The 57,671-nt window shown below is 73.4% G+C and carries 38 protein-coding genes (2 of these 38 cut by a window edge); 14 read left to right on the top strand and 24 right to left on the bottom strand.

Translation table 11 applies throughout. The annotated features are described in order from the left end of the window. Positions 1-465: the 5' portion of a hypothetical protein gene (locus AB0F71_RS19370; protein WP_360235535.1), read on the bottom strand. 276 nt of this gene lie to the left of the window's left edge; the window shows 465 of its 741 coding nt (coding positions 1-465); the start codon lies at positions 463-465; the stop codon falls past the left edge of the window. Positions 466-511: 46 nt separating this feature from the next. After that, positions 512-1,489 carry an SUKH-4 family immunity protein gene (locus tag AB0F71_RS19365; protein ID WP_360235532.1) on the bottom strand — a complete coding sequence of 326 codons (978 nt, stop codon included), beginning with the start codon at positions 1,487-1,489 and terminating at the stop codon, positions 512-514. Between the two features lie 409 nt (positions 1,490-1,898). Here AB0F71_RS19365 and AB0F71_RS19360 point away from each other — a divergent pair, with 409 nt between their 5' ends. Continuing rightward, positions 1,899-4,631, top strand: a complete 2,733-nt coding sequence (locus AB0F71_RS19360) for a penicillin acylase family protein (protein ID WP_360235620.1) — start codon at positions 1,899-1,901, stop codon at positions 4,629-4,631. Between the two features lie 51 nt (positions 4,632-4,682). On the opposite strand, the gene AB0F71_RS19355 is transcribed toward AB0F71_RS19360, so the two are convergent. Next, positions 4,683-4,985 (bottom strand): hypothetical protein, encoded by a 303-nt coding sequence (locus AB0F71_RS19355; protein ID WP_360235529.1) that lies wholly within the window; start codon positions 4,983-4,985, stop codon positions 4,683-4,685. A 128-nt stretch (positions 4,986-5,113) separates the two neighbouring features. Here AB0F71_RS19355 and AB0F71_RS19350 point away from each other — a divergent pair, with 128 nt between their 5' ends. Together AB0F71_RS19350 and AB0F71_RS19345 are read left to right on the top strand one after the other, a co-directional pair. Then, entirely contained in the window at positions 5,114-6,331 is a 1,218-nt protein-coding gene (locus tag AB0F71_RS19350) for a pyridoxal-phosphate dependent enzyme (RefSeq protein ID WP_360235526.1), read from the top strand. Between the two features lie 180 nt (positions 6,332-6,511). Then, positions 6,512-7,867: a hypothetical protein gene (locus AB0F71_RS19345; RefSeq protein ID WP_360235617.1), complete on the top strand. Its 1,356-nt coding sequence runs from the start codon at positions 6,512-6,514 to the stop codon at positions 7,865-7,867. Between the two features lie 88 nt (positions 7,868-7,955). Here AB0F71_RS19345 and AB0F71_RS19340 read toward each other — a convergent pair whose 3' ends face one another. The 8 genes from AB0F71_RS19340 to AB0F71_RS19305 form a co-directional block, all read right to left on the bottom strand. After that, the gene (locus AB0F71_RS19340; RefSeq protein WP_360235523.1) at positions 7,956-9,017 is read right to left on the bottom strand and encodes a hypothetical protein; all 1,062 of its coding nucleotides are present in this window, start codon (positions 9,015-9,017) and stop codon (positions 7,956-7,958) included. Beyond that, positions 9,014-9,700 carry an ATP-binding cassette domain-containing protein gene (locus AB0F71_RS19335; RefSeq protein WP_360235520.1) on the bottom strand — a complete coding sequence of 229 codons (687 nt, stop codon included), beginning with the start codon at positions 9,698-9,700 and terminating at the stop codon, positions 9,014-9,016. The genes AB0F71_RS19340 and AB0F71_RS19335 overlap by 4 nt, the downstream gene beginning before the upstream one ends. Positions 9,701-9,728: 28 nt before the next feature. Further along, positions 9,729-10,784, bottom strand: a complete 1,056-nt coding sequence (locus tag AB0F71_RS19330) for an NADP-dependent oxidoreductase (protein ID WP_360235614.1) — start codon at positions 10,782-10,784, stop codon at positions 9,729-9,731. A gap of 56 nt (positions 10,785-10,840) precedes the next feature. Continuing rightward, the gene (locus AB0F71_RS19325; RefSeq protein ID WP_360235611.1) at positions 10,841-12,505 is read right to left on the bottom strand and encodes an NAD(P)/FAD-dependent oxidoreductase; all 1,665 of its coding nucleotides are present in this window, start codon (positions 12,503-12,505) and stop codon (positions 10,841-10,843) included. Positions 12,506-12,519: 14 nt separating this feature from the next. Then, positions 12,520-14,211, bottom strand: a complete 1,692-nt coding sequence (locus tag AB0F71_RS19320) for an NAD(P)/FAD-dependent oxidoreductase (RefSeq protein ID WP_360235517.1) — start codon at positions 14,209-14,211, stop codon at positions 12,520-12,522. Next, positions 14,201-23,461, bottom strand: coding sequence for an amino acid adenylation domain-containing protein (locus AB0F71_RS19315; protein WP_360235514.1), 9,261 nt, complete (start codon positions 23,459-23,461; stop codon positions 14,201-14,203). Before AB0F71_RS19315 ends, AB0F71_RS19320 begins: the two co-directional genes overlap by 11 nt. A gap of 221 nt (positions 23,462-23,682) precedes the next feature. Further along, positions 23,683-24,540, bottom strand: a complete 858-nt coding sequence (locus AB0F71_RS19310; RefSeq protein ID WP_360235511.1) for a sterol desaturase family protein — start codon at positions 24,538-24,540, stop codon at positions 23,683-23,685. A 338-nt stretch (positions 24,541-24,878) separates the two neighbouring features. Next, complete coding sequence (locus AB0F71_RS19305; protein WP_360235508.1) at positions 24,879-26,339, bottom strand: helix-turn-helix transcriptional regulator; 1,461 nt, start codon at positions 26,337-26,339, stop codon at positions 24,879-24,881. A gap of 331 nt (positions 26,340-26,670) precedes the next feature. Between AB0F71_RS19305 and AB0F71_RS19300 the strand changes: the two genes are divergently transcribed. After that, on the top strand, positions 26,671-29,874 hold the full coding sequence (locus AB0F71_RS19300; protein WP_360235505.1) for a M28 family peptidase: 3,204 nt from the start codon (positions 26,671-26,673) through the stop codon (positions 29,872-29,874). 95 nt (positions 29,875-29,969) lie between these two features. Here the strand turns inward: AB0F71_RS19300 and AB0F71_RS19295 are convergent, their stop codons facing one another. Together AB0F71_RS19295 and AB0F71_RS19290 are read right to left on the bottom strand one after the other, a co-directional pair. Continuing rightward, the gene (locus AB0F71_RS19295; protein ID WP_360235502.1) at positions 29,970-30,839 is read right to left on the bottom strand and encodes a hypothetical protein; all 870 of its coding nucleotides are present in this window, start codon (positions 30,837-30,839) and stop codon (positions 29,970-29,972) included. A 5-nt stretch (positions 30,840-30,844) separates the two neighbouring features. Then, entirely contained in the window at positions 30,845-31,474 is a 630-nt protein-coding gene (locus AB0F71_RS19290) for a hypothetical protein (protein WP_360235499.1), read from the bottom strand. 192 nt (positions 31,475-31,666) lie between these two features. Between AB0F71_RS19290 and AB0F71_RS19285 the strand changes: the two genes are divergently transcribed. Next, positions 31,667-32,908: a cytochrome P450 gene (locus AB0F71_RS19285; RefSeq protein ID WP_360235496.1), complete on the top strand. Its 1,242-nt coding sequence runs from the start codon at positions 31,667-31,669 to the stop codon at positions 32,906-32,908. Positions 32,909-32,992: 84 nt separating this feature from the next. Here the strand turns inward: AB0F71_RS19285 and AB0F71_RS19280 are convergent, their stop codons facing one another. After that, positions 32,993-33,547: a hypothetical protein gene (locus AB0F71_RS19280; RefSeq protein ID WP_360235493.1), complete on the bottom strand. Its 555-nt coding sequence runs from the start codon at positions 33,545-33,547 to the stop codon at positions 32,993-32,995. A gap of 136 nt (positions 33,548-33,683) precedes the next feature. Next, on the bottom strand, positions 33,684-34,079 hold the full coding sequence (locus AB0F71_RS19275) for a cupin domain-containing protein (RefSeq protein ID WP_360235490.1): 396 nt from the start codon (positions 34,077-34,079) through the stop codon (positions 33,684-33,686). A 52-nt stretch (positions 34,080-34,131) separates the two neighbouring features. Between AB0F71_RS19275 and AB0F71_RS19270 the strand changes: the two genes are divergently transcribed. Further along, positions 34,132-35,139: a helix-turn-helix domain-containing protein gene (locus AB0F71_RS19270; RefSeq protein ID WP_360235487.1), complete on the top strand. Its 1,008-nt coding sequence runs from the start codon at positions 34,132-34,134 to the stop codon at positions 35,137-35,139. Positions 35,140-35,302: 163 nt separating this feature from the next. Further along, positions 35,303-35,857: a hypothetical protein gene (locus AB0F71_RS19265; RefSeq protein ID WP_360235484.1), complete on the top strand. Its 555-nt coding sequence runs from the start codon at positions 35,303-35,305 to the stop codon at positions 35,855-35,857. 320 nt (positions 35,858-36,177) lie between these two features. On the opposite strand, the gene AB0F71_RS19260 is transcribed toward AB0F71_RS19265, so the two are convergent. Beyond that, positions 36,178-36,957 carry an alpha/beta hydrolase gene (locus AB0F71_RS19260; RefSeq protein ID WP_360235608.1) on the bottom strand — a complete coding sequence of 260 codons (780 nt, stop codon included), beginning with the start codon at positions 36,955-36,957 and terminating at the stop codon, positions 36,178-36,180. A 197-nt stretch (positions 36,958-37,154) separates the two neighbouring features. After that, the gene (locus tag AB0F71_RS19255; protein WP_360235481.1) at positions 37,155-38,057 is read right to left on the bottom strand and encodes a type II CAAX endopeptidase family protein; all 903 of its coding nucleotides are present in this window, start codon (positions 38,055-38,057) and stop codon (positions 37,155-37,157) included. A 210-nt stretch (positions 38,058-38,267) separates the two neighbouring features. Between AB0F71_RS19255 and AB0F71_RS19250 the strand changes: the two genes are divergently transcribed. Both AB0F71_RS19250 and AB0F71_RS19245 read left to right on the top strand, forming a co-directional pair. Then, positions 38,268-39,497 (top strand): sensor domain-containing protein, encoded by a 1,230-nt coding sequence (locus tag AB0F71_RS19250; protein WP_360235478.1) that lies wholly within the window; start codon positions 38,268-38,270, stop codon positions 39,495-39,497. Next, on the top strand, positions 39,485-40,138 hold the full coding sequence (locus tag AB0F71_RS19245) for a response regulator transcription factor (protein ID WP_360235475.1): 654 nt from the start codon (positions 39,485-39,487) through the stop codon (positions 40,136-40,138). The genes AB0F71_RS19250 and AB0F71_RS19245 overlap by 13 nt, the downstream gene beginning before the upstream one ends. A 138-nt stretch (positions 40,139-40,276) precedes the next feature. Here AB0F71_RS19245 and AB0F71_RS19240 read toward each other — a convergent pair whose 3' ends face one another. Then, the gene (locus tag AB0F71_RS19240; RefSeq protein WP_360235472.1) at positions 40,277-41,683 is read right to left on the bottom strand and encodes an amidase; all 1,407 of its coding nucleotides are present in this window, start codon (positions 41,681-41,683) and stop codon (positions 40,277-40,279) included. Positions 41,684-41,798: 115 nt separating this feature from the next. Between AB0F71_RS19240 and AB0F71_RS19235 the strand changes: the two genes are divergently transcribed. After that, positions 41,799-42,389 carry a TetR/AcrR family transcriptional regulator gene (locus AB0F71_RS19235; protein WP_360235469.1) on the top strand — a complete coding sequence of 197 codons (591 nt, stop codon included), beginning with the start codon at positions 41,799-41,801 and terminating at the stop codon, positions 42,387-42,389. A gap of 632 nt (positions 42,390-43,021) precedes the next feature. Here AB0F71_RS19235 and AB0F71_RS19230 read toward each other — a convergent pair. Then, a complete protein-coding gene (locus tag AB0F71_RS19230; protein ID WP_360235605.1) occupies positions 43,022-43,516 on the bottom strand; it encodes an ATP-binding protein in 495 nt (164 codons plus the stop codon). A gap of 209 nt (positions 43,517-43,725) precedes the next feature. On the opposite strand from AB0F71_RS19230, the gene AB0F71_RS19225 reads away from it, so the two are divergent. Beyond that, positions 43,726-44,997, top strand: coding sequence for a transcriptional regulator (locus tag AB0F71_RS19225; protein WP_360235466.1), 1,272 nt, complete (start codon positions 43,726-43,728; stop codon positions 44,995-44,997). On the opposite strand, the gene AB0F71_RS19220 is transcribed toward AB0F71_RS19225, so the two are convergent. From AB0F71_RS19220 to AB0F71_RS19200, 5 genes are all read right to left on the bottom strand, one after another. Continuing rightward, complete coding sequence (locus AB0F71_RS19220; protein WP_360235463.1) at positions 44,978-45,637, bottom strand: HAD family hydrolase; 660 nt, start codon at positions 45,635-45,637, stop codon at positions 44,978-44,980. The two genes, AB0F71_RS19225 and AB0F71_RS19220, sit on opposite strands and share 20 nt — an antisense overlap. A 73-nt stretch (positions 45,638-45,710) precedes the next feature. Further along, positions 45,711-46,406, bottom strand: coding sequence for a hypothetical protein (locus tag AB0F71_RS19215; RefSeq protein WP_360235460.1), 696 nt, complete (start codon positions 46,404-46,406; stop codon positions 45,711-45,713). After that, positions 46,403-50,608 carry an NEW3 domain-containing protein gene (locus AB0F71_RS19210; protein WP_360235457.1) on the bottom strand — a complete coding sequence of 1,402 codons (4,206 nt, stop codon included), beginning with the start codon at positions 50,606-50,608 and terminating at the stop codon, positions 46,403-46,405. Before AB0F71_RS19210 ends, AB0F71_RS19215 begins: the two co-directional genes overlap by 4 nt. A gap of 43 nt (positions 50,609-50,651) precedes the next feature. Then, positions 50,652-53,123, bottom strand: a complete 2,472-nt coding sequence (locus AB0F71_RS19205) for a discoidin domain-containing protein (protein ID WP_360235454.1) — start codon at positions 53,121-53,123, stop codon at positions 50,652-50,654. 202 nt (positions 53,124-53,325) lie between these two features. Then, positions 53,326-54,351, bottom strand: coding sequence for a LacI family DNA-binding transcriptional regulator (locus AB0F71_RS19200; RefSeq protein ID WP_360235451.1), 1,026 nt, complete (start codon positions 54,349-54,351; stop codon positions 53,326-53,328). A gap of 131 nt (positions 54,352-54,482) precedes the next feature. Between AB0F71_RS19200 and AB0F71_RS19195 the strand changes: the two genes are divergently transcribed. The 3 genes from AB0F71_RS19195 to AB0F71_RS19185 form a co-directional block, all read left to right on the top strand. Continuing rightward, complete coding sequence (locus AB0F71_RS19195) at positions 54,483-55,772, top strand: sugar ABC transporter substrate-binding protein (RefSeq protein WP_360235448.1); 1,290 nt, start codon at positions 54,483-54,485, stop codon at positions 55,770-55,772. Positions 55,773-55,994: 222 nt separating this feature from the next. Next, positions 55,995-56,867, top strand: coding sequence for a sugar ABC transporter permease (locus AB0F71_RS19190; RefSeq protein WP_360235445.1), 873 nt, complete (start codon positions 55,995-55,997; stop codon positions 56,865-56,867). 4 nt (positions 56,868-56,871) lie between these two features. Further along, positions 56,872-57,671, top strand: partial view of a carbohydrate ABC transporter permease gene (locus tag AB0F71_RS19185; RefSeq protein WP_360235442.1) — the 5' portion only. The gene runs 136 nt beyond the window's last position; the window shows 800 of its 936 coding nt (coding positions 1-800); it begins with the start codon at positions 56,872-56,874; its stop codon lies off the right edge, out of view.

Below are 57,671 nucleotides of genomic sequence, written 5' to 3'. Positions count from 1 at the left end.
CCGGGCACTCGCCCAACCCTCACGCCGGTACACCTTCCGGGACCTCCGCAGCGCCTCGCGGATCCCGACACCGTCGAGCACCATCGCCGGCAGCACCAGGTAGCTCGCCATCAACCAGCCGACCCCGACCAGCAGCACCGCCCCCACCAGCATGGTGAGAGCCCCGCCGACCGCCCAGCCCGCGATCACCGGCAATCGCCCCGCCGCCCGCGCACAACTGGAGCCGACCCTTACCGCCCGCCCCCGCAGAGCGTCATCGGCCGCGATCAGCATCGCCGCATTGCCGAAGGTCACCAGGAACAACAGCACCACCAGCCCGGCGACCCCGACCACCAGGCTCCCCCCGAGCAGCACCTCCGCCCACACCACCGACGCGGCGACCCCACCCACCACCGCCACCGTGAGCCCCGGCAGGAGCAGCAGCCTCTTCCGCCGCCACACCACCGCGGCCAATCGCCGATCCACCGGCCGACCCCCTACTCCAGTTGCTCCGACTACTCCAGCAATCCGACTACTCCAACAGACTGCCCATGTGCCCGTCGTCGATCCGGATCGGCCAGAAGTGCTCCTCGCTCGCGAAGGCCTCCGGGTCGATCGCCCGCAGCGCCTCCTCGGCCGCGCCGTCGAACAGCTCGCACGGGTCGAACACCGACCAGGGGGCTTCCTTCCGCGCCTGGTACGCCTCCTCCCGGGCGGCCCGCAGCCGGTGGAAGGTCCAGAGCGTGTACAGCAGCGCGGAGAGGTCCCGGTGCAAGTAGGCGGCCGTCCCGCCGTCACCCCACACATCGGTGAGCTCGACCCGCCCGGTCGCGCCGTCGAGCAGTGCGTCGAACTCGTACATCCACCCGCCGAGCACCGGGAACCCCCGCTGGTACGCCCGGTCCGAGGGCTCCTCCTCGTCGTCCTCCTCCGGCTCGTAGCCCTCCAGCGGCCCCTCGGCGTCCACGGAGAGCACGCAGTCCTGGGACACCGGCAGCCCGACCTCGACCAGCAGCCGCCGGGTCGGACCGTGCGTCACACTCGCGGGCACCTCGTCCTCCCCGAACCGACGGACGGTCCCCTCCCCCTCCGCCGTCGCCAGGTCCTCCACCAAGGCCGGAGTGACGGCATACGCCAACTCCCCCGCCCCGCCCGCCTCGGCACCCCACGCCAGGGCACGGACCGTCAGCGCCGCCTCCCAGTGCGCGGGCCGACCGTCCGTCCGCCGGTACAGCTCCGGATCCGCCTCGCGCAGCCGCTGCCGCCCGGCCGCCACGAGCTCGGCGACCCCAGCCGGCCCGTACTCCCGTCCCCCACCGAGCCCCTCGACCACCCGCGCCAGCGCCACCAGGCACTCCACACTGCTGGCCAGCAAGTCCCGCCGCAGCACCCCGCCGTCGTCCGGCCGCCCGAGGAACACCTCCCCGCTCACCCCGTCCAGCAGCACCGCCGCGGGCCCCTCCCAGCCCTCGTAACGGGCCTCCCCCAGCAGGTGCAGCCCCTCGACCACCCGCAGCGGCTCCTCCCCCGAAGCCCCCACATCCAGGTACGCCCGCCCCCAGCACGCCTCACCAGCAGAAAGCAGCTCCCGCCCCACCACGCACCCCTTGCCCCGCCACCGTCACGACGGAAGATCACCCACTACCGCGAGCGACCCTAACCGACCCCACCGACATCCGTTCCCCCCGGAGGCCATCCGCTCCCTCGCCCCGCGGCCCAAGGCTCCCCAACGTCTCTCACCGTCCCCCAACTCCGGTGCATCACCGGCGAAATGGCATGCACGGCACTAGCCAACCGGCCAGTAGCACCCCTACCGTCGACTCCCCGTGGCTTCGACGGAGGAGCTCGCCTTGCCCCCACGCACCCGCCGCCCCCACCCCCTCCGGCTCGCGGCCGTCGCGCTCGCGTCGGCCCTGTTCGTGACCGCCGCCCTGACCGCGCCCGCCACCGCCGCCCCCACCCCGGCCGCCGCCCCCGACTACTGCGGCGGCCGCTGCACCGACATCCTCCCGCCCGGCGAGAACGGCAACGCCACCCTCACCGAGATCCTGCTCAACCGGATGTTCGGCAGCCGCCCCGCGCACACCGACGACCAACTCGGCCCGTACTCGGCCCTCGCCTCCGGCTACCCGGGGCTGACCGAGGCCGGGTTGCGGAACTTCTTCAACGACGCCTCCTTCGGCGTCCCCGCCGACCAGGTGGCCAGCACCGTCAGCCCGCGCCCGGACGTGACGATCGTGCGCGACAAGGCCACCGGTGTCCCCCACATCAGCGGCACCACCCGCTACGGCACCGAGTTCGGCGCGGGCTACGCCGCCGCGCAGGACCGGCTCTGGGTGATGGACCTGTTCCGGCACGTCGGCCGCGGCCAGCTGTCCGGCTTCGCCGGCGGCGCGGCCGCCAACCGGCAGCTGGAGCAGAGCTTCTGGCAGGCCGCCCCGTACACCGAGGCCGAGTTGCAGCAGCAGATCGACGCGCTCGCCGCCCGCGGCGGCCGGGCCACCCAGGCGCTCGCGGACGCCACCGCGTACCTGGACGGCATCAACCAGTACGCGAGCCAGGCGTACAACGCCCGGACCTTCCCCGGCGAGTACGACCTCACCGGCCACATCGACCCGATCACCAACGCCGGTTCGATCGAGCCGTTCAAGCTGACCGACCTGGTCGCCCTGGCCTCCGTGGTCGGCGCGCTGTTCGGCGCCGGCGGCGGCGGTGAACTCGCCTCCGCCCAGGTGAAGTCGGCCGCCGAGGCCCGGTACGGCAGGGACGCCGGGGACGCGCTGTGGAAGTCGCTGCGCGAGTCCGACGACCCGGAGGCCGTCCGCACCCTGCACGACGGCCAGAGCTTCCCGTACGCCACGGTGCCGGACGCCCCGCAGGGCCAGGCCCTGCCGGACCCGGGCTCGGTGGTGCCGGAGAAGGTGGTCTACGACGCCACCGGCTCTGCGAACTCCGCGACCACGAAGGCGGACGGCGTCCTGCCGGGCAACCTGCTCACCGCCAAGCACGGCATGTCCAACGCCCTGCTGGTCTCCGGCGCGCACACCGACGACGGCCACCCGGTCGCCGTGTTCGGCCCCCAAACCGGCTACTTCGCCCCGCAGTTGCTGATGCTGGAGGAGATCCAGGGCCCCGGCATCAGCGCCCGCGGCGCGGCCTTCGCGGGCCTCAGCTTCTACGTGCAGCTCGGCCGCGGCCAGGACTACGCCTGGAGCGCCACCTCGGCCGGGCAGGACATCACCGACACCTACGCCGTCCCGCTCTGCACCACCGACGGCTCGCCGGTCACCACCGCCGCCAACTCCTACCTCTGGCACGGGCAGTGCCTGCCCTTCGACCGGCTGGAGCGCAAGGACGCCTGGAGCCCGACCACCGCCGACTCCACCCCGGCCGGCTCCTACACCCTGGTGATGTACCGCTCCAACTACGGCCTGGTGACGGCCCGCGGCACCGTCGGCGGGGCACCCGTCGCCTTCACCTCGCTGCGCTCCACCTACCGCCACGAGGCCGATTCCATCATCGGCTTCCAGGAGTTGAACGATCCCGGCGCGGTGCACGACGCGCCGAGCTTCCAGCGGGCCGCGCAGGACATCAACTACACCTTCAACTGGTTCTACGCCGACTCCCGCGACATCGCCTACTACAACTCCGGCAGCAACCCGGTGCGCGCCCCCGGGGTGGACGCCGGACTGCCCGTACTCGCCCGACCCGCCTACGAGTGGGCCGACTTCGACCCGGCCACCAACACCGCCCGGTACACCCCGCCGGCCGAGCACCCGCAGTCCGTCAACCAGGACTACTACGTCTCCTGGAACAACAAGCAGGCGGACGGCTACACGGCCGCCGGCTTCGGCAACGGCTCGGTGCACCGCGCCAACCTGCTCGACGACCGGGTCAAGGCGCTGCTCCAGGGCGGCGGCAAGGCGAGCCGGGTCACCCTCACCCAGGCCATGGAGGGCGCCGCCCTGGCCGACCTGCGGGCCGAGGACGTGCTGCCCGACCTGATCCGGGTGCTGCGCAGCGCCCCGGTCACCGACCCGGCCGCCGCCACCGCCCTCCAGCAGCTGGAGGCCTGGCTCGCCGACGGCGCCCAGCGCAAGGAGACCGCCGCGGGCAGCCACGCCTACGCGGACGCGACCGCGATCCGGGTGATGGACGCCTGGTGGCCGCTGGTCGCCGACGGCGTCATGCGGCCGGGGCTCGGGGACCAGCTGTTCTCGGCGCTGACCGGTGCGCTGCAGATCAACGAGTCGCCCTCCGGCGGCCAGACCGGCGCCACCGGCGGCGGCCCGGTGAGCGCCAACGAGGCCATCCCGCACAAGGGTTCGGCCTTCCAGTACGGCTGGTGGAGCTACCTGGACAAGGACCTGCGGGCCGTCCTCGGCGACCCGGTGGCCGGCCCGCTGGCCCGCCCGTTCTGCGGCGGCGGCGACCTCGCGGCCTGCCGCACCGTGCTGCTGACCACCCTGGCCAAGGCCGCCGCCCAGACCCCGGCCCAGGTCTACCCGGGCGACGCGGACTGCACGGCGGGCGACCAGTGGTGCGCCGACACCATCATCCAGCGGCCGCTGGGCGGGGTGACGGACGCGAAGACCACCTGGCAGAACCGCCCGACCTACCAGCAGGTGGTGCAGTTCACCACCCACCGCTGAGCCGGGACGAACGGCCGCCGGTGCCCTCTCACACGGGGGCACCGGCGGTGCTCACTCGGCCCGCTTGGCCGCGTCCCGCTGATCGCCTCTCAGGTGGCCCGCCTCGTCGCAGAGCCGCTTGCCCGCAAGCCGGTAGGTCTTACGGGTGTCCGGGGTGTTGATGCGCGCGGTCATCGCGGCGGCCAGCTCCCCCGCAGCGTCGACCAGCGCGGCCAGCGATCCCAACAGCTGAGCCTCCTCCGCCGCCGGGACCTTGTCCCGCCCGTTGTCCCGCGCCTTCGGCAGCGCGTTCTCCCGCAGCTGCCGCCGCGCCTCGTCGACCGCGTCGACCATCGCCCGTATCCCGCTGTCCATCTCGCCTCCCGGCTCCTGTCCGACTTCGGGCGCCCGACGCCCGAGGTTCGGCACCCCGTGAGTGTCCCCTGCCGAACAAGATTCAAAAACCTGCCCGGTAGCACCCGAAAGCCACCTAGGCTGCTTACATGGCAACCTCGGACTCCCTCGCAACCGGCCAGCGCTCGCTCGGCGACCCCACCCTCGACTACCCCCTCTGGCCGCCGCTGACCTCGGGCTGCCCGCGCACCAGCACGGAGGACGTCTCTTACCCCGTCGAGGTCGACTACGCCTACGACAAGGCCGACCCGGAGACCCTGTTCGCACCTGTGAAGGCCCGCGGCGGCCTGGAGCGCTGGGCCCCGCTGCTGCCCCCGCTGCTCGCCCCCGGCCTCGGCGAGGGCGCCACCCCGCTGGTCGAGCTCGGGCCGGGCGTGTACGTCAAGGACGAGTCCCGCAACCCGACCTGGAGCCACAAGGACCGGCTGAACCGCTGCACCACAAGCGCCGCCGTCGGCGTCGGCGCGCCCGGCATCGCGGTGGCCTCCTCGGGCAACCACGGCGCCTCGGCGGCGGCGTACGCCGCCCGCGCCGGGCTGCCCTGCGTGGTGTTCACCGGCCCGGACACCCCGCCCGCCGTGGACGCCTTCCTCAACGCCTACGGCGCCGTGGTGCTGCCCGTCCCCTGGGAGGCCCGCTGGCCGCTGCTGCGGCAGGTGGTGGAGCGCTTCGGCCTGCACCCGGTCAGCAACCTGACGACCACCCACACCGGCCACGCCTTCGGCCCCGAGGGCTACAAGACCGTCGCGTACGAGATCTTCCAGGACATCGGCGTGCCGAGCGCGGTGTTCGTCCCCACCGGGTACGGCGAGCTGCTCTACGGCGCCTGGAAGGGCTTCACCGAGCTGCGCCGGCTGGGCCTGGCCGACCGGGTGCCGCGGATCTACGCCTGCGAGTCGGCGGCCTCCGGCCCGCTGCACCGGGCGATCGCCGAGGGCGCCCCGGCCGCGCACGTGACGGTCGGCCCGAGCAACGCGTACTCGATCGCCTCCCCGGTGAGCGGCTACCGCGGCGTACTGGCGGTGAACGGGAGCGGCGGCGCCGCGCTGACCGTGGACGACCGCCAACTCGCCGACGCCCAGCGGGAGCTGTCCCGGGCCGGGCTGTGGACCGAGCTGTCCGCGGCGGCCGGGCTGGCGGGGCTGCGCAGCCTCGGCGCCGAGGCCCCGGCGGACGGCCCGGTGGTCTGCGTCTCCACCTCCAGCGGCTTCAAGGACAAGGGCATGGGCAGCCGCCCGACCGCCCCGGTCACCCCGACCTGGGAGGAGGTCGAGCGCCGGCTGCGCGCGGCCGGGATCTCCGGCTGACGCCGCGCTTCGAAGTCCACGGAACCGGGCCGGAAGCCTGCTGTTCGTCGTGCCGTTCGCTGACGTAGGGTCGGCGTTCGCCCACGGACAGCAGGCTTTCCCCGCGCCAACTTCCCCGCCCCAACTCCCCTGCGTCGAAGGGCTGTCACCGTGCTCCTCCCCACCCGCCGTCTGCTGCCGCTGGCCGTCGCCGCCGCGGCGGTCCCGGTGCTCGCCCTCCCGGCGGTGCCCTCCGCCGCCGCCTCGTACGGCACTCCGACGATCACCTTCTCCGCCGGCTACCTGTCCGGCGCGGTGGGCGCCACCGGCGACCCGACGGTGGGCGTCACGGTCGCCCAGAGCGGCGCCCCCGCCTCGGCGCTGACGGTCGCGGCCTCGGCCAGCACCAAGACCTCGGTGGCCCGGACCGGCGACGTGACGGTGACCGGCGGCGGCGCCACCCGCACCCTGGCGGTCGCCGCCCGGGGCGTCGGCTACACCGACCTGACCGTCAAGGTGACCGGCCTGGGCGGCAGGAGCGCCACCCGCACCCTGCACTACGCCGCCTCGGCCGCCGTCCGGGACTCCGCCGCGAGCCGCTACCTGACGGGCTCCAGCGACGCCTCGGCCGCCGTGGACGCGGGCGGCGGCTACCTCCTGGTCGGCGACGACGAGTCCAACACCCTGCGGCTCTACGACCGCGCCAACTCCGGCGCCCCGGTGCGCAGCTGGGACTTCAGCTCGGCGCTCGGCGTCAGCAGCGAGATCGACATCGAGGCCGCCGCGCGGGTCGGCGACACGATCTACTGGACGGGCTCGCTGGGCAACAACAAGGACGGCAAGGTCAAGCCCGACCGGCACACCCTGTTCACCACCAGGGTGACCGGCTCCGGCGCCGACACCCAGCTGTCGCTGACCGGTTCCTACCAGGGCCTGCGCGACGACCTGATCGCCTGGGACAGCGCCCACGGCGACCGCTACGGCTTCGCGGCCGGCGCCGCCGAGGGCCAGGCGCCCAAGCAGGTCGACGGGTTCAACGTCGAGGGCCTGGAGTTCGCCCCGGGCAGCTCCACCACCGCGTACGTGGGCTTCCGCGCCCCGCTCACCCCGGCGGTCACCGGCGGCCGGGCGCTGCTGGTGCCGGTCACCAACTTCTCGTCCCTGTTCGACGGTTCGGGCACCCACGCGACCATCGGCGAGCCGATCGAGCTGGACCTCGGCGGCCTGTCCGTCCGCGACCTGCGCCGCAACGCCCTCGGCCAGTACGTGATCGTGGCGGGCTCCTGGGCGGCCGAGGACAACTCCGCCCCGTACGCGCTCTACCGCTGGGACGGCCGGCCGGGCTCCGAGCCGGTCAAGCTGCTCGACCTGCCCACCGGCGACGCCGGCGCCTGGGAGGCCGCCCCGGACCTGCCGGACCTCGACGCCCCGGGCGCCCGCGTCCAGCTGATCACCGACAACGGCTCCGCCGACCTCTACGGCGACGGCACCGACGCCAAGGACCTCACCCACCCGGAGTGGAAGAAGTCCCGCAGCACCTGGTTCACCCTGGGCTGACCCCGGGCCCGCAGGCCCCTGGCTCCGCAGACCGGCCCCTCGGCCCCGCCAGGCCGAGGGGCCCTTCCCCGCTCACCGGCGGCGGCCGTCACACCGTGGTCCGCCCCCGCCGCACCAGCCACCAGGCGAGGGCCAGCGAGAGCGCGAACACCGTGAGGTTCAGCCCGTTCTCGATCAGGTGGAAGGTCCCCAGCCGGGCCGCCGGCTGGTAGCTCTGCTGGATGCCGACCAGCCCCTGCTGCTTGAGGCAGGAGAAGAAGGCGTCGCCCCGCCCGTCCGGGATGCTGCCGCAGTACTGGCTCATCACCTCGTTGTACGGGTGGAGGTGCCCGGCCGCGTCCACGAAGGGCGACTTGCCGCCGTCCAGCAGCAGTTCGTCGGGCACCGGCGCCAGCGGGTCCGGGCCGGCGGTGCGGTCCGGCGCCAGCGGCAGCACCCTGGTCAGCGGCGCGAGCAGGTGCGTGCGCAGCTGCTCCAGCAGCCAGGTGCGGGTGCCGAAGGCGCCGAGCACCACCGCGAACGCGGGCAGCAGCCGTCGCAGCGCGGCGCCCGCCGCGACCCCGAACGTTCCCCAGGCGAGGCCGAGGGTGAGCGGCAGCCAGCCGCCGGCCTGGAACAGCGTCCCCTCGAACAGGCTGCGCCGTTCGGCGAGGTGGACCAGCTGGGCGACGTGCAGGCACTCGGCGGCGAGCGCCGCGGAGAGCAGCGCGACGAAGCCGCCGAGCAGGGCGAGCTTGCCGAGCAGCCAGCGCTGCGGGCTGATGTCCTGGGACCAGGCGAGCAGCAGGGTGCGCTGCTCGTACTCCTTGGCCAGCAGCGGCACCCCGAGGAAGGTGCCGACCATGGCGGGCAGGAAGACCACCAGGTTGAGCTGGTAGCCGGCGATGTCGGCAGCGTCCTTGATCCGGCCGGCCCGCTCGTCGGCGACGGGCTTGGCGCAGCCCGGACCGTGGCAGAGGTCGATCGCGCTGCTCAGTTCGGCGGCGTTGACGGCCATCCAGGCCAGCAGGACGGCGGTGAGCGCGGCGAAGGAGATCAGGGCCGCCCGGTGCTGGCGCCAGGTGAGCCAGAGCAGGCCGCGCCAGAGGTGTCCGCGCGGAGCTGGGGCGGGCCTGGTGCAGGCGGCCGGGGCCGCGGTGGTGGTGCTCACAGTCCGGTCTCCCCGATCGAGGTCTTGAGGTGGGCGAGCACGACGTCCTCCAGGGTGACGGGGTGGACCGTCCAGCCGGGGGCGTCCAGGGGGGTGGCCGGGCCGAGCAGGCCGCGCACGGTGAAGGTGGACTGCCGGGCGGTGTGGGTCGCGTGGACGACCTCCCCGTCCAGCGGCGGCCGGTCTGCGCGCGGGCCGGTGACCCGCAGGTGCTGGGCGAGCAGGTCCTCGGTGTCGCCGTCGAGGATCGACCGGCCGTTCGCGAGCAGCAGCAGGTGGTCCCCCACCCCGGCGAGTTCGGCGACCACGTGGGTGGAGAGCAGCACCGTCATCCCGGTCTCGGCGACCTCGCCGAGCAGTTCGCCGGTGACGGCCTTGCGGGCGACCGGGTCGAGGTTGGCCAGCGGCTCGTCCAGCAGGAGCAGCGAGGGGCAGGCGCCGAGCGCGACGGCGAGCGCGACCTGGGCCTGCTGGCCGCCGGAGAGCTTGTCGCAGCGCCGGTCGAGCGGGACGCCGAACCGCTCCAGCCAGCCGAGTGCGCGCTGCTGGTCCCAGACCAGGTTGGTGTGCCGGCCGAAGTTCAGCATGTCGGCGACGCGGAAGGTGCGGTAGAGCGGCTTGTCCTGGGCGAGCAGGACGACCCGGCCGCCGACCCGGTACTCCCCGGCGGTGGGCCGGACCATGCCGCCGGCTATCCCCAGCAGGGTCGGCTCACAGCTCGACCAGCACCTTCCCCCGGCTCGCCGACCGGTCGACGTACAGGCTGCGGTAGGCGGCCGGGATGCTGTCGAAGCCCTGGTGGACGGTCTGCTGGTAGCGCAGCTCCCCGCGGCGCACCAGGGCGCCGAGGTCCCGGCGCAGCGCGGCCCAGTTCTCCTCGGTGAACCACTCCAGCGCGAAGATGCCGCGGATCACGGTGCGCGGGAACATGATCATCGGCAGCAGCCGGGGGCCCGTCCAGGCACCGCCGACCTGGCTGCCCCACTGCCAGCAGACCGCGACCCGGCTGTCCACCGAGAGCATCCCGAAGACCGTGTCGGTGAGCGTGCCGCCCAGGCTGTCGAAGTAGCGGTCGATGCCGTCCGGGGCGAGTTCGGCCAGTTCCTTGGCCAGCCGCTCCGGGTCGTCCCCGTCGCGGTACTCCAGCACCGCGTCGAAGCCCAGCTCCCGCAGCCGGGCGGCCTTCGCCGGGGTCGCGGTGGTGCCGATCACCCGGGCGCCGCGGTGCCGGGCGAGCTGGCCGACCACCGAGCCGACCGCGCCGCTGGCCCCGCTGACCAGCACCGTCAGCCCGGGGCGTACGTCCAGGAACTTCTCCACCGTCCCCCAGGCGGTCATCCCGGGGCCGCCGAGCAGGCCGAGCGCGGTGGTGACCGGCAGCTGCTCGTCGTAGTCGGCGAGGTCCAGCCGGCGGAAGGCCGGGAAGACCATCGGGAAGGTGCCGGTCTGCCAGAGCCAGGACGCGCCGTTGCCGATCACGTGGCTGCGCCAGCCGCCGAAGCCCTGCACCAGGTCCCCGACGGCGAACCGCGCGGCGGGGCCGGCCTGCACCACCTCCATGATCGAGTCGGCGCCCATGTGGTCGCCGACCGGGGTGTCCAGCGCGATGCCCTGGAGGTACGGGTCGACCGACACCCAGCGGGTGCGCAGCAGCATCTCGTCCTCGGCGAGCCGGACGTCCACCTCCTCGACGACCTTCTCGTACATCCGCTCCACGTCCGGCACCCCGTCCACATGGGCCCGGACGACCCATTTCTCGATCCGCACCTTCCCGGCGGTCATCACGGCCTCTGCGGTCCCGGCGTACTCGTTCACGGTCTGGCTCACGAAGTGACTCCAAAGTGCCGGTCGTCGGGGCCGACCGGGTCGGTGATCAGGATGGGTGGCGGAGCGTGGTCGTCCACCTCGGCGGTGAACGGCCGGCCGTCGTCGCGGCAGATGAACTGGACGACGTGCCGGCCGGCAGCGGCCGCGCGGATCAGCCCGCCGGTGGTCGCCCAGACGCCGGAGAGGTAGAAGTTGGCCAGGCCCGGCAGCCCGGGGCCGTTGCGCTTGATCTCCTCCTCCAGGGTCTCCCCGCCCTCCACGAAGGGCTGCCAGCCGAGCACCGTGCCGTCGTAGTTGCCGGTGTAGCGGACCTGGGTGAGCGGGGTGGAGACGTCCTTGACGGCCACCGCCTCCCGCAGCCCGGGGTGGTGGCCGTCCAGGAACTCGATGACGGCGTCCCGCACCCGGCGCTTCTCCCGCTGGTACTCCCGGCCCCGGCCGACCGGCAGGGTGTGCAGCTCCTCGCCGCGCCGCAGCCGGACGGCCTGCTCGGGGCCGGTGCTCAGGGCCCGCCAGGGCGCGATGTCGCAGAAGTAGCTGGCGTAGACGACGGTGGTCCCGGCGGGCGACAGCTCGGGGTAGTGCCGGCTGCGGAACTGGATGTTGATGCTGGGGTGCCGAATGCCGGTGAGCCGGGCCGCGAACTCCTCCTCCAGCAGGTAGGTGGTGCACGGGTCCCCGGCCGGGAACGGCGTGCGCAGGCCGAGGAAGACGGTGAGGTAGCCGGGGAAGACCATGCCCGGCTCGGTCAGCGTCTTGGTGTACAGCCGGCGGTAGGTGTCGTTCAGGTACCGGCCCTTGAGCAGGTCCAGCATGGTGGTGCGCCCGTCGCAGGCGGCCACCACCACGTCCGCCCGTACCTCGCGCCCGTCGCTCAGCCGCACCCCGACGGCGGTGTCCCGCTCGACCAGGATCTCGGTGACCTTGGCGTTGTACGTGATCTCGCCGCCGAGCCGCCGGTAGCGCTGCTCGACCGAGCGCGCCAGCCCGAGCGAGCCGCCCTCCGGCACCCCGGCGGACTGCCCGGCGTGCGAGGCGAGTTGGAAGTACGTCGGCAGCACCGGGAAGTTGGGGTGCTTCTCGTACAGGACAAAGTTGAACGCCTCGCGCAGCAGCGGGCTGCGGAACCGCGCCGAGTAGTCGCTCATCAGCACCGAGATGGAGCGCCGGATCACGTTGAAGTACGGCAGGAAGGAGGCGAGCATCCGCCAGCGCTCCCACCGGCCCATCAGCCCGACCGGCTTGAGGAAGGGGTAACGGGTCAGCGCCACCCGGAACTTGCGCAGGCCGGCGCAGAACTGCCGGATCTGCCGGGCGTCCTCGGGGGCGAGGTCCAGCAGGTGGGCCTCCAGCCGGTCCGGGTCGGAGTAGAAGCGCACCGCCCGGCCGTCCCGGGTGCGCACCACGTTGAACACGTCGAAGTTGCGCATCCGCTTGCCCTGGAGGGCGCCGAGTTCGAGCCAGATCCGGTGCATCTCGTTGCCCGGGCCACTGCCCAGCAGCCAGCTGACGCAGCAGTCGAAGGTGAACTCGCCGCGGTCCCAGGCGGTGCAGCAGCCGCCGGGCAGTTCATGCATCTCCAGGACCTGGCTGCGGTAGCCGTTCATCTGCGCGTAGCAGCCGGTGGACAGGCCGCCGAGGCCGCCGCCGATGATGACCATGCTCTGCCTGCCGCTCATTCGGCCGCTCCCCGGTCCGGTGCTCCGACGGTGGCCCGGTCGAGTTGCGGCAGCCGGCCCCACTTGCCCGGGTGCCAGGGTTCGCGGTCGTCGCTGGGCCAGGCCCGGAACGGCCGGCCGAGCTCCTGGCACAGGTACTGGGCGGCGTACCGGCCGCTGGTGGCGGCGCGGATCAGGCCGCCGAGCGAGGCCCACTGGCCGGCCATGGAGAATCCGGCCAGGCCGGGCAGGCGCATCCGGTCCCGGTTGACCAGGCGGTTGGCGGCGTCCTCGGCCTCGGAGAAGGCCTGCCAGGCGAGGATGGAGCCGCCGGTGTTGCCGGTGAACCGCTCGGTGGTCACCGGCGAGGCGACGTCGACCAGTTCGATCCGGGTGCCGAGGCCGGGGTGGACGCGGTCCAGGAACTCCCGGACGAACGCGGCGACTTCCTGCTTGCGCGCCCGGTAGGCCCGGCGGTCGCGGATCCGCAGCTCCTTCCAGGACCGGTAGTCGCTGAAGTAGGTGCAGTGCAGCACGGACTTGCCGGGCGGCGCGAAGCCCTCCGCGTAGTTCGAGCGCAGCTGCACCACCAGGCTCCGCTGGAGCGAACCGGGCAGCCGGGCGGCGTCCGCCGGGCTCAACAGGTAGGTGGTGCAGTGCGGTTCGCCCTCGGGCAGCGGCCCGTCCAGTCCGACGAAGGCGGAGACCACCGCCGGGTAGAGGTTGCCGGGCTTCTCCAGCAGCTCGCCGTACAGCCGGTCGGTGACGGGGCTGGAGTAGCGGCCGCGCAGCAGCCGGTCGAGCACCGTCGGTCCGTCGCAGGCGGCCACCACGTGGTCGGCGAAGTACCGGGTGCCGTCCCGCAGTTCGACGCCGACGGCGCGGTCCTCCTCGATCAGGATCCGGTCCACCCGGCAGCGGTAGTCGATCATCCCGCCGAGCCGGGTGTACCGCTGCTCCACCGAGCGGGCCAGCCCGAGTGAACCGCCTTGCGGGAAGCCCGCGTTGCCGGTGTGGGCGGCCGCCAGGGTGTAGAGGTAGGGCAGCAGCGGGAAGCCGGCCGGTTCCTGGAGGAACATGGTGGGGAAGGCCCGGCGCAGCAGGGGGTCCTGGAAGCGCTCGGCGAACCGGCTCATCGGGGTGGCCGCGGTGCGCCAGAACAGCCGGAAGGCGGGCAGCACGGTGCGCAGGGTGCGCAGCCGTTCGGCGGTGCTGCGCAGCGGCGGCGGGGTGAGGTCCCAGGGCAGGTCGAGGGCGACGAAGCGGCGCAGGTCGCGGCAGAAGGCCCGGATCGGTGCGGCGTCGCCGGGGGCGAGGGCCAGCAGGTGGGCCTCCAGGCGGTCCGGGTCGGTGTGGAAGGTGACGGCCCGGCCGTGCTCGTCGACGACCCGGTTGAAGGTGTCGAAGTGGGTCACCGACTTGCCGTCCAGGGCACCGAGTTCGCGCCAGACCTGGTGGGCGCCGGTGCCCTCGGCGGTACCGATCAGCCAGTCGATGCAGTAGTCGAAGAGGTAGCCCTGCCGGGACCACGCGGTGCAGCAGCCGCCGGGCAGCACGTGCTTCTCCAGGATCCGGGTCTCCAGCCCGCTCATCTGCGCGTAGCAGCCGGTGGCGAGGCCGGCCAGGCCGGCCCCGATCACGATCACCCGGGGCGGGCCGGCGGCGGTGCGCTCCCGGCGGGGCCAGTCCGGCCCGCGGTCAGCGGCCATCGGCGGTGCCTCCGGCCAGGACGGCGGCGGCCAGTTCCGCGTTGCGGGCGGCGAACTCGCCGTCCAGCATCTCGGCGTGGCTGCCGTGGCCGGCGTGCACGGCGGTTCCGGTGGTGGAGGCGCCGTGCCAGGAGCCGGGTTCGCCGCCGGTGTGGACGCTCAGCCGGTCGCGCTCGCAGACCACGTCCAGCCGGGCCCGGACGCTGCCGGTGTTGGGGGTCCGGCTGCAGAACTCCAGGTAGTCCCTGGCCTGTTGCAGGGTCTCCTGGGCGACGATCCGGGAGCCGGTGTGGCGGTGCAGGTGGTCCCGGAGCTCCCGCTCGAAGACGGCCACGTGCTCCTCGCCCAGGTCGAAGGCGTCCAGGACCCGGTAGGCGTCCACCAGCAGCACCGATTCGACGGTGCTCCCGCGCCGTTCCAGCTCCTTGGCCACCTCGAAGGCGAGGTTGCCGCCGAGCGAGTAGCCGAGCAGCCGGTACGGACCGGCCGGGTGCAGTTCCTCGACCAGGTCGGCGTAGCGCTCGGTCTTGTCGTCGCCGGTCAGGTAGTTGAAGGCGGCGATCCGGTGGCCGGGCAGGGCGGCGGCGAGCTGCCGGTAGACCAGTCCGTGGCCGCCCGCGGGCGGGAAGCAGAAGACCGTACGGCCTTCGGGCGCTTCGGCGTTGAACCACAGGTGGGGCTGGCCGCCGGCCACCTCGCCGGTGATGATCTGCTCGACGGTGCGGGCCATGCCGTGCAGGGTGGTGACCTTGAACAGCAGGCCGACCGGGATGCTGATGTTGAACTCGGTCTGCAGGTGGTGGATCAGCTCGATCAGCCGGATGGAGCTGCCGCCGAGCTCGAAGAAGTCGTGCTGGAGGCCGACTTCGGGCACCCCGAGCAGCTGCTGCCAGTGCGCGGCGACCCGCTGCTCGTAGAGGGTGACGGGCGGTTCGTGGCGCGCGCCGCCGGTGTCGGCGGCGGGCTCGGGCAGGGCGGCGAGGTCGACCTTGCCGTTCGGGGTGAGCGGCAGGGCGGGCAGTTCGGTGAGGTAGGAGGGGATCATCACGGTAGGCAGGTGTTCGGCGAGGTGGCGGCGCAGTTCGCGGCGGTCGAGCGTGACACCCTCGGCGGGCACCAGGTAGGCGGCCAGGGCGGCCTCGCCCGCGCCGTCCTGGCGGACCGTCACACAGGCCTCGGCGACCTCGGGCCGGGCGGTGAGGTGGGCCTCGATCTCGCCCGGCTCGATCCGGTGGCCGCGCACCTTGACCTGGTTGTCGATCCGGCCGAGCAGGTGGGCGGTGCCGGCGGTGTCCCAGCGGCCGAGGTCACCGGTGCGGTAGAGCCGCCGGGGCGTGCCGTCCAGGTCCAGGACCCGGAACCGCTGTTCGGTCTGGACCGGGTCGTTCGGGTAGCCGACCGCGACGCCCGCGCCGCCGATCCACAGTTCGCCGGGCACCCCGGCGGGGACGGGCTCGCCGTAGCGGTCCAGGACGTACAGCTCGCTGTTCGGGAAGGGCCGCCCGATCGGGACCATCCGGCCCGCTTCCAGCTCCTCGGCGTCGCCCTCGTAGTAGCTGCTGTCCACGGTGGCCTCGGTCAGGCCGTAGGAGTTGACCAGCCGGGTGGCCGGGCCGCACAGCGCGCGCAGCCGGTGGTGTTCGGCGGCCTTCCAGGAGTCGGAGCCGACCACCAGCAGCCGCAGGAAGTCCAGCCGCAGGCCTTCGCGTTCGCAGTGGGCCAGCAGGGCGCGGGCCACGGCGGGCACGAACTCGCCGCAGTCCACGGCCTCTTCGCGCATCACCCGGTACAGCCGGGCGGTGTCGAAGAGCAGTTCGCGGTCGACCAGGACGAGGGTGCCGCCGGTGCCGAGGGCCCGGGCGAGGTCGCCGGTGAACACGTCGAAGGCGGTGCCGGCCATCTGGAGGTGCACCCGGGCCTCGGTGTCCAGGCGGTACTCGGCCCGCCAGCCCGCCGTGGCGGCGGCCAGCTGGCGGTGCTGGACCAGCACGCCCTTGGGCCGCCCGGTGGAGCCGGAGGTGTGGATCAGGTACGCGGGCCGGTCCGGGTCGGCGGCGGGCAGCGGCCCGCCAGCGCCGGCGGGCCGGTCCAGGTCGGCCGGGGTGACCGGCCGGGCGGGCAGGTCGGCGGCGGCCCGGTACCGCTCGTCGACCACGACCAGGGCCGCTCCGGCGTCGGCCAGCTGGTGCGCCAGCCGGTCCGCCGGGTGCCCGGGGTCGAGCGGCAGGTAGGCGGCGCCGGCCCGCCAGACCGCCAGCAGAGTGGTGACCAGCTCGGGCGACTTGTCCAGGCAGACCGCGACCACCGAGCCCTCACCGGCGCCGAGTTCGCGCAGCCTGGCGGTGGCGCGCTGGGAGCGCCGGTCCAGTTCGCCGTAGCTCAGCCGCCGGACGGCGTCCCGGCCCGGGGCGACCACCGCGATGGCCTCCGGGTGCTCGGCGGCGGCCTTGGCGATCAGCTCGGGCAGCGGCACGTCGTGGTCGATCCGCCGGGCGGCGCCGCTGAACTCCTCCAGCACGAGCCGCCGTTCGGCCGCGTCCAGCATCCGCAGCCGGCCGACCGGCTCGCCCTCCGGGGCCCGGGTCATGGCGTCCAGCAGGTTGCGGTAGTGGGCGGCGAGGCGCTGCACCGTACCGGGCTCGAAGAGGTCGGAGTTGTACTTGAAGACGCAGTGGAAGCAGCCGTCCGCGCGGTCCTCGTAGGCGGACAGAGTGAGGTCGAACTGCCCTTCCTCCTCGGGGAGTTCGATGTACTCCAGGCGGTAGCCGAAGCGCTCCACGGCGACCTTGTGGGTGAGCAGGATGAACATCGCCTGGAACACCGCGGAGCGGCTCGGGTCGTGCTGGAGGCCCAACTGCTCGACCAGCAGCGGGAAGGGGTACTCCTGGTTGTCCAGCCCGCCGAGCACGCTCTCCCGCACCCGGGCCAGCAGTTCGGTGACGGTCGGCTCCCCGGCCAGGCTCACGTGCAGCGGCAGCGGGTTGACGAAGTAGCCGTAGACGGAGGCGAACTCCTCCTGGGTGCGGCCGGTGACGGGGCTGCCGACCACGATGTCCGGCTGCCCGGACCACCGGTGCAGCAGCAGGTAGTAGGCGCCGAGCAGCACCATGAACGGGGTGGCGCCGTGCGCCCGGGCCAACTCGTGCACCCGGCCGGTCAGTTCCTCGTCGATCCGGAAGAACTCGGAGGCCCCGTTGTGGGTCTGCACGGCCGGGCGCGGCTTGTCGGTGGGCAGCGCCAGCACCGGCATCTCGGCGGGCAGGTGGCCGCGCCAGTAGTCGAGCATCCGCTGCGCCTGCGGCCCGGCCAGGAACCGGTTCTGGTGGTTGAGGAAGTCCAGGTAGCGGGCGGCCACCGGGGGCAGTTCGGGGGTGCGGCCGCTGCGCAGCGCCTGGTAGACCTCGAACAGCTCCTCGATGAAGGTGAAGGTGGAGATGGCGTCCGAGACGATGTGGTGGACGGCCTTCATCAGCACCCAGCGGTCCGGTCCGCGCCGGAACAGCCGCAGCCGCACCAGTGGGTCCTCGGCCAGGTCGTACGGCCGCCGGTACTCGCGGACGATCAGCGCGTGGATCTCCTCCCAGGGGCGGCCCTCGACGTCGAACAGCGCGGTGTCGGCGACGGCTTCGGTGCGGATCCGCTGGACGGGGCGGCCCTCCTCGGCGGTGAAGGCGGCGCGCAGTCCGGGGTGCCGGGCGACCAGGAAGGCGAAGGCGGTGAACATCAGCTCCGGGTCGAGTTCGGCGCGCACCTCGACCGCGCCGCCGATGTTGTACGCGAAGCCGTCCGGGTGGAGCTGGCGCAGGAACCACAGGGCCTGCTGGTTGTGGGTGAGCGGGTAGCGGGCCTCGTCGGTGTGGAGTTCGACCTCGGCGTGCTCCGGGCCGCCCTCGGCGGCGAGCTGTTCGGCCAGGCCGGCGGTGAGCAGCTCGACCAGGTCGGCCACGCTGCCGTTGCTGAGCAGCGCCACCACCGGCAGGGCGACGCCGAGTTCGCCGTGCACCCGGGCGCGCAGCTCCATCGCGAGCAGCGAGTCCAGGCCGTGGGCGCCGAGTCGGGTGTCGGGGGTGATCCGCTCGGCGGCGGTGCGCAGCACGGCGGCGGCGGCCGCGGTGAACCGGTCGGCGACCAGCTGCCGGCGGGTCCGCGGGTCGGCGGCGCGGTAGCCGTCCAGGAAGCCGCCGGTCTCGGCCGGGGCCTGTTCGGCGGCGCCGGCCGCGAGCTCGGCGACCAGGGCCGGCAGGGCGGGGTACCAGGCGAGGAAGGTGGGCCAGTCGACGACGGTGGCGACCAGCAGCTGGGCGTGGTCCTGTCCGAGGACGCGCTCCAGGACGGCGGTGCCGGCCTCCGGGGGCAGCGAGCTCATGCCGCGGGCGTCGCGGTAGTGGGCGACCAGGCCGAGTTCCTCGATCATGCCGGTGGCCCAGGGCCCCCAGTCCAGGCTGAGCGCGGGCCGGCCCTGGGCCCGGCGGTGGTGGGCGAGGGCGTCCAGGAAGGCGTTGCCGGCCGCGTAGTTGGTCTGTCCGGCGGTGGTGAGCAGCGAGGCGACGGAGGCGAACAGCACGAAGTGGTCGAGCGGTTCGTCGGCGAGCAGCCGGTGCAGCAGCTGGGCACCGGCCACCTTGGGGGCGTACCCGGCGTCGAAGGCGGGCCGGTCCATCTGTGCCAGCAGGGTGTCCCTGACTTGTCCGGCGAGGTGGAACACCCCGCGGATGGGCGGGAGTTGGCGGCGGCGGTGGTCGGCGAGCCAGGCCGCGAGGGCCGTCCCGTCGGTGACGTCCACCGCGGCGATCAGCGGTTCGGCGCCGAGCGCCTCCAGTTCGCGCAGGAAGGCGATCCGCTCCCCGGCGGGTGTCGTGGGGTCGACGGCGTGCCAGTCGGCGCGCGGCGGCAGGGCGGTGCGGCCGACCAGGACCAGCCGCCGGGCGCCACGCCGCACCAGGGTGCGGCAGAGCAGCCGGCCGAGCGCGCCGAACGCGCCGGTGACCAGGTAGCAGCCGTCCGGGCGCAGCACCGGCGGCAGCGGCCGGGTGAGGCCCTCGGCGGGGCGCAGCCGGCTGGTGAGTCGGCGCCCGGCCCGCAGGGCGAGTTCCTGTTCGGCGTCGGCCGGGCGGTCGGCGGCGAGTTCGGCGAGCAGGTCCGCGGCCTGGTCGGCGGTCGGCCGGGCCGGGTCCAGGTCGATCAGGCTGCCGCGCTGGGCGACGAGTTCCTGCTGCCAGAGCACCCGGCCGATCCCCCAGGCGGGGGCGCCGAGCGGTTCGACCCGGTCCTGCGGGCCGGTGGCCTGGGTGCCGCGGGTGACGATGTGCAGCCGGCTGTCGGGGCGGGCGGTGGACAGCGCCCGGGCGAGGGTGACCAGCGAGTAGGCGCCGTGGGTGGCGAGCCGGTCGAGCTGCCCGGGGTCGCCGGGGTCGAGGTCGTCAAGGGCGGGCAGGTCGAGGTTCCACAGGTGGACGACGGTCCGGTGGGCCGGGTCCAGTTCGGCGAACAGCCGCTCGAGGTCCTCGGTGGAGTCGGGCCGTACGGTGGTCCCGCCGTCCCCGGTGGCGTACCAGCTGCCGGGCCGGACGAGGTGGCAGCGGGCGCCACGCCCGGCGGCCAGGGCGGCCAGCCGTTCGGCCAGGCCGCCGGCGTCGGCGAACAGCAGCAGGTCGCCGGTGGGGGCGTCCTGCGGCGCGGCCGGGGCGTCCTGCCAGGCGAGTTCGGTGAGCCAGCCGTCGATGGTGGCCAGGCCGACCGAGGCGGCCGCCCGGGCGACGTCGGCGACCTTGAATCCGGTGATCCGGCCGAGCGGGGTGCCGTCCTCGGCGTACAGGGCGAGGTCGCCGACGAGTTCCTCGGCGCTCTCCCGGGTGACGGTGGCGTGCGCCCAGATCGGGCGGTCGCCGATGGCGTCGAGCCGGACCTCCTCGATCGAGACGGGCAGCCGGACGCTGCCGTCCTCGGGGGCGTGCAGCCGGGTGGTGAGCAGGGTCTGGAAGCAGGCGTCGAGCAGCACCGGGTGGAGCTGGTGGTCGGCGGCGCCCGGGCCGAGCCGTTCGGTGGGGCGGATCCGGGCGAGCGCCTCGCCGGGCCCGGTCCAGACCTCGGCGACGGCGCGGAAGGCCGGCCCGTAGTCGTAGCCGCGCTCGGCCAGGCGCCGGTAGCAGTCCGGGCCGTCGAGGTGCTGCCCGCGCCCGCGCAGCGCGTCGAGGTCGGCGGCGGGGCCGTAGGAGCGGCGCTGGCCGGTGCGGACCCGGCCGCCGGCGTGCACGGTGGGTTCGCCGTCGGCCGGGGTGGCGGCGATGGTGAAGCGGGCGTCCTCGGGGGCGTAGCCGAGTTGGACGGGGACGGGTTCGGTGTCGGAGAGGAACAGCGCCCGGTGCAGTTCGACCTCGGCCAGGACGACCTGGCTGCCGCCGGTCAGCGCGCGGACGGCCTGGGCGGCCATCTCCAGGTACCCGGCGGCGGGGAAGACCGCCCGGCCCTCGATCCGGTGGTCGTCCAGGTAGGGCAGCCGCTCGGGGTCGAGCGCGGTGGTCCAGGTGGGTTGGGCGGCGGCGGTGCGGCGGCCGAGCAGCGGGTGGTCGAGCCGCCCGAGCCGGACCTGCTCGACCGGCCTGGGCTCGGCCCAGTGGCGCTCGCGCCGCCACGGGTAGCCGGGCAGCGGCACCGGGCGCCCGGCCGGGTGCAGCGCGTCCCAGTTCAACTCGACGCCGAGGGTGTGGAGTTCGGCCAGGGTGCGGGCGATCCGCTCGGGTTCGTCCTGCTGCCGGCGGATCGACGGCAGGGTGTGCGCCTGCTCGGCGCACTCGCGGATCGCGTGGCCGAGCACCGGGTGCGGGCCGATCTCCAGGAACAGCCGGAGCCCGTCCTCGGCCATCCGCTCGACGGCGGCCCGGAAGCGCACCGGGTGGCGGACGTTCTCCCACCAGTACCCGGCGTCCAGTTCGGGCCCCAGGGCCAGGCCCTCGCGGGCGGTGAGGTGGAGCGGCAGCCGGGCGCGCTGCGGTTTGATCCCGGCCAGGGCGGCGGTCAGTTCGGCCCGGATCGGGTCCATCCGCACGCTGTGGTAGGGGACTTCGACGTCCAGCAGGCGGGCGAAGACGCCCTGCTGTTCGAGGTCCGCGGCCAGTTCGCGCAGCGCCTCGGTGTCCCCGGCGAGGGTCACCGCGGAGGGGCTGTTGACGGCGCCGAGCGAGACCAGGTCGCGGTAGGGGCGGATCCGCCGTTCCGCCTCGGCCTCCGGCAGGCCGACGGCGAGCATCGAGCCCGTCCCGGCCAGCCGCTGCTGGAGCGAGCTGCGGGCGAGCACCACCCGGACGGCGTCGGCCAGGTCGTAGACCCCGGCCTCGTGGAAGGCGGCGACCTCCCCGGTGCTGTGGCCCACCACCGCGTCGGGGTGCACGCCGTGGCTGTGCCAGAGCGCCGAGAGCCCCAGTTGGACGGCGAAGTTGGCGGGCTGGGCGAGCCAGGTCGCGGCCATCCGGGAGTCGGCCTCGTCCCGGCCGAGTTCGTCCAGCAGGGACCAGCCGGCCTGGGCGCGGATCTCGGCGTCCACCGCCCGGACGGCCTCCCGGTAGACCGGTTCGCTCTCGTACAGGCCCCGGCCCATCCCCCACCACTGCGGGCCCATGCCGGTGAACACCCAGGCCAGGCGCCGCTGTTCGCGCTCCCGGGCCAGGCCCCGGACGACCCGGGGGTGGGCCTCGCCGCGTTCGTGGGCGGCCAGCGCCTCGGCCAGGTCGGCGGGCCCGGTGTGCACCACGGCGAGCCGCTCGGGCAGGTGCTCGCGGCGGTGCGCCAGGGTGTGGCCGAGGTCCGCCGGGCAGGCGCCGGCGGCGAGCTCCTGACGTACGGCGGCGGCGAGTTCGGGCAGTCCGGCGGCGTCCCGGGTGCTCAGCGGCAGCACCGTGACGGCCGGTCGCCGGGCGGGGGCGACGGGGGCGGGCGGCGGCGGTTCCTCCAGCAGGACGTGGGCGTTGGTGCCGCCGAAGCCGAAGGAGTTGACGCCCGCGCGGGCCGGCCCCTGGTGCTCGGGCCAGTCCACCGGGGCGGTCGGGATGTCGAAGGGCAGCGCGGCCAGGTCGATGGCCGGGTTGGGCCGCTCCAGGTTGAGGTGCGGCGGGATCCGGCGGTGCCGCAGGGCGAGCGCGGTCTTGATCAGCCCGGCGACCCCGGCGGCGGCCTCGGTGTGCCCGATGTTGGTCTTCACCGAGCCGACGTAGCAGCGCTCCCCCTCGCGGCGGCCGATGCCGAGCACCCGGCCGAGCGCGGCCGCCTCGATCGGGTCGCCGACCGGGGTGGAGGTGCCGTGCGCCTCGACGTACTGGAGGCTGCCGGGCAGCACCCCGGCACCGGCGCAGACCCGTTCGATCAGGGCGGCCTGGGCGTCCGCGCTGGGGACGGTGATGCCGTTGGTGCGGCCGTCCTGGTTGACGCCGGTGCCGAGGATCACGGCGTGCACCGGGTCGCCGTCGCACAGCGCGTCGGAGAGCCGCTTGAGCACCACCACGCCGACCCCCTCGGCCCGCACGTAGCCGTCGGCGGAGGCGTCGAAGGCGCGCGAGCGGCCGTCGGCGGAGAGGAAGCCGCCCTTGGTCTCGGCGATGGTGTACTGCGGCGCCATGTGCAGCAGGGCGCCGCCGGCCAGGGCGAGTTCGGTCTCGCCGCGGAGCAGGCTCTGGCAGGCCAGGTGGACCGCGACCAGGGAGGAGCTGCACGCGGTGTCGATCGAGACGCTGGGGCCGCGGAAGTCGAAGCAGTGCGAGATCCGGTTGGACACCATCGTCATCATGGTGCCGGTGGCGGTGTGCGCGGCGATGGTGGTGAAGTCCAGGTCGGCGAACTGGAGGATCTTCCAGTCCAGGGTGAAGGCGCCCATGTAGACGCCGACGTCCCGCCCGGCCAGCGCGCCGGGGCGCAGCCCGCCGTCCTCCAGCGCCTCCCAGCTCACCTCCAGGAGCTTGCGCTGCTGCGGGTCCATGTGGGCGGCCTCGCGGGGGCTGATCCCGAAGAAGGCGGGGTCGAAGGTGTCGAAGCCGTCGATGTAGCCGCCCCGGCCGCCGATCAGCCGCCCCGGCTTGGCGCGGTCCCGACTGCCCAGGGTGCCGGTGTCGTACCGGTCGGCGGGGGTGTCGGTGAGACAGTCCCGGCCCTCGATCAGGTTGCGCCAGTAGGTCCGGTGGTCGTTGGCGTGTCCCGGCAGGCGGCAGCCGATGCCGGTGATCGCGATCCGTTCGCAGGGCACGGCGAAGGGCGAGGTGGTCATGGTCCTATCCGAGGGTGGTGGCGGGGACGGCGCGGGCACGGGCAGGGGCGGCTGCCGGGGACCGGTCGGAACGGAACGGGTCGGCGAGTCGTCGGGCGGGGACTCGCCGAAGGCGGAACTCGTGAGGCGGGAACTCGTCGGAGGCGGAAATATCTCGTCGGGCAGGGACTCGTCGGAGGCGGAACTCGTCGGGCGGGCTTGACGGTCCGGGCCGGTGGGTGTCAGACGGACTGCTCGGTGGTCTTCATCCGGCGCCAGGGGTGCAGCAGGGTGGCGCCGAGTTCTCCGGTGGTCGGGAACGCGGCCGGGTCGGTGAGGCCGACGGCTTCCGGGATCCGACCGGGCCGCCAGGTGAAGCTCCCGAACACGTGGTCCCACAGCGACAGGTCGGAGGCGTAGTGGCCGGCTTCGGCGAGGTCGGTGCTGTGGTGCAGGCGGTGGAGTTCCGGGCCGGCCAGGACGTGGCCCAGCCAGCCGATCCGGACGTCGATGTTGGCGTGGACGAAATACCCCTGCGCCATCACGAATATTCCGACCACGAACACTGAATCCGCCGAGAATCCGATCATCGCCAGCAGAAGTTGGACCACGGACTGGGCGAACAGCACGTCCAGGAAGTGGTTGACGCCGTTGTTGGCGACGTTCACCTTGTCCGGCACGTGGTGCACGCCGTGCAGCCGCCACAGCCAGCGGTTGCGGTGCGACCAGCGGTGCACCAGGTAGTCCCCGAGCGAGCCGATCAGCAGGGCGAGCGGGATCTCCAGCGCGAAGGGCAGCGCCGGACGGGCCGGCCCGAGCGCCACCACCAGGGCGGACACCAACCCCTGGGCCAGCCCGCCGCCCGCCATGCTCAGCACGAAGTACACGCCATACCACCGCAGTTCACGCCCGCTCGGATGCCAGTCCGTCCGGTACGGGATCACCCGTTCCAGCACCGCCAGGTAGCAGATGACGGCGATCAGCAGGAGCGGGGAGACCTGGTCAGGCGCCCAGTGGAAGCGCAGTGTCGCGACGGCAGTGCACAACACTCCCAGGAGCAGCAGCGGATGGGCGAGCCGGCGTGCGATGGCGGACAGCACGCTCCCCCTAGTTATTCGCGGACCAACGAACGGAAACGTCAGAGACTCTAGCGGGAGACGCTGGCGGGGTCAGTCATTCGACGTGTTAACGCCATGAATAACCCGATCGGCGGAAGATCTGCACACGAAATTGACAAATCGAGGGCGTGAACGGGGCGCAATCGGGGGCGGGGCGGAATAGGCCGGAGTACGGCGCGCGCGATACCCGTACGGTCCGCCGCCCACGCCCCCTCCGGCGCTCGGCGCCCGGCGGCCGGAGGCCGGGGCCGGCGCTCGGCGGGGGGCAGCGCTCGGCGGGAGGGGCGGACGGGCCGGCGCTCGGGGGCCGCCGGGGGGGCTCAGGACCCGGCCAGCTCCGCCAACCGGTCGGCGGCCCGCGGCCCGTACCGCGCGAGGCGCTCGCGCAGCCCGCGCAGCTCATGCCCGACCAGCGCGGGCAGCGCGGCCACCGGCACCGACTCCAGGGCGGGCGCCAGCAGGTCCACGGCCGTCCGCGGATCGTGCGCGCAGGCGTGGCAGTCGGCCGCCCGGACGGTGAACAGCAGCCGGCTGGACGGCAGCTGGGTCGGACCGAGCAGGCCGAGCGCGGTCTCGGTGGCCGCCAGCGCCCGCCGGGCCAGCCGGGGATCGTCCACCGCGGCGGCGAGGTCGCGCAGCGCGGCGGCCGCGGCGGACTCCACCCGCAGCCGCATCGAGGCGATGGACAGCCACGGCACGTCCGCCTCGTCCCGGGCGTCGATGTGCTCCAGGTCCGCCCGGGCCAGCGCGATGTCGCGGACGGTACCGCGCACGTCCCCGGTCAGGGCCCGGGCCCTGGCCCGGCTGATCCGGCCCATCGCCCCGGCCCAGGGCCGCTCCGGGGCGACCCGGTCGATCTCCCGGGCGTAGCCGAGCGCGGCCACCGGGTCACCGTCCAGCCGGGCCAGGATGCTGAGGTCACTGAGCGTGCCGACCTGGGTGGCCCGGTCCCCGGCCAGCCCGGCCCAGGTGAGCGCCCGGTCGAAGCAGGCCATGGCGGTGGCGTTGCGGCCGTCCTGCATCCGCAACGCCCCGGCGGCATGGGCGTGTTCGGCGGCCAGTCGGGCCAGCGGGCGGCGCCGGGCGGCGGGAGCGGCGGCCAGCCGGGCGAGCACCACGTGCAGGGTGCGTTCGACGGCGGCGACCAGCCCGGGCAGGGCACCGGTCTCGGCGGCCCGCAGCTGGGCGGCGAGCAGCCCGGCCAGGGCGTGCGCGGTGGCGGCGTCCAGCGGCGGCGCGGTGGCCGGGTCGGCGGTACGGAACTCGTCGTACAGCAGGGCGAGTTCGTCCGGCGGCGGGACGGCGCAGCCCTCGGCGTCGTGCAGCGGGCAGAGCAGTCCGTAGTCCGGCAGTCGGGCCGGGGCGAGCAGGACCGGGTCGACGGGAGCGGGCCCGCGAGCGGACGCGAACCCGGGAACGGCCCCGGGAGCGGACGCGGGCCCGTCCGGCACCCCGCCGGGCAGCGGCGGCCGGAGCAGGCCGGGGGCGAAGGGGGCCGGCAGCGGCAGTCCGGCGGTCTCGGCGTGCAGGCAGGCCGCCACCAACTCCCCACCTGCGTTCAGCAGTTCGTCGATCCGCTCGGCCATCCTGGGGGCGACCCGACGGGAACCGTGCTCGATCTTGCTGACCGCGGTGTGGTCGTAGCCGATGCCCGCGCCGAGCTGTGCCTGGGTGAGTCCGGCCCGGCGCCGCCAGTGCCGCAGCCGGGCGCCGAACTCCCGCCAGGCGCCCGCCTGCTGGACGTCCGGGGGCGAGGCCTGGGCCGAACGGTTCCGGTGCACGGCTGTCCTCCCCCTGTACGCCCCCGACGCGGGGCCCTGGGACGAGTCCGACGAGGAGGACGGTACTCGATGGCTCCCCGTCCCGTACATGAGGTGGTCTCAACCACTGGCGGGAACGCCCAGCTTGACGCGAAACGGCACCCGCACCTTGACGGAATTTGCCAACCCTATGCAGAGCCTGCACCAGCCATTGACCCGGGCATGACGCCATGTGAGTGTTCGGGCACCCGAGCGCGGACGGCCCGCACGGCCGTCCCCCCAGAAGCGGCCCGCGGTGCGCCACCAGCCCTTTCCGTCCGCGGTCGAGGACCCCCACTCGCGAGGAGCGTCGATGCAACGCAGAGTTTCCCCAGGGCGGTTGCTCACCACGGCGACCACCCTGACCGTACTGGCCGGCCTGATCGGCGCCACCGCCGGGACGGCCACCGCCGCGCCCACCCCCTCCCCCGCACCACCCAGCGCCCTGGCCGCCGCCGTGAACGCCGCCGACGCGGCCGCCGCGGCCGGCACCGACGCACTGGCCAAGGGACCGGGCGAGACCTACGAACGCAAGGCCGTCACCCCCTGGCTGAACGGCCTCTACTCCGTCTCCTACGAACGCAGTTACCGCGGTCTGCCCGTGGTCGGCGGCGACGCCGTGGTGCTCGCCGACGGCAGGGGCACCGTACGCGGCCTCCAGTCGGCCGCCACCGGACCGGTCGGCGGCTCGATCACCCCGCAGATCAGCGCGGCCGACGCGGAGAGGACCGCGCGGACCAAGCTGCCCGTCGTCGACCAGGTCGAGTCCCGCCGCCTGGTCGTCCGGGTCAAGGACGGCGCCGGCCGGCTCGCCTGGGAGACCGTGCTCAAGGGCCGCACCGAGACCGCGCCCAGCCACCTGCACGTCTTCGTCGACGCCGCCACCGGCGAGGTCGTCGACAGCTACGACGACGTCGCGGCCGGCACCGTCAACAGCAAGTGGAACGGCCCCGGCCCGCTGACCATCAGCACCACCAGCTCCGGCGGCTCGTACGCCCTGCGCGACCCGAGCCGGCCCGGCCTGTCCTGCTCCGACAACGACACCGGCCAGGTGTTCACCAAGTCCTCCGACTCCTGGGGCAACGGCAACCCGTCCAGCCGGGAGACCGGCTGCGGCGACGCCATGTGGGCGGCCCAGAAGGAATGGGACATGCTCCGCGACTGGCTCGGCCGCAACGGCCACGACGGCAACGGCCGCAGCTGGCCGATCAAGATGGGCCTCAACGACGTCAACGCCTACTGGGACGGCAGCTCCGTCTCGATCGGCCACAACCAGGCCGGCGAGTGGATAGCCGCCCAGGACGTCGTCGGCCACGAGTTCGGCCACGGCATCGACCAGTACACCCCCGGCGGCGCCAACAACGAGAACGGCCTCGGCGAGGGCACCGGCGACATCTTCGGCGCGCTCACCAAGGAGTACAACAACGAGCCCGCGCCCTACGACTACCCCGACTACCAGGTCGGCCGCGTGATCAACCTGGTCGGCCAGGGCCCGATCCGCAGCCTCTACCAGCCCTCGCTGGTCAACAACGACCCGAACTGCTACTCCTCCTCGATCCCGAGCACCGAGGTGCACGCGGCCGCCGGACCGCTGAACCACTGGTTCTACCTGCTGTCCAACGGCTCCAACCCGGGCGGCGGCAAGCCCAACAGCCCGACCTGCAACAACTCCAGCGTCACCGGCATCGGCGTCAAGCAGGCCGGCCAGGTCTGGTACGGCGGCATGCTGCTCAAGACCAGCGGCATGACCTACAAGCGCTACCGCACCACCACCCTGACCGCGGCCAAGAACCTCGACCCGAGCTGCACCTTCTACAACCGCACCAAGGCCGCCTGGGACGCCGTCAGCGTGCCCGCGCAGAGCGGCGACCCGACCTGCACGCCGTCCGGCAACAACGATTTCTCGCTCGCGCTCGGCCCGGCCGCCGGCTCCGTCCAGCCCGGCTCGTCGACCACCGCGACGGTCTCCACCGCCGTCACCTCCGGCACCGCGCAGACCGTCAACCTGACCGCCACCGGCGCCCCGACCGGGGTCACCGCGACGCTCAGCCCCTCCTCCGTGCAGACCGGCGGCTCCGCGACGCTGACCCTGTCCGCCTCCTCCGGCGCCCCCGCCGGCACCTACGTGATCACCGTGACCGGCACCGCCGGCGCGGCCACCCACACCGCCCAGTACACCCTGACCGTCGGCGGCGGCACGCCCGGCGGGCCCGCCCCGGACATCGACGTGGCCAAGGTCCAGGCCGACCTGGCCCAGCTGAACACCATCGCCAACCAGAATGGCGGCAACCGCCGAGCGGGCAGCGCCGGCCACACCCAGTCCGTGGCGTACATCAAGGGGAAGCTCCAGGCGGCCGGCTTCCAGGTCAGCGAGCAGACCTGCACCTCCTGCAGCTACCAGTCCAACAACCTGATCGCCGACTGGCCCGGCGGCCCGTCCGACCAGGTCACTATGCTCGGCGCCCACCTGGACAGCGTCTCGGCCGGCCCCGGCATCAACGACAACGGCTCCGGCTCCGCCGTCCTGCTGGAGAACGCCCTCGCGCTCGCCCAGCAGAACCCCACCCTCACCCGGCACCTCCGCTTCGCCTGGTGGACCGGTGAGGAGCAGGGCCTCCAGGGCTCCCAGTACTACGTCGGCCAGCTGGGCTCCGCCCAGCGCTCCGCGATCAAGGCCTACTACAACTTCGACATGGTCGGCTCGCCCAACGCCGGCTACTTCATCAACAACCTCACCTCCGCGGCCTCCGCGCCGATGAAGGCCTACTGGGACTCGCTCAACCTCCAGCCCGAGGAGAACGTCGAGGGCCAGGGCCGCTCCGACGACTACTCCTTCCAGCAGGCCGGCATCCCGACCTCCGGCTACGCGGCCGGCGCCAGCGCCGTCAAGACCTCCGCGCAGGCCGCCAAGTGGGGCGGCTCGGCCGGGCAGTCCTACGACTCCTGCTACCACCAGTCCTGCGACACCACCTCCAACGTCGACGCCACCGTACTCAAGCGCAACGCCAACGGCGTGGCCTACACCATCTGGAAGACCTCGGTCGGCGGCACCACCCCGGCCAACGACTTCTCCGTCTCGGTGAACCCGGCCACCGCCACGGTCAAGCCCGGCGCCTCCGCCACGGCCACCGTCGCCACCGCCACCACCTCCGGCTCCGCCCAGACGGTCAACCTGACCGCCTCCGGCGCCCCGGCCGGCGTCACCGTCTCCTTCAACCCCTCCTCCGTCCAGTCCGGCGCCTCCGCCACCATGACCGTCGCCACCGCGGCCACCACGGCGGCCGGCACCTACAGCATCACCGTCACCGGAACCGGCTCCGCCACCCACACCACCAGCTTCACCCTGGTCGTCGGCAGCGGAACCCCCGACCCCGGCAACGCCTGGACCCCCGGCACCACCTACCAGGCCGGGGACGTCGTCACCTACAACGGCGTCAGCTACCGCTGCATCCAGGGCCACACCGCCCAGGTCGGCTGGGAGCCGCCGATCGTGCCCGCCCTCTGGCAGGAGGTGTGACCCGCCCGGGCCGCGCCGACTGACCGCCCCTGAGCCGCTGCGCCGCGATCCGTCGAGGGGGACGGACCGCGGCGCAGCCGTACGCCTCCGGTTCCTCACCCCGGGTGGAAGGCCACCCGGACGCCGGAGTCGAGCGACAGGACCAGGACGTTGCCCGTGTCCCAGGTCCAGTCGCGCGGGATCAGGAACATCCGGCTCCCGGACTGCGCCAGCAGTCGGAACCCGTGATAGCGGTGATGGAACCGCTGCCCCTGACCGGCGTCGGCCAACGGGGCCTCCCGCACCGCGGGCCAGGTCACGTAGAGGGGTTCCGTGGTGTCCACGATCATCGCCGGACGCTCGTCGAGCTGCGAGCCCAGCCTGCGGGCGTCCTCGGTCCCCTTCGTGTGGGCGTAGCCGGTGGCCGCCCAGAAACAGCACAGGACGACGATCGCCACGATCACGGCGACGGCGGTGCGCTCACCGCGGAGCGGGTACGGGCTTCCTGTGGTGCGCACGAAGAGCATCCGGGTCAGGAGGGCGAGGAGCAGGGCGCCGCCGATGAACAGCGGGGCGGCATCCGGGCCCAGGTCCACCGCCTCGAATCCGGCGAGGAAGCCCAGGGCCAGCAGCGGAACGACGGCCACCGCGAGCACCAGGCACACCCGGCGGACCCAGCCGGAGCCGCCCCGCCTGGTCGCGAGGTGGTAGCCGAGCGCGACGAGCAGCATCCCGAACAGCAGGCCCCCGACCGGGACGAACAGCGCGGGGGAACCACGGACCAGGAAGTCCGGCGTCGAGAAGCCGAGCGTGGCGGCGTCCAGGCCGAAGTAGTGGTAGAAGGAGTCGGTGTAGGCGAAGCCGAGGAAGAAGAGCAGTGCGGTGACGAAGGTGGTCGGGGCGACGACCGAGGTCAGCACACCGACCCAGTTGAACCGGGTGTCGACCGGCGGCGCGGCATCGTGATCGGCGGACCCCTCCGGCACCGTGCTCAGGGGGTGCTCCCGGTCGAGGCCCCCGTGCCGCCGCCGGTCGGGGCCCCGCTCTGGCCGGTGTTGCCGGTGTTGCCGGTCTCGCCGGTGCCCTGGATCGTCCCACTGGCCCTGATCTTCCTGCTCTCACCCCCGATGGTCACGGTCAGGCAGATCGGGCGGTCGGCCGAGCTGCTGGACGACAGCGTGAACGACTGCAGCGGGCTGCTGCCACCGGTCACGGTGACTTCCGCGCTGAGCGGAGTCGCGTACTGCGCTCCGGAACTGCAGTCATTGACCTTGCTGAGGATGGCCTTGAACGTCGTGGTGGACGTGGTCGTCAGCCCCACCTGGGCGAGCTTGCCACTGCCGCTGGCGGACGCCGACACCTCACCCGCGTCCGCGAACCCCCCGCCGCCCCCGCGGGCGGTGGTCCGGGTGTCCTCCGTACCGCCCGTGCCGCCGTTCTGACCGGTCGAGCCGCCTCCGCCCTGCCCGGTCGATGCGGTGCTGCCACCGCCACCACCACCGCCACCGCCGCCACCACCACCGCCGGAGCAGGCCGCGAGGGCCGGTACGAGCAGGGCGGCTGCCAGCCATCGGGCCGCTCGACCGGTCCTGCTGCCTCCGATGTGCCGGGTCCCGGGCATCCGTTTCTCCCATCAGCGCGGTGAGCCGGGGCCTGACGGCCCCGCCGCACGGTACCCGTTCGCACACGACAGACCTGGTTGCCGCGCGGACCCCGGTCGGGCCCGTCACCCGTTCGGTGCAGCCCGACCCCCGTCCGCTCTGGCATAGAGTCGAAACGGACGACCCGTCAGCAGAGCGGAAGGACATCACCCGTGACCACGGACACCGTGCCGGTGCCGGAACTGGCCCCCGAGGCCGTCGAGGAGTGGCGGGCGGAGGAGGCGGAGCTGGTCGAACTGCTCGCCCGGGCGCAGCGCGGCGTCGGCGGGATCGCCGCGTTCCGGCTCGGGCCGACGCCGACCGTGCTGGTGACCGATCCGGCCGCGGTGCAGCACGTGCTGGGGCGGCACCCCGACCGCTACGTGAAGCGTTCGCACCGGGCCCGGATGCTGGTCGGCGACGGCGTGCTGTCCGCCACCGGGGAGGCCTGGAAGCGCCAACGGCGGCTGCTGCAGTCCCAGTTCACGGGCACCGGGATGCGCCGCTACGAGCAGCGGATCGCCGCCGCCGCGCGCCGCACCGCCGAGCGCTGGGAGGGGTACCGGCGCAGCGGGGAGACCTTCGACGTGGCCGAGGAGATGCGCGGCTTCGCCCTGGACACCGTCTGGCGGGCGCTCACCGGGCTGCCGCTCGACGACCGTACGGACGCCGAACTGCGCTCGGTGGAACGGGTGGTGGCCGCGATGCCGGAGCTGCCCACCAACGCCGCCGACGCCCGGGACACCGTCGCCGAGGACCTCGCCCGGATCGACGCCGTCGCCCAGGCCGCGATCGACGCGGCCCGCGCCGCCGCCGACCTCCCGGAGCCGGGGGTGCTGCGCGTCCTGCTCGACGCCGCCGACCGACACCCCGAGTACACCGACCGGTTGATCCGCGACGAGCTGGTCACCCTGCTGGTCGCGGGCCACGAGACCACCGCCACCACGCTCACCTGGCTGTTCCTGCTGCTCGACGACAACCCCGGCGCCCGGCACGCCGACCCGCACGCCCTGGTCAGCGAGACCCTCCGGCTCTACCCCTCCGCCTGGCTGCTCCCCCGGCACGCCGTCGAGGACGACGTGCTCGCCGGCCACCACATCGCCGCGGGGACGGACGTGCTGGTCTGCCCCTACCTCACCCACCGTGACCCGGCGCTGTGGCCGTCCCCGGAGCGCTTCGACCCCACCCGCTTCGCCCCCGACGGCGCCCGCCCCACCGAGCTCGGCGCCTACCTCCCCTTCGGCCTCGGCGCCCGCGCCTGCCTGGGCACCCAGTTCGCCCTGCGGGAGAGCACCGCCCTGCTGGACCTCCTGCTCCCGCTGGGCCCGCTGGAGTTCCACTCCCGCCCGAGCGGGGCGGCCTACAGCATCACCGTCCGCCCGAACGGCCCGACCCCCGCCGCCTTCCGCCGGTAGCCCGGCTCCCTGACACGACCGTGGCCGCCCCCGGGAGCGGAGCGCCCACGGCCTCGACGGAGTGGCCCGGTCGGTCGAACCGGATCAGTCCAGGCGGGACTTCGGATTCACCGTGCAGAAGAAGACCCGGCTGTTCCGCTTGTCGAAGTAGAAGCTCCCCGAGTACTGGCTCTGCGTGACCGTCCGGTCGAACGATTCGCTGTGCAGCCACGCCGACTTGGTGTCACCGAGCTCTGCGGCGAGTGCGCCCGGAACGGGACAGTCGATGCCCTGCTCCGTCCACGTCCCGCCCCCGGTGATGCTCGCGAGCGTCGCGGGATCGACCTGGGCGAAACCGTCGAGGCTCACGTCGGTCGGCCCGGGAACCCCCGAACCGCCGTCCTTACCCAGTGTCCGGCCGATCCACTTCGTCGCCGACAGCTCGCCCAGTTGCGGGAAGCGGCGCTTCAACGGGTCGACATCGGTGCGGATCTGCGCCACGGTCGTAGCGGCAGCAGTGGCAGCCGGGGCACTCCGCCGGTCCTCCGAGTCCACCCGGGCCTGGTTCGACGCGCAGCCGGAGGCAAGCAGCGCGGCCGCGGGCAGGAGGAGCAGAGCACGGGCGCCCAGGAAGCGCCGCCTCAGCTCTACACAGTCCATCGGTTCATCATCCTCACCCAGGGGCCGTCCACCTCGATGTCCGTCACCACGTACGTCCAGTCGCTGAGTTCACTCATGCGGTCGACGCTACCGCGCCCGTCCGCCGGCGCTTTGGCGCTCCGGCGCTCCGGCGTCGTCAGGCGTCCAGGGCGTGACCGGTGGTCGCGTCGATGTGGGCCGGGACGGGGTCGTGGCGGTCGCCGACGGTGGGCGTGCCGGTGGGTTCGAACATCAGGATCGCGGCGCCGTTCGGGGCCTGCGGCCTGTGCTCGGTGCCGCGCGGGACGGTGAAGACGGAGCCCTTCGGGAGCAGCACGGTGCGCTCGCCGCCGGATTCGCGCAGCGAGATGCGGAGTTCGCCGTCGAGGACGAGGAAGAACTCGTCGGTGTCGTCATGGGCGTGCCAGACGTGTTCGCCGTGGACCTTGGCGATCCGGACGTCGTAGTCGTTGACGCGGGTGACGATGCGGGGGCTCCACAGGGCGTCGAAGGTGGCCAGGGCCTGGTCGAGGGCGACGGGTCGGTTGCTCATGCGCCCATCCTGGGTCGCCCCGCCCGCCCGGCGTGAGTGCTAGAAATGGCACATGTCGCAAGGATCCTCGCAGCCTCCGCCGCACTCCCCGACGGCCGGCCCGCACCGGGTCGTCGTGATCGTCGACGCCAACTCGAACCCCTTCGAACTCGGCTGCGCCACCGAGGTGTTCGGCCTGCGCAGGCCGGAGGTCGGCCGCGAGCTGTACGACTTCCGGCTCTGCTCCCCCGAGCCCAGCACCCTGATGCGGGACGGGTTCTTCACCCTCACCGGGGTCGCCGGTCTGGAGGCGGCCGACACGGCGGACACCCTGATCGTCCCGAACCGGCCCGACGTCGAGGTGCCGCGCCGCCCCGCCGTACTGGAGGCCGTCCGGCGGGCGCACGCGCGGGGCGCGCGGCTGGTCGGGTTCTGCAGCGGCGCCTTCACGCTGGCCGAGGCCGGGGTCCTGGACGGGCGGCGGGCCACCGCGCACTGGCAGTGGGCGGACGACTTCCGGGCCCGCTTCCCGTCCGTCCGGCTCGAACCGGACGTGCTGTTCGTGGACGACGGCGACATCCTGACGGCCGCGGGCAGCGCGGCCGCGCTCGACCTGGGCCTGCACGTGGTGCGCCGCGACCACGGCGCCGAGATCGCCAACGCGGTGAGCCGCCGACTGGTCTTCGCGGCCCACCGGGACGGCGGACAGCGGCAGTTCGTGGAGCGGCCGGTGCCCGAGCGGCCGGACGAGTCGCTGGCGCCGCTGCTGGCCTGGGCGCAGGAGCGGCTGGACGCACCGCTCACCGTCGCCGAGCTGGCGGCGCGCGCGGCGGTCAGCCCGGCCACGCTGCACCGCCGGTTCCGCGCCCAATTGGGCACCACGCCGCTGGCCTGGCTCACCGGGGAACGGGTGGCCCTGGCCTGCCGGCTGATCGAGCGGGGCGAGTCCCGGATGGAGGTGGTCGCGCGCCGCAGCGGGCTGGGCACGGCCGCCAACCTGCGGATGCTGGTGCGCCGGGAGACGGGCATCTCGCCGTCGGCGTACCGGCACCGGTTCGGGCCGGAGGCGAAGCCGAGCTGACGGTGGGCCGTCGGGTCCTTAGGTGATTTCGCCATGGACATGATGATGGCTGATTCTCCACATTGACGCTACGGAACGTCGCAACAAGACTCCATCCCGTCAGCAGTCCACTGCTGCGAACACCACTCTGACGAGGAGTCGCCCGATGCGATCCAGAATCACGGTGTTACTGAGCGCTGCCGTCCTGGCGTTCTTCACAGCGCTAATCGGCGGCGGCCAGGCCACCGCGGCCCCCGGCGCCGCCGCCTTCACCGCCCAGGCCCGAGCCGCCGGACTGACCACCGACCAAGCCGCCTCCCTCCAGGAGAAGGCCGACAGCTACCTCGCCACCACCGGCGGCACCCAAGTCGCCCCCAACCTGATCCAACTCGACGGTGCCACCGTGTACTTGACCGTGCCCGGCGAGGACCACCCGCGCGACCTCACCGGTGACGGGGCCCTCGCCTACGACCCGTGTGCGGGCGGCGGAGCGGACTACAAGCACATGTGCGCCTACCGCGGCACCTGGTACTCCGGTGACGAGGTCGACATGTACAACTGCGGTCGCTACTACTTCAGCACCTGGTCCGGCCCCGGCTCCTGGGACAACAACCAGACCACCAACACCGTTGCCCGCATGTACGGCCCCAGCGGCGCCTGGGTGTTCTCCACCGGCCCCGCCCACAGCCAGGATCCGAACGGCAACTGGTCCCCGGTCCACAGCGTCGTCAACTGCTGACAGGTGACCGGTCGGGCGCGCCGCCGCCGCAGCCCGGTCGTACCGGGCCACGGTCCGCCGCCTGAGGCGCTCACGAGACGGATCCGTCGCAGGGCCGGGCCCCGACTCTCACCGAGCCGGGGCCCGGCCGTGGCTGCGGCCGCCGACGCCCACGCCCACGCCCACGCCGTACGCGACGCCCGCGGCGATGAGCAGCACAGCGGCCGGTACCGCCAGGTTCAGCAGCTGCCGGATGCCCGACGGACGCGGCCGGCAGCACCCCGCACACCAGCAGCGCGAACCAGTAGCGCCGTGCCGTTTCCATCCGCCCGCCGGACCTCTCAGCCGATACCGTCGAGGAACTCCGCGAGCACCCCGTGCAGCGCCTCGGGCCGCTCCAGGTGCAGGTCATGGCCGGTGCCGGGGATGCTGACGGCCATGGTGGCGGGGCCCCGCCGGAGCATCTCCTCGGCCTCCGCCGCCGGGACGAACCCGGACTGGCCCAGCACGACCAGGGTCGGGCAGGCGATCCGCGCCCACTCCGCCAGGTAGGACCGCTGGGTGAGCTCCGCCAGTGAGTCCACCATCACGTCCCGGTCGAACCGCGGCCACCAGCCGCCGTCGCGCTCCTCCAGTCCGGCCGCCCAGCCCGCGCCGACCGGCCCGCCGCCGAGGAACTCGACGGCCGCCTCGCGGGCGGGGAACGGCGTCGGCCAGGAGTCGAGCCAACCGCCGACCTCCACGGCCACGTCCGGGTTCGGCCCGCCCGGGCCGGCCTCCACCAGCACCAGGCCGCTGACCAGTCCGGGGTGCGCGGCGGCGGTCAGCATGGCCGTGTGCCCGCCCAGCGACTGCCCGGCCAGGACCGGGCGCCGCAGCCCCAACTGCTCCACGACGGCCACCACATCGGCGACGTAGGCAGCACGCGAGACCTCCGGCGGGCGGCGCTCGCTCGCGCCGTGTCCGCGCTGGTCGACCGCGACGACCCGGTACCGGGTGCTCAACTCCGCCGCCAGCGCGTCCCATTCACCCGCGTGCCCGGCCAGCCCGTGCAGCAGGACGACGGGCCGGCCGGGCCCGCCCCAGTCCCGGCACACGAGCCGGACACCGTCACGCTCCACCAGCCGCTCGGCCCACCCGACGTCGGCCCTCGCCGCCTCCGTCCTCGCCACCTCGGTCCGTACCGCACCGGGCCGTACCGCACCAGGCCGCACCGCGTCGGTCGGCGCCTCGTCGGACCACGCCAGCTCGGGCCGTGTCACGTCGTACCTCCAGGGAATCGGGCGGACCTCGATCATGTCGCACCGCCCGACGCCGCTCAACGGAGGTGCCCGTTCCGCAACACCCGGCCGCCCTGGCCGGCACTCCGCCGGTGGGCCAGCCAGCCGGCCACTACCACGAGGGCGGTCACCGGCCAGGTCGAGATGCTCAACGGGCCGGCGAGCAGCGGGTCGACGATGCGGCCCGAGACCTCGCGGGTCAGCGGCAGCGTGAACTCGTTGAGCGACAGGTGCGCAGCGACGGCCGCCCACACCGACCCGGTCGACAACCGGATGGAGGCGATGACCGTACCGAGCAGCATGGCCGTCACCACCGCGACGGGTATGCCCAGCAGTACCGAATGGCCGGGGTAGCTCCCGCCGAGCGCCGTCATCGGGACGTGCCAGGCGCCCCAGATCGCGCCGCCGATCAGCAGTCCGCGGGTCCGGCCGTACCGCAGCATCCGGGGCAACAGGTAGCCCTGCCAGCCGAGTTCCTCGCCGAAGTACAGCGGTACGGACACCAGCGCGCTCAGCACCAGCGGCACGACCGTGCCGGGCCCGGGCAGGTGCGCGGGGGTGTACCAGCCCGCGAGCGTGGCGACGCTCAGGCCGGCCGCGGTGAGGCCGAGCGGGATCGCCAACGCGACGGAGACGGAACGGAGTTCGTGCCGCCAGGGGGTGGACCGGGTGAGCCCGAGCAGCCGCAGGGCCTGGCGCGGGCCCCGGCCGCGCACGGTGAGGCCGAAGGCGGTCAGGGCCGGCACCAGCATCATCAGGACCATGCACACCGCCGCCAGCCGTGGCGTCCCCTGCGCGGCGCTCGTCCGGCGGAGTCCGTCCAGCCAGAGCGGGATCATGGTGATCCAGGCGCCGACGAAGCTGATCGTCAGGAAGAGCACCAGCTCGGTGCGTGAGCCGCCCGAAGTGTCCGTTCGTTCCAGGTGTTTCATGCGTTTCATGGCCGTGACGCTACGAACCGCGAGCGGGCCGGGACGATCGTGCAGGCGCGTCGACCGATGGTGTAGCACGCTCCACTGCGCCGGGAGCCCGAGGAGGGGAGACTGGCCGCCGTGAACGACACTTCGATGACGAAGCGGGCGTCGCGGGTGACACGCGCGACGCGGGCGGGCGCTGCGCGTTCGGCCCGCGCCGCCGGGTACTGTGCTGCGGTGTTCGTCCGCGGACTGGCCTTGCTCGTGCTGGTGCCCGTCCTCCTGTACTCGGCGGCGCTCTGCCTGGTCGGCGTGGGCCTGCTCGTCCTGCCGCCCGAGCTCCGGCTGCTGCGGTGGCTGGCCGACGGCGAACGCGCCCTGCTGGGACGCTCCGCGGCGCGCTCCACGACGAGCTCGACCACCCGCTCGACCGCCCGCTCCACGGCACCGGCCGGACCGCACCCGCGAAGGCGCCTGGCGGCGGTCCTCGCCGACCCGGCGACCGGCCGTGACCTGCGCTGGGCGGTCGTCATGGCGGTCGCCGGCACCGTGCTCGGGCTGCTCGGCACGGCGCTGTTCCTGTTCCCGGCGGTCGTGCTCGCGCTCATCGCCCTGTGGTGGCTGTTCCCCGCCGACGATCCGATCCGGCCGATCCTGAACGTCCCGGTCGACAGCTGGGGGTCCGCGTTCTACGCCGGGGTTCCCCAGTTCCTGCTGAGCGTGCTGCTCGCCCTGTTCGGCCCGCCCCTGCTCGCCAGGACGGCGGCCGCGCTGAGCCGGTGGCTGCTCGCCCCCTCGACCGCCGCGGTCCTCGCCGAGCGCGTGTCCACGCTGGACCGGACCCGCGCCGGCGCGATCGTCGCGCACGGCAACGAGCTGCGCCGCATCGAGCGGGACCTGCACGACGGCACCCAGGCCCGGCTGGTCACCCTCGCCATGCAACTCGGCCTCGCCGAACGGACGCTGGGCTCCGACCCCGCCGCGGTGGGCCCGCTGCTGACCCGGGCCAGGGAGGGCGCCGAGGAGGCGATGGCCGAGCTGCGCGACGTGCTGCGTTCCGTCTACCCGCCGGTCCTCGCCGACCGGGGCCTGGCCGGCGCGGTCTCGGCGGTCGTCGCCCGCTGCCCGGTGCCCGCCACCCTGGAGGTCGGTGAACTCGGCGACGTACCGGCCCAGATCGAGGTCGCCGTGTACTTCGCCGTCACCGAGGCACTCACCAACGCGGCCAAGCACGCCGACGCCGGCGCCGTGACCGTCACCCTGACCAGGACGGGCGCCACCCTGCGGGCGGAGATCACCGACAACGGTCGAGGCGGCGCGACCGAGGGCGGCGGCGGTACCGGACCACAGGGCACCGGACTGCGCGGCGTGCGGCAGCGCGTCGAGGCGGTCGACGGCGTCCTGCTGGTCCGGAGCCCGGCCGGCGGCCCCACCGTGATCACCGTGGAGTGCCCGTGCGGATCGTGATCGCCGAGGACAACGCGCTGCTCGCGCAGGGGCTCACCGCCCTGCTGGAGGCCGTGGGGAACCAGGTGCTGGCGACTACCGGGGACGCCGGGTCCTTCCTGACGGCCGCCGTCACCCACCGGCCGGACGTGGCCGTGGTGGACGTCCGGCTCCCACCCTCCTTCACCAACGAGGGCATCAGGGCCGCGATGCACGCCCGGGAACGCGTCCCGGGGCTGCCGATCCTCGTACTCTCCCAGTACGTCGAGGACACCTACGCCCGGGAGCTGCTCGCCGACGGCACCGGCGTCGGCTACCTGCTCAAGGACCGGGTCGCCCGCGTCGACGACTTCCTCGACGCGCTCCACCGGGTGGCGGCCGGCGGCACGGCGCTGGACCCGGACGTGGTCCGGCAGCTGCTCGCGACGCGCACCGACCCGCTGTCCCGGCTCACCGAGCGCGAACGCGAGGTCCTCGCGCTGATGGCCCAGGGGTACGGGAACTCCGAGATCGCCGATCGCCTCGTGGTCACCGAGCGGGCCGTGCACAAGCACGTCGGGAACATCTTCCTGAAACTCGACCTCCCGCCCGAGGACAGCGGCGACCGGCGCGTCCTAGCCGTCCTCACCCACCTCGGCGCTCCTCAGCGCCGCGCCCGCTGAGGCTGTCGGCCAGTAGGGTCGAACCATTCGACGAGACTGCATGGTGCTGTGTGTCGGCGCCTCCGTGGTGGAGGCCGACCTAGCTGCGGTTGGCAGCAGGCGGTAGGCGGCTGGGCCCCCGGGTGGGGCCCGGCCGCTTCAGGGCCGCGGGTCGATCGGGGTGAGGGTGCCGAGGCGGTCCTCGACGTTCTGGGCGGCGGCCAGGCAGAGATCCTCGCGGAACGGCCGCCCGACGAGTTGCACGCCGGTGGGCAGACCGTCGGCGTCCAGTCCAGTGGGGACGGCGACGGCCGGGACGCCGACGAAGCTGGTGACCGAGCAGAGCCGCCTGGCCGCGCCGAACCGGTCCCGGCCCGCCTGGTCCCGGGACTCCAGACCCGGTTCGACCGGCGGCTCGGTGAAGACCGGGCCCAGCAGCAGCGGGTACTCGTCGAGGAACTCCGTCCAGGAGCGGCGGATGTTCATCCAGGTGCCCATCAGAGCGATCAGCCCAGGGGCGTCGACGGGCGGGGCGCTGCGCATGGCCAGCTCGATGAAGCGGTCACCGCCCTCGCCCAGCAACTGCCGTACGGCGGGCCAACTGGGGGCGAACTCGGTGTGGGTGAGCCGGAGGTAGGCGTCCAGGGCCTCGTCCAGCCGGGGGACGTCGGGGACCTCGCGGACCTCGTACCCGGCGTCGCGCAGGGCCTCGGCGGCGGCCTCGACGGCGCGGCGGACGGTGGGGTGGACACCGTGGCTGCCCGGGTCGGCGACGACGGCGACCTTGGGCTTGCCGTCGAGCGGGTCACCGTACAGCGGTGCGGGTACGGCGCGCGGGTCCCGGGGGTCGGGGCCGGCCAGGGTCTCGTAGGCGAGCCGCAGGTCGGCCACCGTACGCGCCAACGGGCCGTCGGTGACGAGCAGTTGGGAGGCCGGTCCGGGGTCGTCCGGGCCCAGCATGCGCTGGTCGGCGGCGAACCGGCCGGTGGTCGGCTTGAGCGCGGCGACGCCGCAGAAGGCGGCCGGGATCCGGAGCGAGCCGCCGGAGTCGTTGCCGAGCCCGAGCGCGGCCATGCCGGTGGCCACCGCCGCACCGTCCCCGCCGCTGCTGCCGCCGGGGGTGCGGGTGGCGTCCCACGGGTTGCGGGTGTCGCCGTACAGCTCGCTGCGGGTGTGCATCCCGGCCAGGATCAGGGTGGGCAGGTTGCTGTGCCCGATCGGGATCGCCCCGGCGGCGCGCAGCCGGGCGACCGGGATGGCGTCGGCGGGAGCCGTGAGCCCGCGGAAGCGCGGGGTACCGAAGGTGGTCGGGACGCCCTCGATGCGGGTGCACTCCTTGACCGTGAACGGCACCCCGGCGAGCGGGCCGAGCTGCTCGCCGGTGGCGCGGAGCCGGTCGGTCTCCCGGGCGGCGGCGCGGGCGCGGTCGGCGAGGACCTGGGTGACGGCGTTGACGTGCGGGTTGACCTCGGCGATGCGGGCGAGGTGGGCGTCCACCACCTCGAGCGCGGACACCTCGCCGCTGCGGACGGCGGCGGCGATGGCGGCGGCGGGGAGTTTCCACATGGGGGCTCTCCTGACGTGTTCCGATGCGGTTGTATCGGGACCTTAGCCGGGGAACCGATACGATCGCATCGGAATAACGGGATGGCGGGACAACGGGTTGGGAGGCGAGTGGCGGATGCCCAAGCAGGTGGACCACGAGGAGCGGCGTCGACGGATCGCCGAGGCGGTGTGCGCGCTGATCGACGCACAGGGGCTGGAGGGCGTCACCCTGCGGGACGTCGCCGTCCGCGCCGAGGTCTCGGTGGGCGCCGTCCAACGCTGCTTCCGCACCAAGGAGGGGATGCTGCAGTTCGCCCTCGGCCACATCGGCGAACGCGTCACCGAACGGGCACACGGCCGGGTGCTGGGCAGCCCCGCACAGTCCGCCGCGAGCACGGTGGGCCACGTGGTCGGCGAGGTCGCGCTGCTGGGCGACGAACGCCGGGCGGAGGCACGGATCTGGCTGGCCTTCCTCGCCGCGGCCGCCGTCAACCCGGCACTGGCGGCCGGCCTCCGGAACAGCTACACGGGCCTGGAAGGGCTGCTGGCCCGACTGGTCGAGGAGACGGGCGTCGACGCCGAAGGCGCCCGGCGCGAGGCCCGCACCCTGCTCGCCCTCGCCGACGGACTCACCGGACACATGCTGGTCGGCCACCGCACGGCGGCGGAGGCCGAGGAACTCCTGCACGCGCACCTGGCCGGGCTCTGGGCTCGGGCCGGGGAGTAGGCGGGCCCGACACACGCACTCGCGCGACGGACTTCGGTTCAGGGTCCTCCTGGCCGGCAACGCTCAGTTCACTCCAGCGTTGGCCTTCGCGATCAACTCCGCCAGCTCGCTGAGCGAGTCGATCCGGAAAGTCGCCCGGTCGAACACCACTGCACGAATCATGGCGGCAGCCTAACGAAGCCACCCCCCTGCCGCGCCCCGGGGCCGGGCGCGGCAGGGGCTTCGATCCGGCGGGTCAGTGGCGGTGGTGGTTGTCGGGTTGGGCCGGGTCGCCGGGGTGCTCCAATCCCTCGACCAGGGTGAGGCGTCGGGCCCGTTCGTGGTCGAGCCAGCGGACGAACTCCGCCCTTCGTGCGGCTTCCCGGGGTGCCAGCGGGTGGTCACAGTCGCACCGGCCCGCCGAGCACACTGCTCGGCGGGCCGGCAACCGCGCTCCCCGATCGCCCATACGTCGCCACCGGTGTCGTCCAGCGATCTCGGCCTGCGACGAACCCGGCCACCACCCCGACAGCGAAGACGGGCCCACCGCATCGGCCTGGCAGCAGTGACAGCACTTCTCATCGCACTGAAAGTGCAGACGAGTTCAGGTGTCACCGGCGGAGGCGCGGCGGACCGCCTGGGCGGCGGGGGCATCACGCCACCGACCGCGGCGAAAGGAGGTCGTACGCCGAGCCCCAACCGTGCGTGAGGTCCTGCGCCTCACACGCTCCCAGGATCTCGAACCACACGACCTTGCCCTCCCCCGCCGGGTGCCAGCCCCAAGCGTCGGCAAGCGCCTCAACCAGCATCAACCCACGTCCACTGGTCGATTCCGGGTCCGCTGCACAGCGTTCGAAGTTCGGGACGGGATCCTCGACCTCGACTCGCAGCCGTTCGCCGACTCGGCGAACGGTCACCGTGCACCTCGCCTTCGCGTGCTCCATCGCGTTCGCGATCACCTCACTCGCGCAGAGCTCCAGTTCTTGTAGTGCTTCTGCGGAGAACGGCATGCCCCAGACGCGCGCGATCTCCAACACCAACCTCCGTGCCGGCGGGACCGCCGCACCGTCCGGCGGCACACCCCACTCCAACGGCACGGGGAATCGAGCTGTCTTGAGCGGGCTGACGATGAGCCCTCGATGTGCCATGTCAGGCATGTGATCCCACATTCCGTAGTCGCTCCGCGCCAGGCGGTGATGTAGGAATCGTCGGCTCTCACCCAGGCCCCCTGAACCCCCTTGGTGCGACCTCTGGGGGACTTTTGAGAGCCTTTCACCGTTCACGAGGCGAGTGAGAGTCTTGCATGCGTCCCTGCCAGCCGTATGGTTGATGTGGCATCAGCAGCTCGGAGGACATCATGCCCCGGTCCATCGGCAACACCGCCCTCAAGGCCGCCCGCCAGGCTCGCGGCCTCTCCAGCCAACAGGCGCTCGCATCCGCCCTGCATGACGCAGCCCGCCAGCTCGGCCTTGGGGAGATCGTCGTCAGTCGCAAACAGATCGGGCGGTGGGAGTCTCCCAACCCGCCCTGGCCGCGCGATGACCACCAGCAGCTTCTCACCTACGTCCTGCGCCTGCCGATCGAGGACCTCGGGTTCCGGGCGCCGTGGGACGACAGCGTCCGGCCGGGGCCGGACGGGGCCCGGCCGCTCACGGGCCGTCGCCCTTCGGCCGCCCATGCGCTGCCGAGGCCGGCCGCTGCATCCGCGACGCAGCCACCGACCGTGGGTGCGGACTTCGCTGCGGTCACCGAGGCCCATCGACGCCTCTACTGGAGCGTTCCGCCGGCCACGCTGCACCAGGCGGTCGCCGAGCACGCCAACCTGGGTGCGGCTCTGCTGGCCGAGACCGACGGCATCGCCCGAAGGGTGCTCGCGTCCGCCCTCGCGGAGAGCCTTCTCCTCGCGGGCCGGATCCAGTTCTTCGACCTCCGCCAGCCGGAGGTCGCCGATGCCACGTTCGTACGTGCCCTGCAAGCCGCAGGTGAGGCCGATGACCCGCTGCTCGGCGCGGCCGTCCTCGGGCACTCCGCGTTCGTCCCGGGCTGGGCGGGGCACCGCGAGGACACCGCCGAGCGGATGCGGGCTGCCCGCACGTACGCCCGGCGGGGACCCGCCTCGGCAGAGCTGCTGGCGTGGCTCGACGCCGTGGAGGCGGAATGCCTGACCCGCTGCGGCGACCACCGGCAAGCGCTGACGATCCTGCGCCGGGCGGAGGAGACCATGAGCACGGGCGGCGAGCACCGCAGCCCCGAGTGGTTCACCTGGTTCTCGTCCACCCGGCTGGCAGCCTTCAAGGGAAACACGGAGCTGGCAGCCGGCCTGATCCCCCAGGCCCGAACCACCCTTGAGGCGGTGCTCGCGGATCTGCCCGAGACGGCCGGCAAGCAGCGAGTGGTGGTTCTCGGCGACCTCGCAGCCGTCGAGGCCGCCGCTCGACGGCCTGATGCGGCCTGCGCTCTGCTGGAGCAGGCACTCGATCAGCTGGGCGCGACCTGGTACGCCACCGGAATGGAGCGCATCCGAGAGGCCCGCCGGGCGCTCGCGAGCTGGCAGGACTCTGACTCGGTCCGGCGCGTCGACGACCGCCTCTACTCCTGGGCGGCAACGCTCAGTTCACTCCAGCGTTAGCCTTCGCGATCAGCTCCGCCAGCTCGCTGAGCGAGTCGATCCGGAAGGTCGCCCGATCGGCTGCGGGGTCGTGCTGCTGGATCCAGCCCCACGGCCCCCGACGGATCAGTGCGGTGCACATCCCGGCCCGGGCAGCCGGAAGTACGTCGTTGTCGAGGCGGTCGCCGACGTAGAGGATCTCCTCCGGTCGCGCCGGGACCGCTTTCGCGACGCGCTCGAAGAACGCCGGATCCGGCTTGCTCGCGCCCCAGTCGTCGGAGGTGCCGATCAGGTCGACGTCGTCCGTGAACAGCCGGCGCAGGATCGCGCCGGCCCGCACCGTCTGGTTGCCCGCGATCGCGAGCCAGAGGCCCTCCGCCCTCAACCGTGCGAGGGCCGGTCGGACGTCGGGATACAGGTCGTCCTCGCCGAACGTCTCGGGCTGACCGGCCGCCGCCCGCTTCTCGCGCTCCTCGTACAGGTCGAATCCGGGCCGGAAGACCTGGAACGTCTCGCGGTAGTCGCGGCCCTCCGCGATCACGGCGCCGAACTGCGCGACGAAGGTGTGCCGAGGCACGCCCAGCCAATCCGCCCAGGTGCCGTACTCCCGGGTTTCGTCCACCAAGCACTCGCCGACGTCGAACACCACTGCACGAATCATGGCGGCAGCCTAACGAAGCCACCCCCCTGCCGCGCCCCGGGGCCGGGCGCGGCAGGGGCTTCGACCCGGCGGGTCAGTGGCGGTGGTGGTTGTCGGGTTGGGCCGGGTCGCCGGGGTGCTCCAATCCCGGTACCAGGGTGAGGCGTTGGGCGCGTTCGTGGTCGAGCCAGCGGACGAACTCCGCGCGGCGGGCGGCCTCGCGGAGGGCCGGGGTGGGGTCGGGGTTCTGCGGGGCGGTGAGGGTGGCGAGGAGCATCGCCGTCCAGGGGCCGACGGTGACCCACTCGCCCGGTGGGGCTGCGCGGAGCGCCTCGGCCAGGGCCTCCGGGAGGGTGTCGGGGTCAGCCTCGAAGGCGCCGTCGGGGAGGGCGAGGTGCCAGCGGGTGGCCGGTGGGCGGGCGGTCAGGGTGCGGTAGTGGGCGAGGTCGGCGGCGGACGGCTCGATGTCGGCGGTCACAGCCGCGTAGACGGCGCGGACCGCCGCGCTGCCCTCGTAGGCGGCCGCCGTGATGGAGCCGAGCTCGACGGCGGCCTGTTGGTCGAGCCGGGCCGGGCCGTCCCCGGAGACGGGCAGGCCGCGTTCGGCGGCCACCGTCTCGCAGAGGGCCTCGGTCAGCAGCACCTGGGCGACCCACCGGGTGAGCTGGCGGTCCTCCGAACTGCCGGGCAGGGGAAGGGCGCTGGAGCGCGGGCCGCCGCGCAGGGCGGCGAGCCGGGCGTCGAGGGTGGTGCGCGGGAGCGGACGTCCGTCGAGCAGGCCGAGGGTCATGCCTCCACCACCAGGGCGACGGTGGGGGCGTACTGGCAGCGGCCGAACCACATGACCTTGGCGAGGGCCCAGTACGCGCCCGGGTCGAGCGACTCGGGGGCGGTGACGGCGAAGTCGACGGTGACGGCCGAGTCGGCCGGGACGGTGAACCCGCGCACCGGGTCGGCGATGGCCTCCCACGTCCCCCAGGGCGAGACCAGTTGCAGCTCGCCCCGGATCTCGCCGCGCGTCCGGTTGGTGAGGGTGAGCCCGAGCACGCCCCGCCCGCCGGGGGCCACGCGCAGGGTCTGGTGCGACGCCTCCACGGACAGCCCGGTGTCCCGGCCGGTCACCGCCTTGGTGCCCTGGGCGGCCGTCCAGTCCTCGGGCGCGTCCCCGGGGGCGGGCAGCAGCTCGGGGAGGTCGCCGACGGCGATGGTGACCACGTCCTCGACCTGCTGCCCGTCGTGCTCGATCCGGACGGCGGCGAAGTGCAGCCCGGGCCGGGCGTCCGCCGGCGGGGTGAGGGTGACCGGGAAGCGCAGGTGGCCGTCGGGGGCGAGCCGGTACGGGCGGCTGCCGAGGCTGGTCGCCCAGCCCTCCGGCGGCAGCACCACGGCCGTGCCCTCGACGGCGGCGTCCCGCAGCTGGGAGGAGAGGGCGACCGAGAGCGTCACCGGCTCCCCCGCCGTCCGCAGCAGCCCGGGCGAGGCACCGACCGACACCGGCAGGTAGCCGAGCGGCGCCGGGCCCCGGTTGTGCAGCCAGTAGCGGGCGTGGACGGGCTGGGCGGGTTCGGCGACCGGGCCGAGCACCGCGCCCCCGGGCCGGGCCGAGACGCCGGGCGAGGCGAGCAGGGTGGCGATGGCCGAGCCGGGCAGGTCGAGCCCGGCCGGGCCCTGCGGGCGCTCCAGCAGGTCGGCCGCCCGCAGATCGGTCAGGCCGAGTGCACCACCCAGCCCGGCCGTCCGCCCGAGGCCGGTGGATTCGACCAGCCGCACGGTCAGCTCGGGCCGGACGGGCGCCGCCGAGCCGTGGGCGATCGGGTTCCCGGCCGGCTTGAGCGCGCCGAGCAGCACCTCGCGCTGCGGCTCGACCCGCAGCCAGGACAGGGTGGCGGGCAGCGGCCCGTCCTGCGGTGCGGCCACGATCCGCGCGTACAGCGGGTGGTTGAACTCCTGACCCTGCGCGGGCAGCGTCTGCGTCCGCCAGTCGCCGTCGCCGCCCACCAGCGCGTAGCTGAACTCATGCGTCCAGTGCTGGAGTTGGAAGGAGGCTCCGTCGGGCAGGGTGCGCCGGGGCGGGTCGATCCACACCCCGGACGGCCAGCCGGTGCAGGAGCGCATCAGCGACAGGTGCAGCGCCCCGGTGGTGTCCACCGCGAAGCCGGGCAGGCCGAAGCTGAGCAACGCCACGGTGTGGTCGGCGAGTTCGTCCGAGACCGGCACCGGGCAGACGGCGGTGATCCGGGCGTCGGCGAGGTCGTCCACCAGGGCCGGCACATCGGCGACCACCAGTGCGGGCAGGGAGCGCAGGTCCCGCAGGTCCGCGTCCGGCCGCCACACCTCGGCGAGCGGTGTCAGCGCGGGCACCCACACCGCGCCGTGCGCCTTGAGCACGGCCGCGTACTCCTCGCCCGAGCGCTCGATCAACTCCCTTGCCGCGTCGTTGACTTCCGGCCCGCCGACGATGATCCGGAAGTCCGGCAGGTTGGAGTCGACGTCCAGCCAGCCGTACCGCGCCCAGTCCGCCCCCGAGGTGGTGGCGGTGACCCCGACCCGGGCGAGTGCGACCACCAGCGGGCGGGCGTCGGCGGCCGCGTCCAAGGTCGGCACCACCACCTCGGCCACGCCGAGCGCGCGCGAGCCGGTGACCGCCCCCGCCGGGTCGGTGAGCTCCACCCGTGCGGTGGCGCCCAGCCCGAACCAGGTGTTGGCCGGGTTGTCCAGCGTCCACGGCGCCTCCGCCGAGTCCACGTCCGGCAGCGCGAAGCCGCGCCCGACGACCGCCCCGGCGACCTCGCTGACCGGCAGCCCGCCGGGGACGTCCACCGGGAAGCGCAGTCGCAACAGCCGGTCGGCGCCGGAGTAGTCGACCACCCTGGTACGGCAGTCGACCCGGTCCAGCCCGCGCCACAGCGTGACCGTCTGCTCGTAGCGCAGGCCGTCGACCGTCCCGCCGATCACCAGCCGCTCGCCGAGCGGGCCGGTCTCGCGGCGCACGGAACCGGTGCGATCCCCGGAGCCGACCACCGGCCCGCTCGGCACCAGGTGCCACGGGCCCTCGCCGAAGTCCGGGTGCTGCGGGTACTCCTCGTACACCCGCAGTTCGTTGCCGATCCGGCCCTCCTGGATCAACTCCCGTTCGTGCAGCAGGTCGTAGACCGAGCGGAGCCCGCCGCCACGCGCCGGGTCGGCCATCACCCGGTACCGCTCGTTGGCGATCACCGCACCCTCGGCCTCGACCCAGGCCGGTGCCGAGGGCTCACCGCCAACCAGCCGCCAGGTGCGCCAGCCGAGCGCGGGCACGTCGGCGGCCAGGAACCGCAGCACGCCCCGGTCGACGGCGCTCGGCGCCGGCGCGCCGGCCTCGTCCAGGACCCGCACCGGCCCGGCACCGGAGGGGAGTTCGACCGACACCAGGTCCGTCCGGTCGAAGGACAGCGTATTGGTCACCACGACCGAGGCCCCCGCCTCCGCTCCCGCCGAACCGACGCCCGCCGTGGCGATCCGCGCCGTCAGCGCGTCCAGCGCCGCGTCCCGGACGGCCGTGGCCAGGTCGTACGCCTCCCGCCAGCCGCCCAGCAGGTCCAGGTACACCTGGTCCGACTCGCTCCCCGTGATCGCGTCGTGGTGCGCCCCGTAGGCGAGTTGGCGCCACACCTTGTCGAGCACGGCAGCGGGGTAGGCCCCGAGCCCGTTGACGACGGCCAGCGCGGCGAGCTTCTCCGCGTCCACCGCCGCGACCTCGCCCGCCCGCTGGGCCTGCTTGGTGTCGATGTAGGAGACGTCCTTGCCGGTGTACACCGGGTTCATGTCGCGGGTCTGCGGGCTGGGTCGGCGCCCGGTGGTGGCGAGTTCGGCCCGGACGGCGTCCAGGAAGTCCCGCGGGGTGGCGCAGACGAAGCGCGGCCACAGGTACTTCTCGGCCCAGGAGCGGTGGATCGCGGTGACCCACTTGTTCGGCGGGGTGTAGTCCGTGCCCACCGGCAGCAGCAGGTTCCTGGTCGCCCCGACCGGCTTGAGCTTGCGGTACAGCTCGTACACGGCCTGTTCGGCGGTGGCGAGGTCGGGCGAGGAGTCCATCCACCAGCCGGCCGAGTAGTGGTGCGGCATGTAGTGGGTGAGCACGCCCTCCCCGCCGGGCGCGATCCACTCGAACTCGCTGGGGAACTGCATCACCCGGGCGTCGTCCTTGCCCTGGCGGAAGTTCTTCTGGATCGGGCCCCACTGGTGGAACGGCCCGCGGGCCCAGGCGCTGCCGGTGAGGCCGGCCGCGGCGAGGTGGCCGGGGAACTGCGGGTCGTGCCCGAACACGTCGAGCTGCCAGGCGGTTTGCGGGTCGCCGCCGAGGATGTCGCGCTGGTAGCCGATGCCGTGGACGATGTTGCGGATGGTCGTCTCGGCGCCGGTGAGGTTGGTGTTGGGCTCGTTGTAGGTGCCGCCGACGAGCTCGACCTGCCCGCGCTCCAGCAGTGTCCGGAGCACCGCGCGCCGCTCCGGGTGCTGGTCGAAGTACGGTTTCAGGTAGTCGACCTCGGCCAGCACGAACTTGTACACCGGATCCCGCAGGGCCAGGTCGAGGTGGGCGTCGACGAGGGCGAAGCCGTTGCGCTCCCAGAGCGGCCGGGTGGTGGCGTCGGCGCCGAGCAGCTCCCACGGCGAGGTGTAGGCGGCCTGGGTGTTCCACCAGACCGGGTCGTAGTGGAAGTGGGAGACCAGGAACATCGTCCAGCCGGGCTCGGCGACCTCGACGACGCCGGTCGCCTCGCTCGTCTCCGCCCTTACGGTGACGGTCAGTTGGGCGCCGACGGCCGCTCCGGTGATCTCCAGGGGGACGTCAACCAGCCCCGTGCCGCTCGCCTCGCCGCGGACGCCCGTCCCACTGACGGTGATCGGGGCGGCCGGCCCCTCGACCGTGACCCGCAGGATCTGGCGCGGGGCCTCCTCGGGGCCGACGAACAGGTCGGTGCTCTCTACGGCGGTGATGGTGGTGACCGGCACGGGGGTGGTCCTTTCGGTACGGAGGCCTACGCGGTACGGACGCCTACTGGCCCCAGGCCTCGAACTCGTAGATGCGGGCGGCCGGATCGCCGTTCTGGGTCGGCTTGGTGACGACCAGCCGGACGTAGCGGGCGGTGGTGTCCACCGGGTGGGTGGTGGTGCCCGCGGTGTTGCCGGTCACGGTGGCGACCGTCGTCCACGGGTCGGTGCTCTTCGCGCGGGCCTGGACGGAGAAGTCCCGGGTGTTGTACGCGGCGCTCTCGCCGCCCGCCTGGGCGTGCTTGACCACGAACCTGTTCAGCTTCTTCGCCGAACCGAGGTCCACCTCCAGCCACTTGGCGGCCGTCAGCGTGCACCACTTGTCACTCGTGCCGCCGCTGACGCTGCCGTTGACGGCCTTGGCCGGGCCCTCGTTGGCGTTGCACTGGCCGGAGGCGGTGGCGGGGCGGTTGAGCGCGAGGTTCGTCGAGCCCGTCGGCGGGGTGCCGTTCCAGCCCACGGTGGTGGAGGAGACGGCCGAGTGCCCGTAGGTGGTGGAGACCGCTTCCACGTCCAGCGTGGTGGCGGCCTCGGTGCCCGCCCGGTCCAGCCGCCCGACGAAGTAGGCGTCGTTGGGGGTGGCCCCCAGGAAGGTCCGGCTGCCGTCCGGGTTGCGCCGGTACACCTCGTAGTGGTGGACGTTGCCGCCGGGGGCCGCCGTCCAGGACAGTCGCAGCGACTGGCTCGCGCCGGCCGTCACATCACTCGCACCGAGGACGGTCAGCCCGCTCGGCGCGGCCGGGGTCTCCACCGATCCGTCGTAGAGGGCGACTTGGCCGACCCGCAGGTCGTACGCCGGGTCGTTGCCGGTGACCTGGAGGGCGAGCTGGGCGATGGTGCGGCCGGCGTACCGGGAGAGGTCGAGGGTGTGCCGCTCCCAGCCCGTCCCGGTGTTGCTGCCGACGTCCACGGTGGTGAAGCTGCCCGGGGCGTCGGTGAAGGAGACCGCGGCCTTGAGCTTGGTCGGGCCGGCGGCCGGGGTCTTGACCACCAGGTCGAGTTTGCTGTTCGCGGCGACCGGCAGGCGGGTCTGGTAGAGCCGGACGGTGTTGGTGGCGTCCAGGGTGCCGGTCAGCCGCAGCGAGGAGCCGCCCTGGTAGGCGTCGGTGAAGTCGACGGACGGGCTGAGCTTGCTGCCGGCGGAGTCGACCACCCAGCGGTAGGTCGGCGGGACGTCCTGCAGCGAGAGGTTGTTCCAGCCGCCGGTGGCGACCCGGGCGCCGGCCGCGTTGTAGAAGTCGCCCTGGCCGGTGTCGAAGTTGGTGACGAAGGGCTTGGCGGTGATCGGCGAGGACTCGGCGACGTAGCCCGCCAGGCCGGGCCACCCGGAGGAGAGGTCGACCTTGGACGGGTCGTTGTCGGCACCGACCCAGTAGCGGGCGTCCTTGGCGTAGAAGTCGGCCCGGTCGGTGGCGGACTTCCAGGTCCACTCGGGGCGGTAGAGGCCGAGCGAGGTGGTGTGCGGCTGCCCGGACGGGAAGAGGGTGTTCCAGTCGACGGAGGTGTTGTAGCCGTTCGCCTCGGTGTCGACACCGGAGTACAACTCGTACTCGCTGCGCCCGAGTTGCCGGGCCAGGGTGCGGGAGGAGTCCAGGCCGTCGGACGTCCAGCCGAAGTTGAGGAACATCGAGTCCGAGGTTCTCCTCGAACCGTCCTGCAGGAACGGCGAGTTGGCGGAGGTGAGGGCATTCTGCCAGTCGACCGCGCCGGAGCTGGTCATCGCGTCGTACCACATGAACTCGGTGCTGCTCTGTGCCTTGGTGTACTGCATCAGATCGCGCAGCTCGGTGGCCAGGCCCGCATCACCGCCGCCGGTCTCCTGGTTGATGAACCAGCCGTCGAAGCCGTAGTACTGGGCGGCCTGGGCGAGCTTGTCGGCGACGGGGTAGCGGCTGCCGGACTTCTGGACGAAGTCGCGCACCCACTGGAGCTGGCCGCCGTACGCGGCGGGCGGGAAGAAGACGGTGCCGTAGACCTTGACGCCGTTGCGGTGGGCGGCGTCGATCACGGTCGGGTTGGGCGCGAGGATCAGGCCCTCACCGGCCGAACCGCCCCAGAACACCAGCTTGTCGACGTACTGCCAGTAGCCGAAGGCGTAGTAGTTGGGGTCGGCGGAGCCCTGGGAGGGGTTGTTGGAGGTGGGGCCGAAGGAGACCAGCGAGGCGATCTTCCCCTCCCCGGCGCGGGCGTTGGGGTTGGCGGCCAGGGCCGGGTCGCTGGTGCGCGGCTGGAGCGGGACGCGGGAGCGGTTGAACCGGGCGTCCGGGTCGGTGGCCGGGTCCCAGTTGAGGATGGTGCTGGGGTACCAGTAGGAGGCGTACGGCTGGTTGCCGGGGCCGGCGGTGGCTGCGGGCGGCGGCGCTGCGGCCGTCACGGGTGCGGCCCAGGCGGAGGGTGCGGCCCAGGCGGAGGGGGTGGCCGTGAGTGCGGCCGTCGCGAGGACCGCGCTGAGCAGCAGGGGTAGGCGTCGTGACATGCGGGGGCTCCGATCGGACGGAGGGGTGGGGGCGGGCCCGCCGTCGCGGACGGGGGCCGGCCGCATGCGGGCGTGCCGGTGCTGAACCGAGGGGAGCCGGAGGCCGGAGGAGCGGGCAGCAGGAGCGGACCCTCTCGGCGCAGCGAGGCTAAACCGGTTCAGAACGGGTGTCAACGACCCGGACAACAACCACCCGACGGGGTCAGGAACCGCCGCCCGGCGGCGAGGTGGACTCCCGCACGGTCAGCCGGGGCGTCGGCATCTGGAGGTCCCGGCCGGGCCCGGCGCCGTCCAGGGCCTCCAGCAGGCTGCGCGCGACCTGCTCGCCGAGCGCGAAGGTGTCCCGGCTGAGCGCGGTCAGCGGCGGGTGGACGATCCGGGCGAGCACCGAGTCGTCGAAGGAGACGATGGACAGCTCCCCGGGCACCGAGACGCCCATCTCCCCGGCCACGCCCAGCCCGGCGACGGCCATCACGTCGCTGTCGTAGACGATCGCGGTGGGCCGCCCGGGCCGGGAGAGCAGGGTGCGGGTGGCCGCCGCGCCCTCGGCGTCGCTGAAGTCGGTGGGCACCGACAGCGCCTCCTCCAGGCCGAGCCGGCGGGAGGCGTCGCGCAGCGCGCGGATCCGGCGCTGGGTGTGCTGGAAGTGCGGCAGCCCGGCGAGGTGGGCGATCCGGCGGTGCCCGATGGCGGCCAGGTAGTCGACGATGGAGAGCATCGCCTCACGGTCGTCGGCCCAGATCCGCAGCTGGTTGCCGCCCTTGCCGGGCCCGCCCAGGACGACGGCGGGCAGCCCGAGTTCGTCCAGGACGGGCAGCCGCGGGTCCTTGACCTGGAGGTCCACCACGATGAACCCGTCCACCCGGTGCTCGGAGGCCCAGCGCCGGTAGACCTCCATCTCGGCGGCGGTGTCCTCGACCACCATCAGGTGCAGGGCGACCGAGCTGGCCGAGAGCACGGCCTGGAGGCCGGAGAGCAGCTGGCTGAAGAACGGCTCGACGCCGATGGTGCGGGCCGGGCGGGCGATCACCAGGCCGACGGCGTCGGAGCGGGCGCCGCCGAGGGCGCGGGCGGCGCTGTGCGGGCGCCAGTTCATCTCCTCGGCGACCCGCAGGATCCGGTCCCTGGTCGCCTCGCTGACACCGGGGCGGCCGTTGAGCGCGAAGGAGACCGCGCCCTTGGAGACGCCGGCCTGGCGCGCGATGTCGGCGATCGTCGGTCTGCCCACAGGATCCGACTCCTCTCTTGACAGTCAAGTTTAGGCGGGAGCATAGTCCCTGCCAGAGCTAGACCGGTTTAGTTAAGCAGGTTCTGAACACCACCACCCATCCCAGAACCCAGGACCACCGGGAGACCCTCATGCGAAGAATCTGGGCGGCACTGACCAGCACGGCCCTCACCGCGGCGGCCCTCACCGGCTGCGGACTCGGCTCCGGAGACACCAAGAGCAGCGACAACGTGGCGAGTGCGGCCGCCACCGGTGAGGTCAAGGGCAAGGTCTCGATCCAGACCTGGGCGCTCAAGCCCAAGTTCACCGACTACATGCAGGGCGTGCTCGACGGCTTCAAGAAGAAGTACCCCGGCGTCGAGGTCGAGTGGCTGGACCAGCCCGGCGAGGGCTACTCCGACAAGGTGCTCAGCCAGGCCGCCTCCGGCACCCTGCCCGACGTGGTCAACCTCCCGCCGGACTTCGCCTTCCCGCTGGCCAAGAAGGACGTCCTGCTGGACGTCGCCAAGGCCGACCCCAAGCTCGCGGACGAGTACGTGGCCGGCGGCGTGAACGCCTACCGCTACCACGGCTACCAGGGCACCTTCGGCTACCCCTGGTACCTCAACACCGATGTGAACTACTGGAGTTCGGACCTTCTCACAAAGAACGGCCTGGACCCGAAGAAGCCCCCGACCAGCCTGGACGAGCTGATCGCCCAGGCCCGGGTGATGAAGGAGAAGTCGGGCGGCCAGGCCTACCTGATGAGCCGCAAGCCCGGCCTCGGCGACCTCTACAACATCGGCGTCAAGATCATGGCCGACGACGGCAAGTCCTTCACCTTCAACACCCCGGAGGCCGCCGCACTGCTCGACAAGTACCGCGACGCCTTCAAGGAGGGCCTGATGCCGAACGGGGTGCTCACCGACACCTACGCCGGCAACTCCAAGCTGTTCAGCGCCGGCACCGCGGCCTGGACCACCGGCGGCGGCAACTTCATCACCAGCCTCGCCACCGACAACCCCACCCTGGCGCCCAAGGTCGTCCCCTCCCCCGCGATGGGCACCCCGCCGCTGTACGTCCAGGGCCTGTCCATCCCGAAGAACACCAAGAACCCGGCCGCCGCGGTAGCCCTGGCCCGCTGGGTCACCAGCCCGGAGAACCAGGCCGCCTTCGCCCACCTGACCAGCGTCTTCCCGTCCACCAAGGCCTCCGCCAACGACCCGTTCTTCAGCCAGAGCGACGGCACCAACGCCGGCGACGCCAAGGTGATCGCCTTCACCTCGCTCGCCAAGGCCGAGCTGATCCAGCCGGTCGAGGTGGACGACGCGATGGGCACCGTGGTCAAGCAGCAGTTCGCCCTCGCCATCAGCGGCCAGAGCAGCTCCAAGCAGGCCCTGGACACCGCCGTGGAGCAGTGCGACAAGCTGCTCAAGGGCTGACCCCACGCCGCCCCGCCGCCCCGCAGTCCCGACGTCCCGCTGTCCTGCAGTCCCGAAGTCCCGACGTCCCGCAGTCCCGAAGTCCCGCAGTCCCGCAGTCCCGTTCCCACCCACTGGCGAGGCGGCGGGTCCTCCCCCACACCCGCCGCCCCGGGTCTCGTACCTTTCCCGGGGCCCGTACCGCCCGGACCCCGGAAGGCCCAGCCCCAGGAAGGCATCCGCATGACCCACCGGCGCTGGTTCACTCCCTGGCTGCTCGCCGGCCCCGCGATACTCTGGCTGGCCGTGTTCAACCTCTGGCCGGCCGTCAACACGGTGATCCTCTCCTTCACCAACGCCAAGCCCATCGGCGGCGGCCGGTTCACCGGCCTGGAGAACTACGGCCGGCTGCTGGACGACACCCAGCTCGCCGACGCCCTGCTCAACAGCATCGTGTTCATGCTGGTCTGCCTCCCCCTGCTGACCGTCCTGCCGCTGCTGCTCGCCCTGCTGGTCCAGCGCCGGATCCCCGGCATCACCTTCTTCCGCACCGCCTTCTACACCCCGGTGATCGCCTCCGCCGTCGTGGTGGCGCTGATCTGGGGCTGGGTGCTGGACGACCGGGGCCTGGTCAACGGCCTGCTCCAGGAGGGCGGCCTGGCCGACTCCCCGGTCCCCTTCCTCACCGACCGCTGGCTGCTGCTGTTCAGCGCGATCGCCCTGACCGTCTGGAAGGGGCTCGGCTACTACATGGTCATCTACCTCTCCGCCCTCGCCAACGTCCCGCACGAGCTGCACGAGGCGGCGGCCGTGGACGGCGCGAGCCCGCTGCGCCGCTTCTGGCACATCACCCTGCCGGGGGTGCGCCCGACCATGGTGCTCATCTCCGCGCTCATCTCGGTGAGTTCGCTGCGCGTCTTCTCCGAGCTGTACGTGCTCTCCAACGGACTGGGCGGCCCCGGCGGCCGCGACATGTCGGTGGTGATGCTGATCCAAATGTACAGCCGCGGCTTCAACGGCCACCTGGGCTACGCCTCCGCGCTCAGCCTGCTGCTGTTCGTGGTGACCCTCGGCCCGATGCTGTTCCTGATGCGGCTGAACCGGAAGGCGGCCTGAACCCGTGACCACCCTCGGCTCCGACCCCACCCTCAGCCCCGAACCCGCCCGCAGCTCCGGCCCCACCCGCCGCACCAAGCCCGCCCGCCGCACCAGGCCCGCCCGCGGCTTCAACACCCCCTCCCGTGGGCAGACCGCCGCCCGCTACCTGCTCCTGCTGCTCGTCCTGCTGCTGGTCATCGGCCCCTTCCTCTGGCAGCTGTCCACCGCCCTCAAGGGCCCCACCGAGGACGTCTACACCCGCACCCCGAGCTTCCTGCCCGACCAGCCCACCCTGGGCAACTTCGGCACCGTCGCCGACACCATCCCGGTGTGGACGTACGCCCTCAACTCGCTGACCGTCGCCGCCGTCTGCATCACCGGCAACGTGGTCGGCTGCACCCTGGCCGGCTACGCCCTCGCCCGGCTGCGCTTCCGCGGCGCCCGGCTGCTCCTCGGCCTCTTCCTGGCCACCCTGGTGCTGCCCGGCGAGGTCACCATCGTCTCCCAGTACGTGCTGGTGCGCGGCCTCGGCCTGGCCGACACCCTGGCCGGCGTGGCCCTGCCCGGGGCGATCGCCATGCTCAACGTCCTGCTGATGCGCACCGCCTTCGCCGCCGTACCGGCCGAACTCGACCAGGCGGCACTGGTGGACGGCGCCAACGTCTGGCAGCGGCTGTGGCACATCGGCCTGCCGAACGTGTGCGGCATGCTCAGCGTGATCGTCATCTTCACCTTCATCGGCGCCTGGGACGACTTCCTCTGGCCGCTGATCGTGCTCAACGACCCGCAGAAGTACACCCTGACCGTCGGGCTCCAGTACCT

Origin of the sequence: Kitasatospora sp. NPDC028055, from assembly GCF_040637885.1 — a bacterium.
Lineage (GTDB): Bacteria > Actinomycetota > Actinomycetes > Streptomycetales > Streptomycetaceae > Kitasatospora.
This window is presented reverse-complemented; position numbering and strand designations above follow the sequence as displayed.

Excerpts from the sequence above, each read along its gene's own strand:
- AB0F71_RS19355 (WP_360235529.1), bottom strand. The coding sequence starts at position 4,985 with ATGGACAGCGGGATACGGGCGATGGTCGACGCGGTCGACGAGGCGCGG.
- AB0F71_RS19190 (WP_360235445.1), top strand. The coding sequence starts at position 55,995 with ATGACCCACCGGCGCTGGTTCACTCCCTGGCTGCTCGCCGGCCCCGCG.
- AB0F71_RS19215 (WP_360235460.1), bottom strand. The coding sequence starts at position 46,406 with ATGACCCTCGGCCTGCTCGACGGACGTCCGCTCCCGCGCACCACCCTC.
- AB0F71_RS19230 (WP_360235605.1), bottom strand. The coding sequence starts at position 43,516 with ATGGCACATCGAGGGCTCATCGTCAGCCCGCTCAAGACAGCTCGATTC.
- AB0F71_RS19280 (WP_360235493.1), bottom strand. The coding sequence starts at position 33,547 with ATGGACTGTGTAGAGCTGAGGCGGCGCTTCCTGGGCGCCCGTGCTCTG.
- AB0F71_RS19270 (WP_360235487.1), top strand. The coding sequence starts at position 34,132 with ATGTCGCAAGGATCCTCGCAGCCTCCGCCGCACTCCCCGACGGCCGGC.
- AB0F71_RS19335 (WP_360235520.1), bottom strand. The coding sequence starts at position 9,700 with ATGGTCCGGCCCACCGCCGGGGAGTACCGGGTCGGCGGCCGGGTCGTC.
- AB0F71_RS19255 (WP_360235481.1), bottom strand. The coding sequence starts at position 38,057 with ATGAAACGCATGAAACACCTGGAACGAACGGACACTTCGGGCGGCTCA.
- AB0F71_RS19235 (WP_360235469.1), top strand. The coding sequence starts at position 41,799 with ATGCCCAAGCAGGTGGACCACGAGGAGCGGCGTCGACGGATCGCCGAG.
- AB0F71_RS19220 (WP_360235463.1), bottom strand. The coding sequence starts at position 45,637 with ATGATTCGTGCAGTGGTGTTCGACGTCGGCGAGTGCTTGGTGGACGAA.
- AB0F71_RS19275 (WP_360235490.1), bottom strand. The coding sequence starts at position 34,079 with ATGAGCAACCGACCCGTCGCCCTCGACCAGGCCCTGGCCACCTTCGAC.
- AB0F71_RS19225 (WP_360235466.1), top strand. The coding sequence starts at position 43,726 with ATGCCCCGGTCCATCGGCAACACCGCCCTCAAGGCCGCCCGCCAGGCT.
- AB0F71_RS19315 (WP_360235514.1), bottom strand. The coding sequence starts at position 23,461 with ATGACCACCTCGCCCTTCGCCGTGCCCTGCGAACGGATCGCGATCACC.
- AB0F71_RS19195 (WP_360235448.1), top strand. The coding sequence starts at position 54,483 with ATGCGAAGAATCTGGGCGGCACTGACCAGCACGGCCCTCACCGCGGCG.
- AB0F71_RS19300 (WP_360235505.1), top strand. The coding sequence starts at position 26,671 with ATGCAACGCAGAGTTTCCCCAGGGCGGTTGCTCACCACGGCGACCACC.
- AB0F71_RS19325 (WP_360235611.1), bottom strand. The coding sequence starts at position 12,505 with ATGGTCATCATCGGCGGCGGCCTCGGCGGCCTGTCCACCGGCTGCTAC.
- AB0F71_RS19240 (WP_360235472.1), bottom strand. The coding sequence starts at position 41,683 with ATGTGGAAACTCCCCGCCGCCGCCATCGCCGCCGCCGTCCGCAGCGGC.
- AB0F71_RS19350 (WP_360235526.1), top strand. The coding sequence starts at position 5,114 with ATGGCAACCTCGGACTCCCTCGCAACCGGCCAGCGCTCGCTCGGCGAC.
- AB0F71_RS19290 (WP_360235499.1), bottom strand. The coding sequence starts at position 31,474 with ATGCCCGGGACCCGGCACATCGGAGGCAGCAGGACCGGTCGAGCGGCC.
- AB0F71_RS19320 (WP_360235517.1), bottom strand. The coding sequence starts at position 14,211 with ATGGCCGCTGACCGCGGGCCGGACTGGCCCCGCCGGGAGCGCACCGCC.
- AB0F71_RS19205 (WP_360235454.1), bottom strand. The coding sequence starts at position 53,123 with ATGTCACGACGCCTACCCCTGCTGCTCAGCGCGGTCCTCGCGACGGCC.